Source organism: Nocardia thailandica NBRC 100428, from assembly GCF_000308795.1.
Lineage (GTDB): Bacteria > Actinomycetota > Actinomycetes > Mycobacteriales > Mycobacteriaceae > Nocardia > Nocardia thailandica.
The window spans coordinates 1-47,754 of sequence record NZ_BAGK01000019.1 but is presented as its reverse complement, the minus strand read 5'-3'; the positions used below and the strand labels follow the sequence as shown (position 1 = coordinate 47,754).

The window sequence follows — 47,754 nt, the reverse complement described above, 5'->3', positions numbered from 1 at the left end:
CGCGACACCGAGCGCCGAACCCACGCGTCCCGCCGAGACGATTCCCACCGTCAGTCGTGCGGGCGCTGGGTCGGTGCCCACGGGCGCGCCATCGGAATTGACACTTCTCGAGGTCAACGTTGTCCTCTCGATTTCGTTCCAGTCCCGCGCAGCGGGTACCGGACGGTACGGAAGAGAGGATATCGGGCCGCCGCGGCGCGGCGCCATGCACCTGTGACGTGATGTGCGTCATCGGCCGCGCTCAGCTGCCGGTGGTCTCCGACCGCAGGTTGGCCATGATGTCGGCGACCGACAGCCGCTGCTCGCCCTCCGCCTCGCGGCGGCGGCGGCGCGAGCTCGTGCCGATCGGCAGATCGCCGGTGATCTCGCTCGCCGGAGTCGCGGCGGGTTCCGCGGCGGGCGCCTGCGCGGGCGCCACCGGGGCGACCAGCCGCGGCGGCGGCGACGCCTTGGACTTGGGCTTGCCCGGCCCGGCCTCCGCGGCGGCGGGCTGGCTGCCCGGGTGGCCCTGCTGGGCGGCGTACGGCTCGTAGGGCGGCTCCGGCGCCTGCGTCGCCTCCGGGACGAACGGGTCGGGGAACGACGGCTGATTGGACGGCACGGCCGCGTGCGCGCGGATGAAGTCGTCGAGGACCACCGCCGAGGTCTCCGCGGTGACCGGGTCGTCGTACGGATCGGCGAACGTGGCCGACTCCGGATGGCCCGGTTCGAAGACCGGCTTGAGGCTGCTGGGGGATAGCTGCCCGTGACCGGCGGGCAACGGACCGGCATCCGCCGGGTTATCGAAGAAATCCGCCTCGTGATCGGCGAAGGCGTCGAAGTTTCCACCCGGCAGCGCCTCCACCGTGGTGCTGCCCAGCGCCACCCGCTCCTCGGGCATGGCGCCGTCGAACAGCCGCTGCAGGCTTTCCCGGAGCACGGTCAGTTCCGCGCGCAGGGCCGCGATCTCGGTCGCGTCGGCGCCGACTTCGGCCCGGACCCGGGCCTCGACACCCATCTCGTATTCGCGCCGGGCGTTGATCTCGCGTTCGAGCTGGAGCTCGTAGACGGTCTGGATATCGCGCACCTTCGCGCTGTCCACCGCAGCTTCCTTGCGGTATCGGGTTGCCGCGAAGGCCGCGACGACCGCCGCCCACAACGCGGCGACCAGACCGACGCGAACGAACTGGACATTGTCACTGAAGATGAGGAAGGTGCTGGCGATGACGCCGAGCAGAATCAACGCGCCGGTGAGAAATTTTCCCGCGTCGACTCGCCGTCGACGAGCCGTGGTGCTCCGGGACGATGAAACCATGCAGGCCAGGGTAGCGGGGAAATCGGCACCGGCCCACTGCCGGCCCGAGTGATTCCATCCGCAAATTACTAGGTGGTAGCCGGTTCGTCCGGCGGGTCCTCCGGGGCGCGGCAGCAATACTCCAGCCACAACGCCGCAGCAACCAGCACCGACCCGGCCGTCAGGCCGACGATCGCGCCGGGAGCGTCGGCCGCCGCCGCCAGCAGCGTGCCGCGCTGTGGGAATACCCACAGCAGGAAACCCAGCCACACCCCGGCGGCCAGCGACCCGACCTGCGCCGAGGCCTTGGCCAGCGCCACCGCCCTGGCGACCGTGATCGGATGCAGCTCGTGCGGACCGTCGCCGATCCGGCGGTCGTTGACCCGCGCGCGCACCACGAACGCCAGCACGATCTCGATCGCGGCCACCGGGTACAGCGAGGCGCCCGCGAAGATCGAGATCGGCGGGAACAGCCGGTAGGTGAACCGGGTCGCGATCCAGGCGATGGCCGCGGCGACCACGAAGTTCACCACCAGGTCGAGGATCCGGGTGGGTTTCAGTTCCACGAGCGCACGCTCTCGTCCCCCAGCGACAGGTCGGTGCGGCGCACGCCCGCCACCTCGACCGCGGGCAACTCGGCGAGCAACTCGGTCAACGGCCTGCGCGCGCCGTCCACCGGCAGACTCGCCTCCGGTTCCACGTCGCGCCACGGCACGAGCACGAAGGCGCGGCGATGCGCCTGCGGATGCGGCAGCAGCAATTCCGGGTCGGCGGAGGCGATCTCGGCACCGTCCACGGCGCAGGTGATCACGTCGACGTCGAGGGTCCGCGCGCCCCAGCGCACCTCGCGCACCCGGTGGGCGGCCTGCTCCAGCGCCTGCCCGAAACGCAGCCAGCCGTAGCCGTCGAGCGCCGGGTCGTCGGCCACCACCACGGCGTTGAGGAAGTCGTCCTGCTCCACCCCGCCCCACGGCGCGGTCGTGTAGACCGGCGAGACCGCGACCACCCGCTCCCCCAGCGCGTCGACGACGCCGCGCAGGTGCGCGAGCCGGTCGCCCAGGTTGGACCCGATCGACAGCACCGCCCGGCTCATCGCGGCGCCGATCCGGCCCGGGTCCGGGTCGCGACCACCCGCACGTCGGCGAACTCGTGCGGAATCGGCGCCGACGGCTTGTGCACGACGGCCTCCACCGCCTGGATCCGCGGATCGGCCATCACGTCGTCGGCGATCTCGGACACGACGGTCTCGATGAGATCGCGCGGCGGACCGGCGATGATGCGCACCGCCCGCTCCGCGAGGGCGCCGTAGTCCACGGTGTCGGCCAGGTCGTCCGAGGCCGCGGCGGCGGCGAAGTCCACCCACACGGTCAGGTCGACCACGAAGTCCTGGCCCTGTTCCCGCTCGAAGTCGAACACGCCGTGCCTGCCGAAAGCGCGCAGACCACGCAGCTCGATCCGGGACGAGGCCGGGCGGTCCGCCGGCGGCGGCAGCAGCGGCGAGTTCATCGAGTGACTCCTCGGGCGGCAGCGGCACGCTGCCAGGTCTCGGTGACGGCGATCGCGTCGAGGGACGAGCGCACGTCGTGCACCCGCACCCCCCACGCGCCGTGCGCGGCCGCCAGGGCCGACACGGTGGCGGTGGCGACCTCGCGGCCGTCCGGCGGACGTGGGCCGTCCGCGTCGGCCAGCAGGGCGCCGAGAAAACGCTTGCGGGAGGCGCCGACCAGGATCGGCAGCCCGTCGGCGACCAGCTCGGGCAGCGCGGCCAGCAGTTCCCAGTTGTGCTCGGCGTTCTTGGCGAAGCCGAGGCCAGGGTCGAGGATGAGCCGGTCCGCGGACACACCCGCGGCGACCGCCTTGTCGACCTGGGTTTCCAGTTCGGCGCGCACCTCGGCGACCACGTCGTCGTAGTGATCGGCCGGGCCGGTGTGCCGGTAGTCGGCGCCCGCGCGCCAGTGCATGAGGATCCAGGGCGCGCCCGATGCGGCGAGCACCCGGACCATGTTCGCGTCGGCGCGGCCACCGGACACGTCGTTGACGATCTCCGCGCCCGCGCCGAGCGCCGCCTCGGCGACCTCGGCGCGCATGGTGTCCACGCTGGTCGGGACCCCGGCGGCCACCAGGCCACGGATCACCGGGACCACGCGGGCGGCCTCGGTCGCCGGATCGACCCGATCCGCACCGGGCCGGGTGGACTCGCCGCCGACGTCGACGATGTCGGCGCCCGCCTCGTACAGCCGGATCCCGTGTGCGACCGCGACCTCCGGGTCCAGGTAGCGGCCGCCGTCGGAGAACGAATCGGCCGTCACGTTGACCACCCCCATGACCACACACGACCGGCCGTCGCGCGCGAGTGCGCCCACGGGATGCGCGGTCATTTGCGCAGGATGAGGTCCAGGGCCTCGGCACGCGAGGCGGAGTTGGATTGCAGCGAACCGCGCACCGCCGAGGTGGTCGTGCTCGCGCCAGGCTTGCGGATGCCGCGCATCGCCATGCACAGGTGCTCGGCCTCGATCACCACGATCGCGCCGCGCGGGTCCAGCTTGCGCATGACGGCGTCGGCGATCTGGCTGGTCAGCCGCTCCTGCACCTGCGGACGCTTGGCGTAGAGGTCGACGACGCGGGCCAGCTTGGACAGGCCGGTGACCTTGCCCTGCGGCCCCGGGATGTAGCCGACATGGGCGACCCCGTGGAAGGACACCAGGTGATGCTCGCAGGTCGAGTACATGGGGATGTCGCGAACCAGCACCAGTTCCTGGTGGCCCTCGTCGAAGGTCGTGTCGAGCACGGAGTCCGGCTCGGTGTAGAGCCCGGCGAACATCTCCCGGTAGGCGCGCGCCACCCGGGCCGGGGTGTCGATCAGGCCGGGACGATCCGGGTTCTCGCCGACGGCGAGCAGCAGTTCCCGCACCGCCGCCTCGGCGCGCGCCTGATCGAACGACCTGCCGGTCTCCAGTGCGGTCAGCTGCGTCGCGCTGTCCGCGCCCAGTTCACCGGCCGGATCCGCACTCACGCCGTTACGCACCATCGCCATACCTCCCAGTTCGCCGGCGCCGGGTTTCCCCCGGCATCCGCGCATCGAGCCTAATGGGCGCGGCGGACACGGCCCGCCGCAGACCCGCTGGGCGGCCTGTCACTGCCGTCCGTTCGGCCCGTCCCACTGGTTGCCCTCGGGCTCGTCCTGGACCGGTCGCTGCTGCTCGCCGGTGGGCGGCTGCTGCTGACCCCACGGCTGCTGGTACCCGTGCCGCGGCGGCTGCGGCGCCGACCACGGATTCGGCTCACCCTGCGCCGGAGCCTGGGGCTGCTGCTCGTCGCGGGGCGGCCAGCCCGGCGCCGACCAGCCCGCCGGGGCGCCGTAATCGGGCCGCGAACCGTGCGTGGACGACGGGCGCGGGAACGCCTGCGTCGGCGCGTTCGGCAGCGGATACCCCGACGCGGGCGGCGCCGGATAGCCGTACGGCTGGGGTGCCGCGTGCCCGTTGGCCGGTTCCAGCTGACCCGCGGCGGCGGGCACCGGAGCGGGCCGGACCGGCTGCTGCGGCGGCCACGGCTCTCCGCGCTCGGCGGCCAGCTCGCCCGGGGTCTTCACCGGCGGCTTGTCCGAGGGCAGCCGCTCGCCGAAATCGTTGAACGCGGTGATGCGCGGGCGCTTCTCCACCGCGGACAGGATCTCCTCCAAGTCCTTACGGTGCAGGGTCTCGCGCTCGAGCAGCGCGGTGGCCAGGTCGTCGAGGACGTCGCGGTACTCGTTGAGGATGGCCCACGCCTCGGTGTGCGCGGCCTCGATGAGGTTGCGCACCTCCTCGTCGATCTCGCGGGCGACCTCGTGCGAGTAGTCCGAGGCCTGGCCCATCGACCGGCCGAGGAACGGGTCGCCCTGCTCCTGGCCGTAGCGGACCGCGCCGAGGCGCGCGCTCATGCCGTACTCGGTGACCATCGCGCGGGCGATCTTGGTCGCCTGGTCGATATCGGAGGACGCGCCCGTGGTCGGCTCGTGGAACACCAGTTCCTCGGCCGCGCGGCCGCCCATGGCCATGACCAGGCGGGCGATCATCTCCGACCGGGTCATCAGGCCCTTGTCGTCCTCGGGGACGGTCATGGCGTGGCCGCCGGTGCGGCCGCGGGCCAGGATCGTCACCTTGTAGACCGGCTCGATGTCGGGCATCGCCCAGGCCGCCAGGGTGTGGCCGCCCTCGTGGTAGGCGGTGATCTTCTTCTCGTGCTCGCTGATGATCCGGCTCTTGCGGCGCGGACCACCGATGACGCGGTCGACCGACTCCTCCAGCGACTCGCCGGTGATGACCGAGCCGTTCTCGCGGGCGGTGAGCAGCGCGGCCTCGTTGATGACGTTGGCCAGGTCGGCGCCGGACATGCCGACGGTGCGCTTGGCCAGGCCCTCGAGGTCGGCGTCGGGCGAGATCGGCTTGCCCGAGGAGTGCACCCGCAGGATGGCGCGGCGGCCGGCCAGGTCGGGGTTGCCGACGGGGATCTGGCGGTCGAAGCGGCCGGGACGCAGCAGCGCCGGGTCGAGGATGTCGGGGCGGTTGGTCGCCGCGATCAGGATGATGTTGGTGCGGTCGCCGAAGCCGTCCATCTCGACCAGCAGCTGGTTGAGGGTCTGTTCGCGCTCGTCGTGACCGCCGCCGAGGCCCGCGCCGCGCTGGCGGCCGACCGCGTCGATCTCGTCGACGAAGATGATGCAGGGGCTGTTCTGCTTGGCCTGCTCGAACAGGTCACGCACGCGCGAGGCGCCGACACCGACGAACATCTCGACGAAGTCCGAACCCGAGATCGTGAAGAACGGCACGCCCGCCTCGCCCGCGACCGCGCGGGCCAGCAGCGTCTTACCGGTGCCGGGCGGGCCGTAGAGCAGGACGCCCTTGGGGATCTTCGCGCCGAGGGCCTGGTAGCGGGCCGGGTTCTGCAGGAAGTCCTTGATCTCGTAGAGCTCCTCGACCGCCTCGTCCGCGCCCGCGACATCGGCGAACGTGGTCTTGGGCATGTCCTTGCTCAGCAGCTTGGCCTTGGACTTGCCGAAGCCCATCATGCCGCCGCGGCCGCCGCCCTGCATGCGGCCCATGACGAAGACGAACAGGGCAAGCAGCACCAGGAACGGCAGGAAGAACAGCAGCAGCTGGTTGAACCAGGACTCCTGCTTGACCACCGTGTCGTAGCTGGCGCCCGAGGCCTTGACCGCGTCGAAGATCTGCGCCTGGGTCGCGGAGGAACCCGGGTACTGGGCGATGATCTTGTTCGAGCCCTTGGTCGCGTCGTTGCCGTTCTTCAGCTCGATGCGGAGCGATTGCTCCTTGTCATCGATCTGCACGTTCTTGACGTTGTCCTTGTCGGCGAGCTGACTCAGCGCGACCGAGGTGTCGACGTCCTCCCAGCCACGCGTGTCGTCGCTGAGGAAGCTGAACAGCCAGATCACGAGCAGAATGCCCGAAACGATCGCCAACGTGCGAAACACTGTCTTGCGGTTCATAGAGCGTCGGCCGGACGGCCCAGTCCTTTCCGGTGATTTCTCCGGGTCTTGCCTGACGAAGCGTCGATCTCGGCGGGGTTCGGGTGCGGACATGCCACGTTACCGCGTACGGTCTAGTTCGATACATCGCGCAGTTCGGCTGCAGGTGCAGTTGCACTGGTAAACGGCCGGAGAACAGAGGAGGTTCCCGAACTCTCCGACCGGGTTCATGCAAGTGACCACAATCATGTCACGCCGCCTTTATGGTTGGCGGCGACACGACAACCGCGCAGGGGGTATGGAGATCGTCGAGCTACGAACACCCACAGCGATTCTGCGCCACGGACGTGGGCGGCTGACCGTCCTGCGCCCGGGTACCGACGGTGAGCGCGTCCTGGACGTGCCGATCGCCGACCTGCTCAAGGTCCGGCTCAACCGGCGGGCCGACGACGCCGTCGTCATCGAGATCTACCTCCGCTACCCGACACCCGTGCTGACCGGCGTGCCCGCCGACCGCACCCCGCTCCCGGTCCTCATCGCCGAGCACGACGTGCCCGCGGCCCTGAGCATCGTCGAGCAGATCAACGACCAGATCATGGCCACCCAGCGCATCGACGTCGCCGCGCCCGACCTGACCCCGCCGGAGCCCGAATGGGGCAAGTCCGGCCCGGTCCGCGCCGACGTGGAACGCGCCGTGCGCCGCATGGCGCCGCGCCGCGAGGCCCGCTCGGCCGTCGCCGCCCTGCACCGCTACGTCACCGCCGACGAATACGTGCTCGAGACCGCCGTCGCCGCGGCCACCCCGCCCGCGGGCCGGGGCAACGGCCTGCTCGCGGCCACCACCACCCGGCTGCTGTTCATCGGCATCGGCAACGGCGACCGCTACGCCTTCGAACTGCCCGTCGCGGCCGTGCTCGGCGCCCGCACCACCGAGCGCGCGCACTCCGCCCCCGGCGAGGTCGACGCCCGGCACGGCGGCCCCGGACTCGACATCCTCGACGGCAACCGCACCCTGCACTTCGCCGGCGCGGACCGGGCAGACACCGAACGGGTCGCCTGCGCGGTCAACTTCGCCGTCCGCAAGCAGGCCGCCGACGGCGCGGCGGGCCCGGCCGACCCGGGTGTGTCCCAGCTGTACGCCGAATGGGAACTGCTGGTGGAACGGCACTCGCTCGGCATGGTCGACGACACGCAATTCCAGCGCTACGGCCGAGGGATCCTGCGGGCGCTGTGATGTGGAGCGCTGGCGCGCTCGGGTCGCGGCCCTTCGGGCCTCGACGAAACGCGACCCGATACTCGCGGCTTTGCCGCATTGTCTCGGGTCGCGTTTCGTCGAGGCGGCCGCGAGCCGCCGCTGCGCGGCGGGGCCTCCTCGAGGTCGGCCGGGGGTGGCCCTGTTCGTGGCCGAAGTCGGCCGGGGGTGTGGGCGAGGCGAGGCGGAAGTGTGGTGGTCTTCTGCCCCTCAGACGAGTTCTATGCGGCGCCAGGGGCTCGTCGGGCGGGTCCAGAGGCGGAGCATTTCCATGCGGCGGTCCACGCCGCCGTTCTTGAGTTCGGCGAGGTCCTCGGTGGCCTGCCAATAGGTCCAGCCGGTCAGGTAGGCGTCGCCGAATTGGCGCCAGTTGCGGTAGCGGCGTTTGGCGGGCGGCAGCGCGCGCATGACGTACTCCCAGGCGACGTCGGCTTCGAGATATCCGGCGGTGAACGCCATGCGGGCGACGGCGACCACGCGGGCCAGATCCCAGGCCTGGATGTCGTTGGGCAGGGGGCGGGCCAGGTGTTCGGTGAAACCGATCTTTATCGCCTGCGACCAGATGTCGTAATCGCGGACCAGCGCCTCGGGATTGTCCATCCCCCGAAACGACCCGACCTGGCGCAGGAACGCGCGGTGCCGGTCGGCGCGTTCGCCGAAACGGTCGCGCTCGCTGGCGTTGATGGACGCCATCACCAGGGGGTGGACCAGCGCGTAGAGCGGGGCGTGCATGCCCTCGAGCAGTTGTTCCATGGAGGCGCGGGCCTCGGTGCCGTCGGTGATACCCCAGGCGCCGGTCAGGGTGTCGATGGCGAGTTCGCGGCGGTCGCCGAGCGGATGTTCGCGTTCGGGACCCAGCAGCAGGGAATCGTGGAAAGCGTCCCAGCGGGTGGAGTAGAAAGCGCCGAGCGCCAGGCCGCGCAATTCGTCGTCGGTGATGTCGGCGCCCGACCAGTGGTCTTCCTCCCGCTCGTCCAGTTCGGGGTAGGGAAACGTGGTCAGCTCTGGTACTCCCCGGGCAGGCATGTCGGCGAGTCTAGTGCGCTGACCGGGAGATGTGGCCGATCGCGCCATTGAGTGCGTCATGCGAATTTCAGATACCTGTGTTCTTGTCCTGCCAGGACTCCGTGGTCGGGTCTATCGTTTCCGCATGTGTCGAAATATCACCGTTCTGCGCGGTCTCGAACCCGCGGCGACGGAGCAGGAGATCTACGCTGCCGCGCTGCAATACGTGCGTAAGGTGGGCGGCATCTCGGGCCTGAGCAGCACCACCAAACCGGCCGTCGACAAAGCCGTCGCGGCGATCGCCGCGGCGACGACGACGCTGCTGGCCGAACTCCCCGATCGGCGGGTCCCGCCGGCCACCGAACCCCCGCTGCGGCGCATCGCCGCGCGCGAGGGCGCCGCGCAGGACTGAGTCCGCGCTCGTCGCACCGGCCCGGCGGTCCTCGCCCGGCCGGTACCCGATCCGCGCCGGGATTTCTCCGGCCGCGGAACGGAAGGGTGGCCGAACCGCGCCCTCGATCCGTCTCTCTCCGGAATAGTGAGCAGTGATTCACACAACGCAGTGGGAGTGGACGACGTGACCGACACAGTCATCGAAGTACGAAATCCGGCGACCGGAGAACAGGTGGGCACCGTCCCGCTGACCTCCCCCGACGCGGTCGCCGACGCCGTGCGCGCGCTGCGCGAGCACCAGCCCGCCTGGGAGGCCCTCGGCCCACAAGGCCGTAAGCACTGGCTGCTGAAGCTGCAGGACTGGCTCATCGACAACACCGAGGCGCTGGCCGACACGCTGCAGTCGGAGTCGGCGAAACCGCGGGTCGACGCCCTGATCGACCCCGCCTTCGCCGTCGACCTGACCGGCTACTACGCCCGGCGCGCGGCCTCCTTCCTGGCCGACGATCATCCGTCGCCGCACAGCCCGCTGGCCCGGGTGAAGAAGCTGACCGTCGCCTACCGGCCGTATCCGGTGGTCGGGGTCATCACGCCCTGGAACTTCCCGCTGGCCATGCCGGTCATCGACGTCATCCCGGCGCTGGCGGCGGGCGCGGCGGTGATCCTCAAACCGTCGGAGGTCACGCCGCTCTCGGCGGTGCATCTGGCCCGCGGCTGGGCCGAGATCGGCGCGCCGCCGGTCTTCACCGTGGTGACCGGTGCGGGCGAGACCGGCGCCGCGGTGGTCGAGCAGGCCGACTACATCCAGTTCACCGGCTCGACCGCCACCGGCCGCAGGATCGCCGAGCGCTGCGCGCAGCGGCTCGTGCCCTACAGCCTGGAACTCGGCGGCAAGGATCCGGCGATCGTGCTGGCCGACGCCGACCTCGACCGCGCGGCGCACGGCATCGCGTTCGGTGGCATGTTCAACGCGGGCCAGGTGTGCATCTCGGTGGAGCGGGTCTACGTCGAGGCGCCGGTGTACGACGAGTTCGTCACCAAGCTGACCGACGCCGTCGCCGCGCTGCGCCTCGGCCGGGACGGGCAGGTCGCGGCGCACGACGTCGGCGCGCTGGCCAACGAGAACCAGGCGGCCATCGTGCAGCGTCATGTCGACGAGGCGGTCGCCGCGGGCGCGCGGGTCACCACCGGCGGCAAGCGCACCGGCGAGGGCACGTTCTTCGAGCCGACGGTGCTGGTCGACGTGGATCACTCGATGTCGTGCATCCGCGAGGAGACCTTCGGCCCGACCCTGCCGGTGATGAAGGTGGCCGACGCCGAGGAGGCGATCGCGCTGGCCAACGACTCGATCTACGGCCTGTCGGCCTCGGTGTGGACCGGGGACAAGGCCGCGGGCGAGCGGGTGGCGCGCCGCCTGAACGCGGGCGCGGTCAACATCAACGACGTGTTCGCGAACCTGTTCAGTTTCGCGATGCCCATGGGCGGCTGGGGCCAGTCCGGGATCGGCGCGCGCTGGGGCGGCGCGGCGGGTCTGCGCAAGTACTGCAGGCCGCAGGCCATCACCAAGCCGATGGTGCCGACCATGACCAAGGAAGTGCTCTGGTTCCCCTACGACATGTCGAAGGTGACCTTCTCCCTCGGCGCGATGCGGGCCGCGGGGGCCCGCGGGTTGCGGCGGATCGATGTGCCGTCGCTGCTCCGGTTGCGCCGCAACGCGACCGGTCAGTCGACCAGCTAAACCCAACTGTGTCGAACATCACATCTCGGCGCGAATGACGGTGAGGCGTCGGCTTTCCCGGGTTTCCCGGAGATTGCCGGCGCGCCCCGCGCGGCCGGCGCACACGAGGCTCCGGCCTCGCCGAACACCGGAATTCGCAGGTCAGTCGACCGAATCACTCGTCGCCTACCGACCGGCCGGGCGAACGCCACACGATCACCCGGCCGGTGATGCGAACCACCACGCCAGGCCATATGCTGTTGATTACAGACCTGGCGTCTTTTTTCATCCGCTTACGCGAACTTTCATGCCTGTTTTGGCTGGAATTTCCCGACCGATTCTGATAGCAAGGGGCTATGGACCCGCACTTGCGCGATCTGCGGTATTTCGTCGCCGTCGCTGAGGAACTGCACTTCACCAACGCCGCACAGCGGCTGCGCATCGCCCAGCCCACCCTGTCCCGGCAGATCCGCCAGCTGGAACGTCAGCTCGATGTCGTCCTGTTCGACCGCAACCAGCGCAGCGTCGCGCTGACCGTCGCCGGCAAGGAACTGCTGGAAGGCGCCCGCAAGATCCTGGAGCTGTGGGAGGTGACCAACGTCTCCCTGCAGGAAGCCGGCGAGGTGCTGCGCGTCGGCATCCAGTCCGCGCTCGGCCGCGGGCTGATCAACGACCTGGAGAGCGCCAGCGGCCACCGCCTCGCGCTGCACGCCGCGTCGTGGAACGACCCGTCCAGCGGGCTCGCCGGCCGCCAGGCCGACCTGGCGCTGGTGTGGCTGCCCCTGCCCGACCCCAACCGCTACCGCTGGCAGGTGCTGCGCACCGAGCCGCGCTGGATCCTCCTACCGGAGAACCACCCCCTGGCCGACCAGGAGACGATCGACTTCGCCGACCTGCTCGACGAGCCGTTCATCGCTCTGCCGACCGAGGCGGGCGCGGTCCGTGACTTCTGGCTCGGCAACGACGCCCGCGGCGGCCGCGCCGCCCGCATCGGCGCCGAGGCGGCCACCCCCGAGGACAAGCTCGAGGCCGTCAGCCTCGGCCTCGGCGTGTGCCTGCTGGCCGAGAACAACGTCCCGATGTACCGCTGGCCCGGCCTGACCGCGCGCCCGGTCTCCGGGCTGACCCCGTGCGAGCTGGCGGTGGCCTGGCGGGCCGACGACACCCGCCCGACCATCCTGGAATTCGCGGGCCGGGCCGTCGACGGCGGTTTCTCCGAACCGCAGCAGCCGCAGGCCGTCGCGGTCTGAGCCGTCCGGCTACCCGAGCTGCTCGAGCTGGGCGGCCAGCCCGAGCAGCGTCGCCTCGCTGCCGGGCGGACCGGCCAGCTGGGCGGCCAGCGGGGTGTGCGCGTGCGGATGGGTGCCCATGGGCAGCGACGCCGCGGGCCAGCCGACCAGGTTCCACACGGCGGTGAACGGCGCGAAGCGCACGCAGCAGGCGACGTTGGCGCACCAGCCGCGGGTACTCCACTGACGGGCCCTCGGCGGCGGCGCGGCGAGCGTGGGAGTGATCACCACGTCGTAGTTCTCGAAGAAGTCGAGCAGGGTGGCTTCGGCCCGGTCGATCTGACGCGACCGGACCAGGCGTAGTCGCCGGACCAGCCTGCCCACCGCCAGATGCGTGCGGGTCCGCCGGGGTAGCAGGCCCGGCGCCGCGTCGAGGCCGGTCGTCGTCCAGCGCAGCAGGGCCGACAGCGCGGCGTCGCCGTAGGGCACCTCGACGGGTTCCACGGCATGCCCGATCGCGGCCGCGTGCATGCCCGCGGAGATGGCCGCCGCCGTCCAGTACCGGTCCACGCGCAGCAGCCGCGCGGGCGGCGCCACCGCCACCCCGATCCGCAGCCGCCCCGGCCGCTGCACCTCGGCGAGGTCGGCCCGGTCCGACAGCACCGACAGCGCCAGCGCCGCGTCGGAGACCGTCGTGGTCAGCACGCCGCCGCGTTCGTGGGCACCCGGCGCGCCCGGCGCGGAATCCACCGGCCTGCCCGGCTCGATGCCGAACACCCCGCAGGCCGCGGCCGGGATACGCACCGAGCCGATGCCGTCGTCGCCGTGCGCGATGGGGACCAGCCCCGCCGCGACGGCCGCCGCCGCGCCACCGGCCGCACCGCCCGCGGTCCGGCCGACGTCGCGCGGATTGCGGGTGACCCGTCCCGGCGCGTCGGTGGTCGCCCACAGGCCGAGTTCCGGCGCGGCCGTCGTCCCGACCACGATCGCGCCCGCGCCACGCAGCCGGGTCAGCGTCGCGACGTCGGCGTGGCCGGGGCGCTCCCGCACCGCCACCGGCACGCCGGCCAGCGGCAACATGTCCAGTTCGGGGTGCGCGGCCAGTTCCCTGGCGTCGGCGCGGGCGTCGGCCCGGACCGCGCGGAAGGCATTGATCTTGGGATTCTCCGAGGCGATCCGGGTCAGCGCGTCGTCGACGGCGGCGGTCGGCGCCATCGCGCCCTCGCGGACCCGCGCCGCCAGCGCACCCGCGGGCCCCCCGATCGGGAACGCGCCGGTGACCGACGTGACGTCGATCCCGGGGAGCGGGTCAGTGGTCGAATCCAAGCCGAATGCCATGGCAGTGCGGTCGTCCATGCTGCGTCGCCCCCGTCACGTCGTCGGTAATCGGGTGATCTGCTCTCGCAGCGCAAGTTATCATTTCGGGTACGGCTCGGGGACGATGACGTCGGGTGTGGCGGAAGGAATTTCGCACCGATCCGCGCGAACCTTAGGTCGGTCGATGAATGTTAGCGATGGCAATGACACGGCGCGGGAGCCAGGACCGGGTCGGCCACCCGGCGTGCGCGCCGATCCGATCGAGGCGTTCGCCGCGGCCTGGACCGACGCCGAGCGCAGCCCCGGCACGCCCCCGCCCGATATCGCGGCGTTCCTGCCCGACGCCACCACCCTGCGCCTGCACGCCCTGCTGGAACTGATCCGCATCGATCTGCGCAGGCGCTGGCTGCTGCCCGACGAGCACGAGGTCGACCGCAAACGGCTCGCCGAGTACTGCCTGGACTTCCCCGAACTCGACGTCACCGTGCTGCCCGCCGGGCTGGTGTTCGAGGAGTTCGTCATCCGCAGGCACGTCGGCGAGCGGGTCGACCCGCGCGACTGCCTGCGGGAATACCCGTACCAGGCCGGCGCCCTCCAGGCCCTGCTCAACAGCGACGACCTCGACCAGTCGACCCGCCGCAGCTCGCTGGGCGAACCCACCGCGCCCGCGCCGGTGAACCAGGACCCGTCCCGCACCCGTAGTACCGACATGACCCGCGCATCGGCCGGGGAGGTGACCGCTCCCCACCTGGACCTCACCATGACCGCGACCGCCGACGGCCCGTCCTCGGCGGGCGGCCTCGGCTACCTGGACCGCATCGAGATCGGTCAGCGGGTCGGCGACTTCGAGCTGCTCACCGGGCTCGGTTCCGGCGCGTTCGCGCGGGTGTTCCTGGCCAGGCAGCGGTCGCTGCAGCGGCTGGTCGCGGTGAAGATCTCCGCCGACCACGGCACCGAACCGCAGACCCTGGCCCAGCTCGACCACGACTACATCGTGCGCGTCTTCGACCAGCAGCTGCTCGACCAGGTCGACCCCGCCACCGCCGGGTCGCGGCGCCTGCGCCTGCTCTACATGCAGTTCCTGCCCGGCGGGACCCTGCTCGGCCTGCTGCGCTGGGTCCGCGCCACTCCGCCCGCGGAGCGCAGCGGCCGGCTGCTGCTCGACGCCGTCGACGCGGCCATGGAGGAGAAGGGCGAGATCCGACCGACCGACTCCAGCGTGCGCGACGAGATCGCCGAGCTGACCTGGCCGGAGACGGTGGCCTGGCTGGGCAGGCGGCTCGCCGAGGCGCTCGAGTACGCCGCCGCGCACGGCGTGCTGCACCGCGACGTCAAACCGGCCAACGTCCTGCTGACCGCGGAGGGCGTGCCGAAGCTGGCCGACTTCAACATCAGCTTCAGCCGCTCGGTGGCCGGGACCAGCCCCGTCGCCTACTTCGGCGGCTCGCTGTCGTACATGTCGCCCGAGCAGTTGCAGGCCTGCCACCCCGGGATGGCCCGCACCGCCGCCGATCTGGACACCCGCGCCGACATCTACTCCCTCGGCGTGCTGCTGTGGGAGCTGCTGACGGGCGCCAAGCCCTTCGACGACAGCGCCATCGGCGAGCAGGGCGACCAGACGACCCTCGAGTCCATGCTCGAGCGCCGCAGCGCGGGCGTGGAACCGGCCGCTCTCGACCGGGTGCCCCCGGACTGTCCCGCCGCGTTGCGCCGGGTCCTGCTGACCTGCCTGGAACCCGAACGCACCGCGCGCTGGGCCGACGGCGGCGTGCTGGCCGCCCAGTTCGAGATGTGCCTCGACGCGCGCGCCCGCGATCTGGTCGACCCGCCGCCCGACAGCTGGCGGCTGCGGCTGCGCCGGTACCCGCTGCTCATCCTCGTCCTGGCCATCGGCATCCCGAACATCCTGGCGTCCTGGTACAACATCGTGCACAACCAGCAGCTGGTGGTGAGCAGGCTCAGCGAGGAGGCGCAGCAGACCTTCATCGTCATCACCGCCGCGGTGAACCTCGTGTACTTCCCCATCGGCACCGCCATCCTGGTCTACCTGGGCAGACACGTGATCTGGGTGCCGCGCGGCCTGCGGAAGGGTCGACGCTACGACCCCGACACCCTGCGCCGCGCCCGCGCCGACACCCTGCGCTTCGGCGACCGGACGGTGATCGTCGCCTTCTCGCTGTGGGCGCTCGCCGGGGTGACCTTCCCGATCGCGCTGCGACTGGCGGCGGGCGAGGTCCCGTCCTTCGCGGTGGTGCACTTCTTCGCCTCGCTGCTGGTGTGCGGGGCGATCGCGGTGGCGTACCCGTTCTTCCTGGTGAACTTCTACCTGGTCCGCTGCGTCTACCCGGTCTTCCTCCGGCACGGCGAGATCAGCGACGCCGACGGCCGCAACCTGCGCGCCCTCGACCGGCGCTGCAACTGGTACCTCGCGGTCGCCGCCTCCATCCCCCTGCTCGCCGTCGCGGGCGTGACCTTCCTCCCGCCCACCGACATCCCCATGGTCATCGTGGCCGTCCGGGTCCTGTGCGTCGGCGCGATCATCGCCTTCATCGGCTCCTACCAGCTCTTCCGCTCGCTGGAAGCCGACCTGCAGGCCCTGGAACGCGTGGTGTCGCCCGACCGCGACGACCGCCACGGCGACCGCGCCCGCTGGGGCGCGAGCTCCGAGACCGCGGAGCCGCGCCGGTGAGTGTCACCGTGGCCGACACGGGGGCCGCCGCGTGGACCGAGGACAACGTCCTGATCGTCGACAGCCCCCTCGCCGACCTCGCCCCCGGGCACCGCGTCGACGACTTCGACCTGCTCACCGCCCTGCACACCGGCGAGCGGAGCCGGGTCTTCCTCGCCAGGCAGCGGTCGATGCAGCGCGTGGTCGCCCTGCGGTTCGTGCTCGGCGAGGCGGCGCGGCCCGCCGCCGAGCTGGACCATCCGTCGATCGTCCGGGTGTTCGACCATCGCCCGGTCCGTCTCGGCGGCGCGGACGCGATGATGGTGCACTCGCAGTACCTGCCCGGCGGCACCGCGCGCGAGATCCCCGCCGCGCCGGGCGACCCGGACGACGGTGGCCGTCGCCTCCTGCGCGCGGTGGACGCCGCGATGGAGAGCCGGGGCGAGATCCGGCCCGCCGATTCGCGGGTGCGCGCCGAGATCGCCGCCCTGAGCTGGCCGGAGACGGTGGCCAGGGTGGGCGCCGAACTCGCGTCGGCGCTCGCCTACGCCGACCGCAACGGTGTCCGGCACGGCGCCATCACCGCGGGCGATGTGCTGTTCACGGCCGAGGGCATCGCGAAGCTGGGCGGCTTCACCGGACCCGACGCCGACCCCGCCGCGGACGTCGAGGCGCTCGCGCGGCTGCTGTGGCGCATGCTCACGGGCGCCGAGCCCGGCGCCGACCGCGAACCACCCGCCGACTGCCCGCCCGCGCTGGCGCGGATCCTCGTGCGGTGCATGGGTTCCGGCGATCGACCCGACGCCGCGACCCTGGCCCGGCGGCTGACCCTCTGCCTGGACCCCCGGGCGCGCGACCTCGTCGATCCGCCGCCGATCGCTCCGCGGGTGCGGCTGCGCCGGTGGCGCCTGCCGCTGGTCGCGCTGGCGGTGATGGTCCCGAACGCCCTGGCATCGCTCTACGAGATCAAACAGAGCAACACGCTGGTCATGGCGCAGTTCTCCGACGAGACGCGCGCGTACTTCGCCGCGTCGACCGCGGTGTCCAACCCGCTGAGCTTCGCGCTCGGCGCCGCGCTGCTGCTGTATCTGAGCCGGCACGTGGTCACCGTGCCCGGCGCGCTGCGGCGGGGCGGGCCCGTCACGCCGGACGTCCTCGCTCGCGCGCGGGCCGAGGCGCTGCTGCTCGGCGACCGCACCGTCGCGGTGGTGCTGGTCCTGTGGATAGTGAGCGCGCTGACCGTCCCGTTCGGCATGTGGGCTGGGCACGAGTGGATGAGTCTCGCCGACTTCGCCCACATCCTGGCGGCGCATCTGATCTGCGCGACGATCGCGCTGGCCTATCCGTTCCTGCTCGTCACGTTCTTCATGGTGCGCAGCGTGTATCCGATGTTCCTCGGCGACAACCGGATCGGCGCGGACGAGGTCGTCCGGCTGCGCGCGTTGCGGCGGCGCTGCACGGTCTACCTGCTGCTGGCCGCGTCCATTCCGCTGTTCGCCGTCGCCTCGGCCACGCTGCTCCCGACCGGCGACCTCACCCGCATCATCGGCGCCGTGCGCGTGCTCGCGCTGGGCAGCGTCGTCCTGTTCGCGGGCGCGTATCTGGTCTTCCGCGCGCTCGAGCGCGACCTACGCGCGCTCGAGCGGGTGGGGTCGGGTCAGGAGTAGACCTTGGGGTCGAGGGTGCCGATGTAGGGGAGATCGCGGTACCGCTCGGCGTAGTCGAGGCCGTAGCCGACGACGAACTCGTTGGGGATGTCGAAGCCGACGTGGGCGACGTCGACGGGGGTGCGCAGCGCGTCGGGCTTGCGGAGCAGGGTGACCACTTCCAGCGAGGCCGGGTTGCGGGTGGACAGGTTGCGCTTGAGCCACGAGAGGGTGAGACCGGAGTCGATGATGTCCTCGACGATGAGCACGTTGCGGCCGGCGATGTCCTTGTCGAGGTCCTTCATGATGCGGACGACTCCGGAGGAGGAGGTCGACGAGCCGTAGGAGGACACGGCCATGAATTCCATCTGGGTGGGGATGGGCAGGGCGCGGGCGAGGTCGGTCATGAAGAAGATGGCGCCCTTGAGGACGCCGACCAGCAGCAGGTCGCCCTCGGGAGAGTCCGGCGGGTACCGCTTGGCGATGAGCTCGGCCAGCTCGTCGGTCTTGGCCTTGATCTGCTCTTCGGTGATCAGCACCGACGCGATGTCGTCTCCGTACACGTCAGTCGGTTTCCCTTCGTGTTGGTCGGCGCGCGGTCGCGCGCGGCTGGCTGCGCAAGGTCAGCGTGCCATGTTCGCGCGTCACGACCAACCTCCACCCCGGTCCGCCACCCGCCACCGCGACGCCCCCCTGCCCGCGCCACGCGGTCACCAGGGCGTCGATCGCCTGTAAATGGCTGTTCATGAGCCCGCTCACGCCCCGTTCGGCCAGCCAGGCGCGGATCGCCCGCTTGCGCAGGGCGGCGGGGGCAGTGGCCAGGGTCTCGATCGACAGGCCGGGCTCATCAGAGGCCGTGCCCGTCCCCGCCCGGCGGAGCAGGTCGGCGGACAGTTCGTCGAGCACGTCCCCGTCCTCGCGCAGCTGGGCGGCGGTGCGGGCCAGGGCGGCGGCGACGCCGCCGCCGAGTGCCTCCTCGAGCAGCGGGAGCACCTCGGTCCGGACGCGGACCCGGGTGTAGGCGGGGTCGCTGTTGTGCGGGTCCTCCCAGGGGGTGAGGCCGAGGTCCGCGCACATCTGCCGGGTCTGGGCGCGGCGCACGCCGAGCAGGGGGCGGCCCCAGGGCGCCTGCCAGGCGGTCATCCCGCGCAGGGACCGCCCGCCGGACCCGCGGGCGAGCCCGAGCAGCACGGTCTCGGCCTGGTCGTCGAGGGTGTGCCCGAGCAGGACCGGCCTGCGGTCGCGGGCCGCGTCGAGGGCCGCGTACCGGGCGTCGCGGGCGGCCGCCTCGGGACCCCCCTCGCCGACCACGTCGACCGGGAGGACCAGCGACTCGCGGCACCCCAGCCGCTGCGCCGATTCGGCGGCCCAGCGCGCGACGTGATCGCTGCCCGCCTGCAGCCGATGATCGACGACCAGCGCGCGCACGTCGGGGATCTCGACCGCGGCCGCCGCCGTGAGGGCGAGCGAGTCGGCGCCGCCCGAGACCGCGACCGCCACCGACCAGCAGCCGACGGCGTCCCGCCAGGCCCGCACCGCGCGCCGGACCGCGAGCACCGCGTCGGTCTCCGGCAGCAACATATCGGCAGGCTACCGCGCCGTCGGCGGTCGCGGACCGAGGCCGGTTCGCGCTCGCCGGACCCGGCGGGCGGCGAGCGTTCGCGCTCAGCCGAGGACGCGGGCGACCCAGCGTTCGGGCGCCTCGATCTCGTCGGTGCGTGGCAGCGTGTCCGGTCCGGTCCAGATCGCGTTGAACCGCGCGACGCCGACCTGGTCGACGACCGCGTCGACGAACTTCTTGCCCCGGACGTACTGGGCGAGTTTGGCGTCCATGCCGAGCAGGGCGCGCAGCACGCGCTGGACGGGGTTGGCGGCCTTGCGGCGGCGCTGGTCGAAGGCGGCGCGGATGTCGGCAACGGTCGGGACGACGGCGGGGCCGACGGCGTCCATGACGTGGTCGGCGTGGCCTTCCAGCAGCGTGCCGAGCATGAGCAGGTTGTCGAGGGCTTCGCGCTGGGGCGGGGCCTGGGCGGCGCGGAGCAGGCCGACGATGCCCTTGCTGTTGGGATCGTCCGCGCCTGCGCGCCGGCTGCGCACCTCGGCGACGAGCCGGTTCAGGATCTCGGCGAAGGGTTCGTCGCCGACCGCGCCGAGGACGTCGACGTTCTGGCGCATGTAGCCCGCCAGCCACGGCGAGGCCGAGAACTGCACCCGGTGGGTCACCTCGTGCAGGCACACCCAGAGCCGGAAGTCGCTCGGATCGACCCGCAGCGCCCGCTCCACCGTGACGATGTTGGGCGCGACCAGCAGCAGGGTGCCGTCGCGGCCGGTGAAGGGGTCGTACTGGCCGAGGATCGCGGTGGACAGGAAGGCCAGCATGGCGCCCGCCTGCATCCCGGCGGGCTTGCCCGCCAGCCCGGACTTCTCCCCGGGTTCGGTGCCGGTGAGCGTGGCCATGGAGTCGGCGGCCGCGCGGATCCAGCCGGGCCGGTCGACGACGCGGGCGGCGGGCACCGGCTGGTCGTCGAGCAGCCCGGAGACCTCGCGGACCGGCCCCTCGGCGCGCACCGACGCGTCGGCGAGCTCGGCGACGACCTGTTCGGCGTCGAACCGGGTGGCACGGGGACCGGCGGGGACGAGCGCGGCGCCCGTGCGGGCGGCCAGCCGCCAGTCGACCACGCCGGAGAATCCCGGATTCCTACGGTTCTTCTCGTCGGTCATGGCCACCCACCCGTCTAGGAGCATCCACAGTTGCGCAGTGCGGTCGCGACGGCGTCCAGGGCGGGCCGGGAGACCTCCGGCGGCCGCTCGTTGGACATGAGCGCGAAGGTGAGCACCCGCCCGTCGCGGTCGAGCACATACCCGACCAACGCGCTGGCCACCGTCAGAGTTCCGGTCTTGGCGCGCACCCAGCCCGCGCCGTCCCGGTTGCGGTCGACGTAACGCACCGCGAGGGTGCCGGTGCCGCCCGCGACGGGCAGGTCGTCGAGCATGGGTGCCAGTGTGCTTGCGCGGGGGTCGTTCTCGGGCCGGGCGGTGCCGGTCGGGCCGCCCGTGGCGGCGCCTGCCGGCTGGGCGGCGACGGCGAGGATGCTGTCGAGCAGGCGCGGCGGCACGCGGTCGTCGACGGACAGCCCGCTGGTGTCGGCCAGGACGAGCCCGGTGACGTCGAACTTCGCGGTGCGCAGGGTGTCGGTGACGGCGGCGGTCGCCCCGGCGAAGGACGCCTCGCGGCCGAGCAGCACGGCGAGTTCGCGGCCGACGGCTTCGGCGAGCACGTTGTCGGAGTGGATCATCATGTCGTGCAGGCGGGTTCGCAGCGGCGCGGACTGCACCCTGGCGACCTCGGTCGCCCCCGCGGGCGCCTGGCCGACGCGGACCCGGCCCGGGTCGAGGCCGAGGTCGGAGGCGAGCCTGCGCCCGGCGTCGAGGGCGGGGGTCGCGGTGCGCGGCGAGTAGTCCTGGGACGGGTCGAGGCGGCCCGCGTCGAGCATGACCGGTTCCATCGGCGCGATCGAGCCGTCGCCGATGTCGACCGGGTCCCAGCCGGGGGCCATGGTCGGCCCGGTGTAGGCGGAGGTGTCGACGACGATGGTGTCGGCCGTGCGGCCCGAGGAGCGGATCTGCGCGACCAGGTCGGCGAGTCTGGGCGCGTCGGTGAAGTAGCCCTTGCCGTCGGCCGCCGCGGTCAGCGTCGGGTCGCCGCCGCCGACGAGGACGAGCTCGCCCCGCGCGGACCCGGCGACGACCCGGGTGACCAGCCGGTGCTCGGCGGGCAGGGTCAGCAGCGCGGCGGCGGTCGTCATGACCTTGGCGGTGGAGGACGGGATCATCGCCTGATCGGGGGTCTGGCTCCACAGCACGGTCCCGCTGGCCGCGTCGGTGATCCGCGCGGCGAAGACGCCGAGGTCCGGGCTGGTCGCCACGGCGGCGAGCGCCGCGGCCACGCCCGCCCGGCTCGGTGTGGGCGCCCCCGGCCCGGCCGGGTCGAGCTGCGGGTCGACCCGCTGGGGTGTCGGCGCCGCCTCGATCTCCAGCCCGCCGTGGCGGAACTCCGGTGTCCACGGCCGGACCACGACCAGCACCGCCGCGACCGCGACGAGCAGCACCGTCAGCGCGGCACCGAGCCAGATCCAGCGCGCGCGCCGACGCCCGGTGACGAGCACACCGGGGTTCGTCCCGTTTCCACCATCCATGACCGGTACCGCTCCTCCAGCCCCATGACACGGTGAGGGGAACTCCTCCGGCCGCCTGCCGCACCCGTGTATCCGGACACCACACTATCCTCGTTGCGCAACGGTTCCCCAGAACGATCTGGCGAGTCGGTGAGATCAGCTTCCGAGCGAACAAGGAGATGGCGTGGAGTTCGACGTCACCATCGAGATCCCCAAGGGTTCTCGCAACAAGTACGAGGTCGATCACGAGTCCGGCCGCGTCCGGCTCGACCGCTACCTCTACACGTCGATGGCCTACCCGGCCGACTACGGCTACATCGAGAACACCCTGGGCGAGGACGGTGACCCGCTCGACGCGCTGGTGCTGCTGCCCGAGTCGGTGTTCCCCGGCGTCATCGTCGAGGCCCGCCCGGTGGCCGTGTACCGCATGACCGACGAGGCCGGTGGCGACGACAAGATCCTGGCCGTGCCCGCGGGCGACCCCCGCTGGGACCACATCCAGGAACTGTCGGATGTGCCGGAGTTCGAGCTGGCCGCGATCAAGCACTTCTTCGAGCGCTACAAGGACCTCGAGCCGGGCAAGTTCGTGAAGGGTTCGGAGTGGGTCGGCCGCGCCGAGGCCGAGAAGATCATCGACGAGGCGTTCGCCCGTCTGAAGGAGAACGGCGGCCACTGAGCCCGCCGCGTACGCGGAAGCGGGAGGTCCGGCGATGCCGGGCCTCCCGCTTTCCGTTGTCCCCCAGGGCACCTCAGTACCAGATGTAGAGGTCCCAGCCGCTGTAGGTCTCCTCGCAGCTCCAGTAGTAGCCGCCGGTGGACGGCGCCTCGCCGTCGGCGCGGCAGGCGTCGAGCGTGTAGTAGCTGGCGTAGTACGTGCCGTACGCCACGGCGGAGGCGCTGCCCGCGGCGACCGTCGACACCCCGGCGACGGTCGCGACGGACAGCAGGGCCGCGGCGATGAAGGACTTGATGCGCATGATGTGTGCTCCTGTGTGGCGTTGTTTTCCGACACCGGAGACGTTATGGGCGCGGAACCGCCCGAACAGCCACCCCTAGGGGGAGATCGCCCCTCACCTTGGTCGCTTCACCTTCCCCACCCTCGGGCCGCCGGGGCGCGGAGGACCGATCCCCGTGATCGGCCGCCGCGCCCCGGTCGCGTCAGTCGGGCAGGTCCGCCGCGCGGCGGGCGCCCGCGTGACCGGTCTCGGCCGCGACCGGGTCGGCCGCGACGCCGCCGGGCAGCAGCGCGGTCGTGCCCACCTCGGCGGGCGGCGCGGTGTCGGCGGGCTGCTTCTGTCCGCCGGCCTGGATGCCGCCGACGGTGCGCAGCGGCACCTCCTTCCAGAACAGCACGAGCACCAGCGCGAGCAGGGCGAGGCCGGTCGCGGACAGGAACACTGTCGACATGGAGTCGGCGAACCCGACCTGGAACGGACGCGCCAGGTCCGGGCTGAGCTGCTGGATCACCGAACTGTCCTCCAGCACCTGGCCCGCGGCCGAGGTGTCGTGGGCGATGAGCCCCCTGGACAGCGCGACGTCGGCCGGGTTGGCGCTCTGCGTTCCGGCCACGACCGCCTGCTGGAAGGCCGGGTCGGTGGCCGAGGACTGCAGCTCGCCGCTGATGTTGGGAGTCAGCTGCGAGAACAGGATGGACAGGAACACCGCGACGCCCAGCGTGCCGCCGATCTGGCGGAAGAAGGTGGCCGATGCGGTCGAGACGCCCATGTCCTTGGGCGGCAGCGCGTTCTGCAGGGCCAGCGTCAGCGGCTGCATCAGGTTGCCGAGACCGAAGCCGGTGCAGGCCATGAACAGCATGGTCACCCAGAGCGGGGTGTCGGCGGTGATCAGGTGCAGCAGGAAGAGGCCGAGCGTCAGCATGGACGCGCCGATGAGCGGGAAGACCCGGTAGCGGCCGGTGCGGGAGATGATGCGGCCGGACACGATCGAGCCGGTCATCAGGCCGAGCACCATCGGCAGCATCTGCAGACCCGCCAGCGTCGGGCCCGCGCCCCGCACCACCTGCAGGTACTGCGGCAGCAGCGAGATGCCGCCGAACATGGCGGCGCCGACCACGAAGGAGATGACGACGCCGAGGGCGAAGGTCTTGTTGGCGAAGATGCGCAGCGGGATCAGCGCGGCGTCGCCCATGTACTTCTCGACGGCGACGAACCCGAGCACACCGGCCGCGCCGATCACGTAGCAGACCACCGAGGACACGCTGCTCCAGCCCCATTCGCGCCCCTGCTCGGCGACGATGAGCAGCGGGACGAGGCCGATTGCGAGCACGATCGCGCCCGGGATGTCGATGCGGTGGGTGGCGTGCGGCTTGCGCGGCAGGCGCAGCACGCGCGACACGACGACCAGCGCCAGCAGGCCGACCGGCACGTTGACCAGGAAGACCCAGCGCCAGCCCGCGATGCCGAGCAGGCTGTCCTGGCCGGCGAACAGGCCGCCGAGCACCGGGCCGAGCACGCTGGAGGTACCGAACACGGCCAGGAAGTAGCCCTGGTAGCGGGCGCGTTCGCGCGGGCTGACGATGTCGCCCATGATGGCGAGCGCCAGCGACATCAGGCCGCCCGCGCCGAGGCCCTGGAAGGCGCGGAAGGCGGCGAGCTCGTACATGGACTGCGCGAAGGTGCACAGCAGCGAGCCGGCCACGAAGATGCCGATCGCCGCCATGAAGAACGGCTTGCGGCCGAACATGTCCGACAGCTTCCCGTAGAGCGGGGTGCTGATGGTGGCGGTGATCAGGTAGGCCGTGGTCGCCCACGCCTGCAGCGAGTAGCCGTGCAGGTCGTCGGCGATGGTGCGGATGGACGTGGACACGATGGTCTGGTCCAGCGAGGCCAGCAGCATGCCGAGCATGAGCCCGGACATGATGGTCAAGATCTGGCGATGACTGAAGCCCACCGGGGATTCCGGCGTCGCCGTTGTCGTCGTTGTCACGAATTGCTCTCTCTCACAGGATCTTTTCCGCTGACGCGGTCGAGGCGCACCGATTTCACGCGCTCGAAGTCGGTGATGAAGCGCGCGAGCAGTCGCGCGAAATCGGCCCGGTCGGTCTCGGGCCATTCGCCGGTGACGGCCGCGACGCTCTCGTAGCGGCGGCGGCGGATCTGCTCGGCGACCTCGCGACCCGCCTCGGTGACGGTCAGCACGGTGGCCCGCCCGTCGGCCGGGTCGGCCGCGCGCTCGATCAGGCCGCGCTCGACCAGCGCGGCCACCTGCCTGCTGACCGTGGAGGCGTCCGAGTGCACGGCCTCGGCCAGCGCGCCCGAGCGCATCGGCCCGTCGCACAGCAGGCGGAACAGCACCGGGAAACCGGCCGGGTCGATGCCGCCCTTCTCCCGGTAGTACGCGAGGTTGCGCTCGCGGAGCCGGTACAGCCGCACCAGCTCCGTCGCTATCGCATCGATGGAACGATCCACTCCCCATCCTCAGTTGCTTGTATCAATCAAATAGTTGCGTGATACAAGTATGTGGACAGGAGGTTGCCTGGGGCAACCTTTTTACCTGGCTTTACTCGCCCTTGAAGTCGGGCTCGCGCTTCTGGAACACGGCCGTGATGGCCTCGGTCAGGTCCGCCGACGGCAGGAACGCGGAGTTCCACGCCGACACGTACCGCAGACCCTCGGCGACGGCGGGCGCGGTCCGGGTCTCGAGCACGTCCTTGATGCCCTGGACCACCAGCGGCGGGTTGGCCGCGATCTCCCTTGCCAGCGCGTGCGCGGCGGCCAGCACGGCCTCCTGATCGGGATACACGTCGTTGACCAGGCCGATCTTCTCCGCCCGCGCCGCGTCGATGTCCTTGGCCGTGTAGGCCAGCTCGCGCAGGTGACCCTCGCCGATGATGCCCGGCAGGCGCTGCAGGGAACCGATGTCGGCCACGATGGCCACCTTGGCCTCGCGCAGGCTGAACTGGGCGTCGGCGCTGGCCAGGCGGATGTCCGCGGCCGCGATCAGGTCCAGACCGCCGCCGATGCACCAGCCCGACACCGCCGCGATCACCGGCTTGCTGCACTCGGCCACCGCGGTGACCGAGGCCTGCATGGCGCGCACGTCCTTGAGGAACGCGGTGCGCGGCGCGGCCTTGGCGTTGTCGGCCAGGACGGTGGCCAGCGTGCCCGCCATGGCGGTCAGGTCGAGGCCGAAGGAGAAGTGCTTGCCCGCGCCGGTGAGCACGACCGCGCGCACCTGCGGATCCGCGTCCAGCTCACGGAAGATCTCCGGCAGTTCGCGCCAGAAGTCCGGCCCCATCGCATTGCCCTTGCCGGGCCCGGTCAGCGTCACCTGCGCGACGCGCTCGGAGATCTCGACGGTAAAGGCCACCCATTCAGTCATGGTCCGAGTGTAGGAGAGCAGGCGCTCCGGATTTACGTCGCGTTTCACCCGGGAAACCGACCGGCACCAATTCCGCTCTCCCCCGGCGCATCTGCTGCAACAGCCCTACCCTGGGAGCTATGCGCAGGTCGTCTCTACCGCCGGTCGCATGCCGGGTCGCGGACACGCTCATCGCCCGCGGTCACCACGGTGTCATCGTTTCCCCTGATACACCGGCCCCGACCGCGGCCGAGGCCGCGCGCGCCCTTGGCGCCGCGCCGGGCGCGATGACCCTGGCCCGGGTCTATCTGCTCGACGACGACCCGGTCCTGCTGCTGGTCGCCGACGGACACCGGGTCGATCTGGCGAAGACCAGCGAACGCCTGGCAGGCCGGCTCACCGAGGCGACCCCCGCGCTGGCGGAGAAGGTCACCGGCCAGTTCCTGTCCGGCCTCGCGCCGGTCGGCCACCCGACGAACCTGCCCACCTGGGTCGACACCGCCCTGTCCCGGCACCGGGAGCTGTGGGCCGCGGGCGGGCATCCGAACACCGTGTTCCGGACCAGTTTCCGCGAGCTCGTGCGGATCACCGCCGGGCTGCCCCTCGACGTGGACTGAGCGCGACCGCTGTGATCTGGGTCGTACCCGGGCGCACCGGCGCTGTGCGTGCGGCCCGCGCGCGCGTACGTTCGAGGACGTGGCCGACGCGCAACCCCCCGAGATCTCCACCGGACTCCTGGTCCCCGACGATCTGAGCGGCATCACCGCCGAGCAGTACCGGGCGTCGATGCGGCACTATCCGGCCGGGGTCACCGTGGTCACCCTGGCGGGCGAGCACGGACCGGTCGGCTTCACCGCGACCTCCTTCGCCTCGCTCTCGCTGGAACCGCCGCTGATCTCGTTCAACATCGCCCACACCTCGTCGAGCATCGAGGCCCTGCGCGGCGCCGAGTCCGTGGTCATCCACTTCCTGGGCGAGCACCAGCACCACCTGGCCCACCGCTTCTCCCGCAGCGCCGCCGAACGCTTCGCCGACCGCTCCCTGTGGACCTCCCTGGACACCGGCGAGCCCGTCCTGCACGGCACCCCGATCTGGCTGCGCGCGTCCCTGCACCACCTCATCGACATCGGCGATCACGCGCTCGCCGTCGGCCTGGTCACCCGGGTCCACGACGAGACCGACGAGTCCCCGGCCGCGGCGCCGCTGCTGTACTACAACGGCCGCTACCACCGGCCCACCGCGCTGGACACCTGAGCCGCGCCTACCGCTCGCAGGCCACCCCGTCACCGTCGCCGTCGAGCCCGGAGCGGTACCCGGGGTCGCCCCGACGCAGCGGCGCGGCACCGGCGGCCTTCGCGGCGGCGCAGTTCTTGTAGTAGACGCTCGGGACCGACGGCGCCTCCGGCGCGGGGACATCGGCGATCCGAGGCGCGGGCACCGGGGCGGGCACGGTGGTCGTGACGACCGGCGGGACGACCCCCGGCGGCGGCGCGACGGTCGTGGTCGGGACCGGCGGCGCAACCGTCGTGGTCGGGACGATGATCGGCGCGGCGGTCGCGATGTCCGCCGCGGACGTGGTGGAGGCGCTCGGCGGCGCGGTGGTGGTCGTCGGCCGGGTGGTGGTCGAGGTGGCGACGGCGCGACTGGTCGCCGCCGGGGCCGCCTCCCGCTCGGACCCGCCCGCACCGATCCCGGCCACCAGCCCGAGCCCGAGCACACCGGCGGCCGAGACCCCGGCGACCACCGGCCATCGCCGCTTCCTGTCCTGCGGCCTGGGCGGCCGCGCCCACGGATCGGGCGGCTGTATCGGTCGATTCACGTGCTCCCCTTGGCTGATCGATCACCTGCGGGGGCTACATCGCGACCGATCCGGGGGCTGTTACCCAGATCACTTTCCCCTCAAACCTTCCGGTGCGGGGAACCGGAAGCTCAGGGCTGGAGGCAGGGTGCGGCGCCCGCGGGCGAATCCGGGCCGAGGGGGCGGGTTTCGGGAGTCGGGTTCCAGAGGCCGTCGGTGGCGGTGTAGTCCCAGGCGGGGCCGTCGGTGACCAGGGTGGTGACGGCGGCGACGAGCCGGTCGACGTGGTCGGCGGTGGTGCCGAGGCCGATGCTGGCGCGCAGGGCGCCACCGGGCAGGTCGAGGCGGGCGAGCAGCGGGTGGGCGCAGAAGCGGCCGTCGCGGACGCCGATGGCGTGTTCGGCGGAGAGATAGGCGGCGACCTGGCCGGGCGCGAATCCGTCGACGGTGAAACAGACGATGCCGACGGTGTCGGGGCTGTCGGACCAGATGCGGACCAGCCCCACCCCCGGCAGGTCGCGCAGGCCCGCGCGCAGCCGCTCGGCCAGGAAGGTCTCGTGCGCGAGGAGGTCGGCGGGGTCGATCGCGGCGATGGCCTCGCAGGCCGCCGCGATCGCGGCCGCGCCGAGCACATTCGGCGAACCGGCCTCGTGCCGCTGGGGGGCGGCGGCCCACTCGGTGTGCGTCACGCCGACGTCGCGGACCGCGCCGCCGCCCGCCAGGTACGGCGCGCCCGCGTCGAGCCAGTCGCGACGGCCGACCAGTACGCCGGCGCCGAACGGGGCGTAGAGCTTGTGCCCGGAGAAGGCCAGGTAGTCGATGCCGGTGTCGCGCAGGCTGATCCGGCGGTGCGGCGCCAGCTGCGCGGCGTCGACGAGGATCCGCGCCCCGCACAGGTGCGCGATGGTGGCGAGCCGTTCCAGCGGCAGCACCTCGCCGGTCACGTTGGACGCGCCGGTGACGGCGAGCAGCGCGGCGGGCCTGCTGCACAGCTCGGCGACGACGCGACGGATGGTCTCCTCGACGGTGTCGGCGGCCGGGACGACGCGGCGGCCGCGCGCGGTCCAGGGCAGGAAGTTGGCGTGGTGCTCGATGTCGAGGACGACGGTGTCGCCGGGCACGCAGCCTGCCAGCAGGTTCAGCGAGTCGGTGGTGTTGCGGGTGAACACCACGACCTGGTCGTCGTCGGCGCCGACGAAGTCCGCGACCGTGCCGCGCGCCGATTCGTAGCACTCGGTGGAGATGCGCGAGGCGTAGCCCGCGCCCCGGTGCACGCTGGCGTAGTACGGCAGCAGGGTGGCGAGCCGGTCGGTGACCGCCGCCAGGGCGGGGGCGCTGGCGGCGTAGTCGAAGTTGGCGTAGCGGCGGGCGCCGCCCTGGACGAGCGGAACGTCCAGGTCGGCGCCGGAGACGCGGGCCAGGGCACAGGTGGGGTCGGCGACAGCAGTCATGACGAATATCCCGTCGGTCAGGGGACCCGTATCGGGAGAGATGCCGAGTCCGCGCTTGCCGCGCCCACTGCGGACGGCGGCCTGGTCGTCACCCGGAGCACCCCACCGCGGAGGAGGGTTGCCGACCAGCTAGCCGGGGCTTGTCGCTGGTACTCATGACCTGAACCGAGGGTGACAGACGACCCGCGCGGCTGTCAACCACCCACCGGCGTGCCGTGTCGGCTATCTCCCGGCTTCCTTCCGCCACAGCAGGATCGACGCGGACGCCGCGACGAGCGTGCCGGCGACCAGCCACCAGAACGCGTGCGCGAAGCCGGTCGCCGCGGGCAGGCCCGCCGCCTGCGCCCGGTAGAGCACCACCGCGAAGAGCGCGGCGCCGATCGAACCACCCACGCGCCCACCGATGTTCACCAGTGACGCGGCGTCGGGCAGCTGGTCGGGACGCACGGCGGCGTAGGCGGCGGCCACCGCGGGCACCCCGACGAGTCCGGTCGCGATGCCGCGCACGAACAGCAGCGCCTCCACCGCCGGGAGCGACAGGTCCGCCCCGGCGAGCGCGAACGGCACCGTGACCGCGGCCGCGACGAGGTTGCCGACCACCGACACCGCGCCGCCGCCGAACCGGTCGGTGAGCCACCCGCCGACGGGCAGCGCGAGCACGCCGCCGAACCCGAAACCGAACAACAGCACACCGGTAGCTACCAGACCCTCCCCGCGCAGGATCTGGAAATACAACGGCAGCAACAGCATTCCGCCGAACAACGCCGCGCCGCCGAAGAAGTTGACGACATTGGCTGCGGCGAACACCGGATCGCGGAACAGCCCGATGTCGAGCAGCGCGCCGGGACGGCCGAGCGACCGCCACGCGAACAGCCCGAGCGCCAGCACGCCCGCCGCCACCGAGACCCACACCGTCGGCGCGGCGAACGAGCCCCGGCTGCCGAACTCGCCGAGCCCGAACACCGTCAGCGACAGCCCGGCGCCGACGAGCACGAACCCGGGCAGATCGAACGGCGTGCGCGCGCCCCGCGGGCTCGCCGGGAGGACCCGCAGCCCGAGCACGAAGGCGACCAGGCCGATCGGGATGTTGACGAGGAACAGCCACTGCCAACCGAGGTGCTCGAGCAGCAGCCCGCCCACGGTCGGCCCGATGGCGGGCGCGCCGACCACCGCGATCCCCACGACGCTCATCACGCGGCCGAGCCGCTGCGGCCCGGCCGCCTGGCCGATCAACGTCTGCCCGGCGGGGATGAGGAAGCCGGCCGCCAGGCCCTGCAGGACGCGCAGCGCGATGAGCCAGCACATGGTCGGGGCGAGCGCGCACAGCACCGAGGACACGGTGAAGGCGGCGAGGGCCCCGAGCCAGAGCCGGTCGTGGCCGACCCGCCTGCCGAGCCAGCCGCAGAGCGGCAGCGTGACCGCGAGCGCCAGCAGGTATCCGCTGGCGATCCACTGGGCGGCGGCGAGGTCGGCGTGCAGATCCGTGGCAATGGTGTCGAGGCCGACGTTGGCCAGCGACGTGTCGAGCATGCCCATCACCGCGCCGAACACCACGACCCCGGCGACGCGCCAGACGCTGCGCGGTATCGGTTCCAGCGCGGGTCTTCCCGCGCCCACCTGCGATGTCGTCGTCGTCATGCGACCCCTCCCGAAGCTGTTGAGTAGATAGATTGTTGAGGCTATCAATCATTGATGCATGCATCAATAGGTAGGATTTCCGGATGTCCCTCGACTCGGTGTTCCCGCGCGGCCTGCTGCAGTTCCCCACCTACGCCTTCGGGCGGCTGCACAAGGCCCTGCACGCCGAGGTCGACGGCTCGCTCGGCGAGGACACCTCCCTGCGCGGACACTGGGTGCTCACCTTCCTGGAGGAGAACCCCAACCTGACCCAGCAGCAGGTCGCCGACGCCCTGGCCATCGACCGCAGCGAAGTGGTCCGGCTGATCGACTCCCTCGAACGCGCCGACCTGGTCGTGCGCACCCGCGACCCCGACGACCGCCGCAAATACCGGCTCACCGTCACCGGCGCGGGCCGCGATCGCCGCGCCAGGACCGACCGGGAGATCCACGAGGCCACCGCCCGCGTCCTGCACCGCCTCGATCCCGCCGAGCGAGCGGAATTACACCGGCTCGCGCTCAAGGCGATCGGAGAGGCGCCACCCCCGTCCTGACCAGGAAGAATCCGCCGCGCACTCGGCTGCGCCGCCGGGCCGGGCGCCCACTTCGCGAGTACCGTTGACATCCGGTCACCGAACTGTTTGCCAACCGGTAACCCTGCCGTGCGACAACAGCATCACCGATGGGGGCGAATGGATGGGAGGTGGACAGGGCGTCATGCTCCAGCCACGCACAGACGACCCGGCGATCCGGGTGAGCGATCCACTGCTCCGTGGCGAGCTGGCCGCACCACCACGCACCCTGGTCGACATCCTGACGGCCACCGCGCAAGCCCACCCCGACGCGCCCGCGATCGACGACGGCACCGTCGTCCTCGGCTACGCCGAGCTGCGCGACGAGATCGAGGCGCGCGTGGCCGAACTCGTCGCGGCGGGCGTGCGGCCCGGGGACCGGGTCGGCGTGCGGATGCCCTCGGGCAGCGCGGCGCTCTACATCACCATCCTGGCCGTCCTGCACTGCGGCGCGGCCTACGTGCCCGTCGACGCCGACGATCCCGAGGAACGCGCGCGCCTGGTGTTCGGCGAGGCGCGGGTCAGCGCCGTGGCGGGCGCCGAGGGCATCGAATCGGCCACCACGACGGCGGGCGAACCGGGGAGCGGCCACGCCAGCCCGCCGACCCCCGCCGACGACGCCTGGATCATCTTCACCTCCGGCTCCACCGGCACCCCGAAAGGTGTTGCGGTGACCCATCGCAACGCCGCCGCCTTCGTCGACGCCGAGTCCCGGCTGTTCCTGCGGGAGAGCCCGATCGGCCCCGGCGACCGGGTGCTCGCCGGCCTCTCGGTCGCCTTCGACGCCTCCTGCGAGGAGATGTGGCTGGCGTGGCGGCACGGCGCCTGCCTGGTGCCCGCGCCCCGCGACCTGGTGCGCACCGGCGCGGACCTCGGACCGTGGCTGATGCGCCGCGAGATCAGCGTCGTCTCCACGGTGCCGACCCTGGCCGCCACCTGGCCCGCCGAGGCCCTGGAATCGGTGCGGCTGCTCATCTTCGGCGGCGAGGCCGTGCCCCCGGAGCTGGCCGAGCGGCTCGCGGGCGGCGCCCGCGAGGTGTGGAACACCTACGGCCCCACCGAGGCCACCGTCGTCGCCTGCGCCGCCCTGCTCGACGGCAACATGCCCATCCGCATCGGCCTGCCCCTGGACGGCTGGGACCTCACCGTCGTCGACCCGCAGGGCAACCCGGTGCCCGAGGGCGAGACCGGCGAGCTGGTCATCGGCGGCGTCGGCCTCGCCCGCTACCTCGACCCGGCCAAGGACGCCGAGAAGTACGCGCCGCTGGCGTCGGTCGGCTGGGAACGCGCCTACCGCAGCGGCGACCTGGTCCGCAACGACCCGGCGGGCCTGATCTTCCTCGGCCGCGCCGACGACCAGATCAAGATCGGCGGGCGCCGCATCGAGCTCGGCGAGATCGACAACGCGCTCCAGCACCTGCCCGGCGTCACCGGCGCGGCCGCGGCCATCCGGACCAGCAAGGCGGGCAACAAGATCCTGGTCGGCTACCTCACCGGGGCGGGCCCGGACTTCGACGTCAAGCAGGCACGCAAGATCCTGGCCGAGCAGCTGCCCGCGCCGCTGGTCCCCCGCCTCGCCGTCGTCGCCGACCTGCCCACCCGCACCTCCGGCAAGGTCGACCGCGACGCGCTGCCGTGGCCGCTGCCCACCGACCGCGGCGAATCCACCGGCCTGTCCGGCACCGCCGCCTGGGTCGCGACCCAGTTCGACGCCATCCTCGGCGCGGAGGTCACCGGCCCCGAGGCCGACTTCTTCGACCTCGGCGGCGGCTCGCTGTCGGCCGCGCAGCTGGTCGCGGCCCTGCGCGAGCGCTATCCGACCATCACCGTCGCCGACCTCTACGAGCATCCCCGCCTCGGCGCGCTCGTCGGCTTCCTCGACGGCACCGCGCCCGCCGCCGCCGTCGAGGCGCGCGTCGTCGTCCCGACGCCACGGCGCGCGCAGCTCACCCAGGTGCTGGCGACCATCCCCCTCACCACGCTCACCGGCCTGCAGTGGCTGACCTGGCTGGCGGTCGTGTCGGGCATCGCGGGCTGGTCCGGCTCGCTGCCCTGGCTGCCGCGGCTGTCGTGGTGGTGGATCCTGCTGGCGTTCCTGCTGTTCATCTCGCCCCTCGGCCGCATGGCGCTGTGTGTGGCGGGCGCGCGCGTCCTGCTCGCGGGCGTACGGCCCGGCAGCTACCCGCGCGGTTCCGCGGTGCACCTGCGGCTGTGGGCGGCCGTGCGGCTGTCGGAGGCCAGCGGCGCCGAGAGCCTCTCGGGCGCACCGCTGATGGTGCCCTTCGCCCGCGCCCTCGGCGCCAAGATCGGGCGCGGTGTCGACCTGCACACCCTGCCGCCGGTCACCGGGATGCTCGAACTCGGCGACGGCGCCAGCGTGGAACCCGAGGTCGACCTGTCCGGGTACTGGGTCGACGGCGACGTCGTGCACATCGGCGGCATCGTGATCGGCGAGGGCGCGGTGATCGGGGCGCGCTCGATCCTGTTGCCGGGCAGCAAGATCGGCAAGAAGGCCGAGGTCGCGCCCGGCTCGGCCGTCGCGGGCCGCGTGAAGGGCGAGCAGGAGTGGGCGGGTTCGCCCGCCACCAAGACGGGCAAGGCGCCCCGACGCTGGCCCGATCACCGCCCCGAACCCGCGCGGCACTGGCTGGCCGTGTTCGGGCTGTCCTCGATGGCGCTCGCCGCGTTCCCCGTGCTCGGCCTCGGCGTCGGCGGCGCGTTCATCGCCTGGTGGATCCGCGACGCCGCGACCCTCGCCGACGCCCTGCCGCGCGCCTTCGCCATCCTGCCGGTGGCGACCCTGCTCAGCCTCGTCGTCTACGCCGCGGCGACCGTGGTCGCCGTGCGGGTCCTCGGCATCGGCCTGCGCGAGGGCTACCACCCGGTCCGCAGCCGCACCGGCTGGCAGGTCTGGGCCACCGAACGCCTGCTCGACTCCGCGCGCACCTTCCTCTTCCCCCTCTACGCCAGCCTGCTCACCCCGCTGTGGCTGCGGCTGCTCGGCGCGAAGGTCGGCAAGAACGTCGAGGCGTCGACGGTGCTGTTGCTGCCCAAGTTCACCGTGGTCGCCGACGGTGCCTTCCTCGCCGACGACACGATGATCGCCAGCTACGAACTCGGCGGCGGCTGGCTGCGCATCGGCGAGGCCAAGGTCGGCAAGCGCGCGTTCCTCGGCAACTCCGGCATGACCGCGCCCGGCCGCCGCGTCCCCAAGAACGGTCTGGTCGCCGTCCTCTCGGCCGCGCCGAGCAAGGCCAAGGCCGGGTCCTCGTGGCTGGGCAGCCCGCCGGTGCGCCTGCGCCGCGCCTCCGAGTCCGGCGACACCAGCCGCACCTTCGACCCGCCGCTGCGGCTCAAGCTGGCGCGCGCCGCCGTCGAGACGTGCAGGCTGATCCCGGTCATGGTGACCTTCGCGATCGGGCTCGGCGTGCTGTTCACGCTGTCCTGGATCGCCCAGCGCAGCGACTACCTGGTGGCCGCGCTGCTGTGCGGCGTCGTGCTGATGGCGGCGGGCGCCGTCGCGGGCGCGATCGCCGTCGCCGCGAAATGGCTGCTGATCGGCCGCATCCGGGCCGTCGAGCATCCGCTGTGGAGTTCGTTCGTGTGGCGCAACGAGGTCTCCGACGCGTTCGTCGAGACCGTCGCCGCGCCGTGGTTCGCCCGCGCCGCGACGGGCACACCCGTGATGAACATCTGGCTGCGGGGACTCGGCGCGAGGATCGGCCGCGGGGTATGGTGCGAGTCCTACTGGCTTCCGGAGGCAGACCTGGTGACACTCGGTGACGGCGCGACCGTGGAACGCGGCTGCGTGGTGCAGACCCACCTGTTCCACGATCGCATCATGAGCATGGACACCGTCACCCTGGACGCGGGCGCCACCCTCGGCCCGCACTGCGTCGCCCTGCCCGCCGCCCACATCGGCGCGGGCGCCACCATCGGACCGGCCTCCCTGGTGATGCGTGGCGACGTGGTCCCTCCCTCGACCCGCTGGTGGGGTAACCCGATCGCCCCCTGGACGGACTGATGCGGCGGAAGTTCTACGAAGACCCGATCGATTCCTACCTGCCGCAGAACGGGAATCGCGGGTACCGCGTGTCCCGCTACGAGCTGGAGCTGGGCTACCGGGTCGCCAGCAACCGCCTCGCCGGGCGCGCGGTGATCATCGCGGTCACCACCGCCGTGCGCGACTGGTTCGCCCTCGACCTGTCCCAGGCGCTGACGGTGGCCAAGGTGTACGTCAACGGCACCAAGGCCGCCCGCTACACCCATCAGCACGGCAAGCTGGCGATCACCCCGCAGCAGAAGATCCCCGCGGGCGGTGTCCTCGAGATCACCGTGCAGTACGCGGGCACCCCCAAGCCCGTGCGCGGCCCGTGGGGCGAGGTCGGCTGGGAGGAACTCACCGAGGGCGCGCTGGTGGCCAGCCAGCCCAACGGCGCCGCCTCCTGGTTCCCCTGCGACGATCACCCCAGTTCCAAAGCGTCCTACCGGATCTCGATCACCACCGACAGCCCGTACTACGCGCTGGCCAACGGCAGCCTGCTGCGCAAGCAGGTCAAGGCCAGCCAGACCACCTGGGTCTACGAGCAGGCCGAACCCATGGCCGCCTACCTGGCCACCATTCAGATCGGCAACTACCGCAAGTACCGGATCGGGCCCGCGCAGGCCGCGGTGCCCATGCAGGCCGTCGTGCCCGCCCGGCTGCGGGCGAACTTCGAACACGACTTCGCCCGGCAGCCGCGCATGATGGCGGTGTTCACCGAGAAGTTCGGGCCCTACCCGTTCGAGGGGTACAGCGTCGTCGTCACCGAGGACGACCTGGAGATCCCGATCGAGGCGCAGAGCATCTCGATCTTCGGCGCCAACCACTGCGACGGGCGCCGTGGCGCCGAACGCCTGGTCGCCCACGAACTCGCCCACCAGTGGTTCGGCAACAGCCTCACGCTGCGCCGATGGCGCGACATCTGGCTGCACGAGGGTTTCGCCTGTTACGCGGAGTGGATCTGGTCGGAGGCCTCGGGCGGCGCGAGCGCAGACCAGCTGGCCCGCGCGGCGCGCAACAACCTCGCGCGCCAGCCGCAGGATCTCGTGGTCGGCGATCCCGGGCCGAAGCTCATGTTCGACGACCGGGTCTACAAGCGCGGCGCCCTTACCCTGCACGCGCTGCGGCTCGAGCTCGGCGACCGCGAGTTCTTCCGCCTGATCCGCGAGTGGACCACCCGCTACCGGCACGGCTCGGTTACCAGCGAGGAATTCACCGACCTGGCAGGCCATTACAGCGTGGTGCCGCTGCGCGGGCTCTTCGACGCCTGGCTCGGCGAGACGACGCTGCCGCAGCTCCCGCCGATCGGCGGGCTCGGCGGCAATCGACGCGCCTGAGGGCGTGCCCGGTCAGAAGACCAGGTAGCGCTGGGCCAGCTCCTCCACCAGCGGATCGTCGGCGGGCACCATCTCGAGTGCCTCCAGGTCGTCGGCGACGGAGGTCCGCCGGTTGTCGTCCCGCTCGGGATCGGGGCCGTCCTCGACGAGCTGGCGGCGCAGCTTCTGACGTACTCGATCCTTCAGTGAATCGCGCATACCTTCGAGCTTGCCTCGGGGAGCGGCGCGGCGCCAGTACTACACGGGCGTGAGCCAGGTGCCCCACGGCGTATTGCGCAACACCGAGTAGACCGTGAGCAGGGTGAGCAGCGTCGTGACCGTCACCGGGCTCAGGCTCGGCAACCGCCACTTCTGCCCGCGCCGGGCGCGCAGGAACCAGTCGGTGACGAACCAGGCGAAGGCCACGACCAGCGGCAGCGCCAGCACGTTGGAGTGCAGCGAGTCGATCAGCCTGCCGTCGGTCAGGTTGTGCATCGCGCGCATCCCCCCGCACCCCGGGCAGTACACGCCGAACAGGCCGTAGACCGGGCAGATGCCGTAGGACCCCTCGACATGCGGGTCGCGGAAGTGCAGCAGCGCGAGCGTGCCGATACCGAGCCCGGCCGCGACCACGGGTCCGGCGAACCGGCGGAGTCCGGGCGAGTCCGGGCGCGCGGGGGCGGCGCCGAGCACGCCGGGAGAGCTGTCCACCCTGCCACGGTAGCCGGGTCTCACCCGGCCTCGCCACCGTCGACCGGGGGCTGGGCGAAGCGCAGCACGTTGCCCGACGGGTCGATGAGGTCGAATCCGATCCCGCCGGGGCCGTCCACCGGGCAGCCCGGCTCGGCGTACCGGTAGTTCTTGGCGGCCAGCTCCCGGTGGAACGCGTGGATATCGCCCACCACGATCCACACGACGCTGCCCGGCGTGCCGTCGCCGTGGTGCTCGCTCAGGTGCAGGCGCAGCGCGCCACGCGAGACCTGGGCGTAGAGCGGGAAGTCCGCGCCGAAGCGGTGTTCCCAGTCGATACGAAATCCGAGGTAGCCGCGATAGAAGGCGTAGGCGTGGTCCACCTCGAACATCCGCAGGACCGGGATGGCCGGGGCGAAGCCGACCGGTTCGTTGTCGTACACACCGATGATCTTCCGGCACGAGGCGGCGATCTCACGGCCGGAAAGCGGTGTGTGTAGTGGTTCACAACAAATGAGACATTGTGACCCGCTAACACTAGCTAGCACGCCTGCTTGCGCGGTACCGTGGCCTACGACACAAAGGAGTGTTCGATGTTGGCGAAGTCGATGAAGACGCTCGCGGCCGCGCGTGACATGGTCTCCCACCTGGAGACCGGGGCGCTGACCGCCCAGTACCGCGCGGGTCTGCGCACCCGCACCTTCCGCACGGCCCGGCTGAACGCGCCGGCCGTCGCCCCCCGGGTCGTTCCGGTCACCACCGAGGACGGTGCCGCGCTCCGCGTACACGTCTACGGTCCCGAAGACGCACCGACCCTGGTCCTCGTGCACGGCTGGGCCTGCTGCATCGAGTACTGGAATCCCCAGATCAACGCCTTCGCCGGCGAGTACCGGGTCGTCGCCTACGACCAGCGCGGCCACGGCGAGTCCACCCTCGGCACCGCCGCCCCCAGCGAGCACACCCTCGCCGGTGACCTCGCCGCCGTCCTCGACGCGACCCTGCGCCCCGGCGAGCGCGCCGTGCTCACCGGCCACAGCATGGGCGGCCTGACCATCCAGGCGTGGGCCAAGCACTTCCCCGAGCAGGTGGCCGAGCGCGCCTCCGCCGTCGTGCTCGCGAACACCGCCAACGGCGACATCCGCTGGGAAACCGACATGTTCCCGGTGCTGAACAAGCAGCTCACCGTCAGCGGCCGCCCGATCACCTTCCTCGGCGCGCCGGTCCGCATGCCGATGCCGGTCGGCGAGGCCGTGCTCTACTCCCCCGCCCCGATCCCCGCGGGCTGGGCCACCGAGCAGGTCTTCCGCTACCGCATCCTGACCCCCGAGGCCGACGACGAGCAGGTCGATTTCGCGGTCGGCATCATCCGCTCCTGCCGCCCCCTCGCCCGCGGCAGGCACGCCGCGGCCATGGCCGACATGGACCTCACCGAAGGCACCGCCAACCTGACCGTGCCGACCACGGTCATCGCGGGCGCCCGCGACCGCCTGCTCCCGCAGCGCCTCTCCGGGCGTATCGTGGACATCCTGCGCCGCACCGGCCACCTGGCCGCCTACGAGGTCCTCCCCCACGGCCACCTCGGCAACGTCGAGGACGCCGCCGCCTTCGACCGCATCCTGCACAGGGTGCTGCGCACCTCCCAGAGCTCTCGGGCCACCCGCCGCAACGTCGCCGCCCGCTGACCCGAGTCGTGTCCCTGGGCCGATCAACGGCGATCGGCCCAGGTTCACCGGAAAAGACGAGAAAGCCCCGGACCAAACGTCCGGGGCTTTCTCGTTGCCGTGGAGCCGCCTAGGGGAATCGAACCCCTGACCTTTTCATTACGAGTGAAGCGCTCTACCGACTGAGCTAAGGCGGCACGTCTCTCGGCGTCGCGAGTCTATCGCGAGGTTGCCCGGAATGCGAAAACGGGAGGTCACGCCGACTGGGCGGCGATGAGCGAGGCCACCATCGCCGCGACGGCGAAGCGGGGTTTCACGTTGAGGTCCAAGGCTTCCCGGCAGTCGAGCACGGCGTCGATGCTGCGCAGCAGGCCCTCCGGACGGACCCGGCCCGCCAGATCGGTGATCTCGGCGGCCATGTCGGGATGGGTCAGGGTGATCGGCACGCCGCGGCCGGCGAACCGCATCGCCAGCGCGTCGCGGTACATGCCCGCCACGTCGATGAGCGCGCGATCGAGCGCATCGCGGCCCGTGCGGGTGGCCCGCGACTTCTGCCGCCGCTCCAGGTCCTTGAGCACACCGGCCGAACCGCGGGTGGCCGACGCGGCCCCCTTGCCGGTGCCGCCCGCGCCGAGGGCGGTGGCCAGCTCGTCGCGCTCGCGTTCGTCGCGCTCGGCGCTGACCAGCTTGGCCTCCTCGTCGGCCGACTTCACCAGCTCCTCGGCGGCGGCGTAGGCCGCGCCCGGCCGCTGCACCGCCTCGACCAGCGCCAGCGCCCGCTGCCTGCGGGTGCGCGCGTCGGCGTCGGTGGCGAGGCGCCGGGCCCGGGCGACATCGCCGCCGCTGACCGACGCCGCCCATTCGGCCGCCTTCGGGTCGAGGCCGTCGTGCTCGCGCAGGGCCCGCGCCACGGCGGGCACCGACGGCGTCACCAGGTGCACGTGCCTGCACCGCGAACGCAGCGTGATGGAGATGTCCTCGGGATCGATCGACGGGGCGCACAGCAGGAACACCGTGCGGTCCGGCGGTTCCTCCACCGCCTTGAGCAGCGCGTTGCCCGCGCCCTCGGTCAGCCGGTCGGCGTCCTCGATCACCACGACCTGCCAGCGGCCGGTACTCGGCCTGCGCGCCGCGATCTGCACGATCTCGCGCATCTCCTTGACGCTGATGCTCAGGCCCTCGGGCGCGACCCGGCGCACGTCGCCGTGCGTCCCGGCCATGGTGGTCGTACACGCGTGGCAGCGACCGCATCCGGGCGCGCCCGGGTCGGTGCACTGCAGCGCCGCGGCGAAACACAGTGCCGCCGTCGCCCGCCCGGATCCGGGCGGGCCGGTGAACAGCCAGGAGTGCGTCATCGCGCCGGTCACCACACCGGCGCGCGCCGCGCTCGCGGCAGCGGTCAGTTCGGACTCGACCACCTGCTGGCCGACCAGTCGATCGAAGACACCCGCCACGGCCTACACCCTAGCCGCGCGCGGTGACACGGACGCTCAGGCCTCGTCGGCGCCCGCGGCCTTCTTCGCGGCGGTCTTCTTGGCCGTCGTCTTCTTCGCGGCGGTGGTCTTCTTGGCGGCGGTCTTGGTCGCCGTCGCCTTCTTGGCGGGTGCCTTCTTGGCCGCCGCCTTCTTCGTGGTCTTCTTGGCGGCCTTCTTCACGGGGCCGCGTGCCCGGCGATCGGCCAGCAGCTCGGAGGCCCGCTCGTCGGTGATGGACTCGACCTCGTCACCCTTGCGCAGGCTGGCGTTGGTCTCGCCGTCGGTGACGTACGGGCCGAAGCGGCCGTCCTTGATCACCATCGGCTTGCCCGACACCGCGTCGGTGCCGAGCTCGCGCAGCGGCGCGGTCGCGGCGGCCTGCCTGCCCCGGCGCTTGGGTTCGGCGTAGATCTTGAGCGCCTCTTCCAGGGTGACCGTGAGCAGCTGCTCCTCCGAGGCGATGGTCCGCGAGTCGGTGCCCTTCTTCAGGTACGGCCCGTAGCGACCGTTCTGCGCGGTGATCTCCTCGCCGGTGGCCGGATCCACGCCGACCACCCGCGGCAGCGACAGCAGCTTCAGCGCGTCGTCGAGGGTGATGGTCGACAGGTCCATCGTCTTGAACAGCGAACCGGTGCGCGGCTTGACCTCGGCCGCGGCCTTCTTCGCGGTCTTCTTCGCCGGCGCCGCCGACTCCTCGGCGGGCGGTGCGGGCAGGATCTCGGTGACGTAGGGGCCGTATCGCCCTTCCTTGGCGACGATCTCGTGCCCCGACACCGGGTCGATGCCGAGGGAGCGGCCCTCCTGCGGCGTCGAGAACAGCTTCTCGGCGACCTCCGGGGTCAGCTCGTCCGGCGGCAGGTCGTCGGGCAGGTTGGCGCGCTGCGACACCGGATCGCCGTCCGGGTCGTCGGGGTCGATGACCATCCGCTCCAGGTACGGCCCGAACCGGCCGACCCGGACGACGACGTCGCGGCCCTCCGCGTCGGTGAACATCTTGATCGAGTTCACCTCGCGGGCGTCGATGTCGTCGAGCTGCTCGCCGACCATCTTCTTCAGGCCGCCGGACCGCGCCACCGAACCGTCGGCGCCGCTGTCGCCACCGAAATAGAAGCTGGTCAGCCAGTTTCCGCGCTGCTCGCGGCCGCCGGCGATGGCGTCGAGGTCGTCCTCCATCGCTGCGGTGAAGTCGAAGTCGACCAGACGGCCGAAGTACGCCTCGAGCAGCCCGATCACCGCGAACGCCACCCACGACGGCACCAGCGCGCTGCCGCGCTTGTAGACGTACCCGCGGTCGAGGATGGTCTTGATGATCGAGGAGTAGGTCGACGGCCGGCCGATCCCCAGCTCCTCGAGGGTCTTGATGAGGGAGGCCTCGGTGTAGCGGGCGGGTGGGTTGGTGCTGTGCCCGTCGGGGGTGAGTTCCACGGCGGTGACGCCCTGGCCCTCCTCCAGCGCGGGCAGCCGGGACTCCGCGTCGTCGGACTGGCCGCCCGCCTCCTCGTCCACGCTCTCGACGTAGGCCTTGAGGAAGCCGGCGAAGGTGATCGTGCGGCCGGAGGCGGAGAACACGCACTCCTCGCCGGTCCCCGCGACGCCGGTGATGCGCACGGTCAGCGTGGTGCCGCGCGCGTCGGCCATCTGCGAGGCGACGGTGCGCTGCCAGATCAGTTCGTAGAGCCGGAACTCGTCGTTGTCCAGGCGGGCGTGCAGCTCGCCGGGGGTCGCGAAGACGTCGCCGGACGGGCGGATCGCCTCGTGCGCCTCCTGCGCGTTCTTCACCTTGCGCGTGTACTGCCGCGGCGACGGGGAGACGTACTCCTTGCCGTAGAGCTGGGTGGCCTGCGAGCGCGCGGCGGCGATGGCCGACTCCGACAGCGTGGTCGAGTCGGTACGCATGTAGGTGATGTAGCCGTTCTCGTACAGCCGCTGCGCGACCCGCATGGTGCGCTCGGAGGTGAACCGCAGCTTGCGGCCCGCTTCCTGCTGCAGGGTCGAGGTCATGAACGGCGCGTACGGCTTTCGCGTGTACGGCTTGGCCTCGACCGAGGAGACCACGAGATCCGTGCCCGCCAGCGCCTCGGCCAGTCGGCGCGCGTGCGCCTCGTCCAGCACGACCACACCGGAGGCGGTCTTGAGCTGCCCGTCGGATCCGAAGTCACGACCGGTCGCCACCCGGGCGCCGTCCACCTGCACCAGCCGGGCGTTGAACGCACGGGGATTGGCCGACTCGGTGCCCTGGCCGCTACCGGCGTCGAGGCGGGCGGCGATGTCCCAGTACTCCGCGGAGCGGAAGGCCATGCGCTCGCGCTCGCGCTGCACGATGACGCGGGTCGCGACCGACTGCACCCGGCCCGCCGACAGCCGCGGCATGACCTTCTTCCACAGCACGGGCGACACCTCGTAGCCGTAGAGGCGGTCGAGGATGCGGCGGGTCTCCTGCGCGTCGACCAGATCGTTGTCGAGGTCGCGCGTGTCGGCGGCGGCGGCGCGGATGGCGGGTTCGGTGATCTCGTGGAAGACCATCCGGCGGACCGGGACCTTCGGCTTGAGCGTCTCGAGCAGGTGCCAGGCGATCGCCTCGCCCTCGCGGTCGGGGTCGGTGGCGAGGTAGAGCTCGTCGGCGTCGGCCAGCAGGCTCTTGAGCTCGGAGACCTTGGCCTTCTTGTCCGGGCTCACCACGTAGATGGGCTCGAAGTCGTGGTCGACGTCGACGCCGAGGCGGGCCCAGGGTTGGCCTTTGTATTTGGCGGGCACATCGGCGGCGCCGCGCGGCAGGTCACGGATGTGGCCGACGGACGCCTCGACGGTGTAGTTGCGGCCGAGGTAGGGGGCGATCTTGCGCGCCTTCGTCGGCGACTCGACGATCACGAGACGACGCAGGGGACGGCCCTGGTCGGCTGTACTGCGGTCTCGTGTTGCCACCGGCGAACACCTTCCTTCTATACCCACGCCCGGACGTTGCAGCGCGGCGCGGCTGGGGCAAACGGCGCGACGGCTGACATCGCCACCTCCAGACGTTTATACCCTGCTGCCTTGGGTAGCTGCGCCGGATGGCGGCCGGTGCCGGGTTTCGCGGCCTGTCGGGCCGGCTGTCGCGGAGGTACGAAAATACCCCGGAAACGGCTCGTCCCTCACCTCCGGTACGGAGGTGAGGGACGCGCGTTGTTCGGTGCGCAGCTCAGGAGAGCGCGCGAACGCCGGTGGCCTGCGGGCCCTTGGTGCCCTGGCCGACCTCGAACTCGACCTTCTGGTTCTCCTCGAGGGTACGGAAGCCCGTGCCCTGGATCTCGGAGTAGTGGACGAAGACGTCAGCGGAGCCGTCCTCGGGCGCGATGAAGCCGAAGCCCTTCTCCGCGTTGAACCACTTCACAGTTCCCTGTGCCATTCTGCTGTTCCTTCTCTTTCTTACCCGGAACGGCGGACAACTGGGTTCGTCCACCGGGTCCGTTCCGACCGCTAGGCTCTACCCGCAGGGCGGGAACTAAAGCACAGCGTTCGCAACATCGATCCTGCTGACGGTTTGGACTTTCGATCCGTCCCTCGAACACAGAAGCTTGCGACCAGGACCAAGTGAATCATGTCTCCGAGCAAATCAACAGCCGAGTTACCGACAATTTGCAAAATTCGTGATCTTGCGAATGCGCAGGTACGGGACCGATTGCCCGAATCCATACTTCCAGTCGGTTTGCCTTCCGATAACCGGCAGGGCGTCCAGCAAACCGACTGTGACCCAGGTCGCTATTGGGTTACAAACTCGCAGGTAGCCGTCACGACACACACACGTTTCACACTCCCGGCGCGTCGCGAGGTCTCGAACCGGTGAAACCGAGCTTCCCAGCGACCCCGGAGCACGACGAGGGACCGGAATCCTACGGTCGATCGTTGCTGAATCGTGTCCTGGCCGGCGGGGGCGCGGGCGACGCCCGCCTGACCCACGTCGCGGAGTTGCCCGCGCGCGCCGAACAGACCACCGACTGGCCGTCCTGGGTGCCGTCGGAGCTGGTCGGCGCCCTGCACGAGCAGGGCATCCGCAGGCCGTGGACGCACCAGACCGCCACCGCCGAGCTGGCGGCCGCCGGGCGGCACGTGGTGATCAGCACCGGGACGGCGTCCGGAAAGTCCCTCGGTTACCAGTTGCCGGTGCTGTCCGCGCTGCACGAGCAGCCACGGGCCACCGCCCTGTATCTGTCGCCGACCAAGGCGCTGGGCGCCGACCAGCTACGCGCGGTCGCCGCCCTCACCCACGACACCGCGCTGCGCGACATCCACCCGGCGTCCTACGACGGCGACACTCCCGCCGAGGTGCGCCGATGGGTCAGGGAGAACGCACGCTGGCTGTTCACCAACCCGGACATGCTCCACATCGGCATGCTCCGCTCGCATCAGCGGTGGGCGCGGGTCCTTCGCCACCTTCGCTACATAGTGATCGACGAATGCCATGCCTACCGGGGCGTCTTCGGCTCCCACGTGGCGCTGGTGCTGCGCCGGCTGCGGCGTCTCGCCGCCCACTACGGCGCCGATCCGGTGTTCGTGCTGTGCTCGGCGACCAGCGCCGATCCCGCCGCGTCGGCGAGCAGGCTGATCGGCGCCGAGTGCGCGGCGGTCACCACCGACGGCTCACCCCGGGGCGCACGCACCGTCGCCCTGTGGGAACCGCCGCTGAGCACCGCGCTGACCGGCGAGAACGGCGCCCCGGTCCGGCGCACCGCCGGCGCCGAGGCCGCCCGGATCATGGCGGACCTGGTGGTCGAGGGCGCCCGCACGCTGACCTTCGTCCGGTCGCGGCGGGGCGCGGAGATCGTCGCGATGGAGAGCAGGCGGCTCCTGGCCGGCGCCGCACCCGACCTGACCGACCGGGTCGCCGCCTACCGCGCCGGCTACCTGGCCGAGGACCGTCGCGATCTCGAGATCGCCCTGTCGGAGGGGGACCTCCTCGGCGTGGCGAGCACGAGCGCGCTGGAACTCGGTGTCGATATCGCGGGCCTCGACGCCGTGGTCATCGCGGGTTTCCCGGGACGGGTCGCCTCGTTCTGGCAGCAGGCAGGCCGCGCGGGACGCCGCAGGCAGGGCGCGCTTGTCGTGCTCGTCGCCACCGACGATCCCCTGGACACCTACCTGGTCCACCACCCGTCGGCGCTGCTCGATCGCCCCGTCGAGGCCACCATCACCGACCCGGGCAACCCGTACGTCCTCGGGCCACAGCTGCTCTGCGCGGCGGTGGAACTCCCGCTCACCGACGCCGAGGCGACCGCCCTCGGTGCCGTGGACGTCCTGCGGGATCTCGCCGCCCAGGGCCTGATCCGGCACCGGAGGGGACCACACGGCGGCCGCTGGTACGGCACCGACCACACCCCGCCGCACGACACCGTCGACGTCCGCGGCGGCATCGGCGCCCCGATCGCGATCGTCGACGGGGAGACCGGCAGGCTGCTCGGCACCGCCGACGCGGGCCGCGCGCCCGCGACCCTGCACGAGGGCGCGGTCCACCTGCATCAGGGCGAGTCGTACCTGGTCGACGAACTGGACCTCGAGGGCGGCGTCGCCTTCGTCCACGCGGACGATCCCGGCTGGACCACCAGCGCCCGCAGCCGCACCGAACTGGTCATCGAATCCATCGACGAGCTGCGCGAATGCGGTGAGGTCCGCGCCGGATCGGCTCGGGTGGCGGTCACCGGCCAGGTCATCGGCTACCTGCGCACGCTGCTCACCGGCGAGGTCCTCGACCAGGTCGAGCTGGACCTGCCCGCCCACACCCTGCACACCCGCGCCGTCTTCTACACCGTGACACCGCGGCTGCTCGCGGACGCGGCCATCGCCCCCGACGAGCTGCCCGGCGCCCTGCACGCCGCCGAGCACGCGGCCATCGGGCTGCTTCCCCTGTTCGCCAGCTGCGATCGCTGGGACATCGGCGGCGTCTCCATCGCCGAACACCCCGACACGGGCGCGCCGACCGTCTTCGTCTACGACGGCCAACCCGGCGGCGCGGGCTTCGCCGACCGCGGATACGCGCAGCTCGAGGCGTGGTTGCGGGCCACGGCCGAGCTCATCGAGACCTGCGAGTGCCCCGAGGGCTGCCCGTCCTGCGTCCAGTCCCCCAAGTGCGGCAACGGCAACCACCCCCTCGACAAGTACGCCGCGGCCCGCCTGCTGACCGCCGTCCTGGCCGAGCTGGCGACCGGCCGGCACTCCACCGTTGTTCTGTGACAGCCCCGCCGCGCCACTGTGACCGCCGATACACCGAACCGGACGGATGCTGGACAATCGTCCTGAAGCCCGGTGACCAGCGGCTTCTCCCATGCCCGGAGATTAAAAAGGATTATTCTCATAATAACTGATGCGTAGCCGGAGGCCCCGGACGTGGCCGGGTCGACAACTTTTCATTTTTTTCAGCACGGCTGCTGGGAATTCCGGGAAAAAGCCCAAGAAATCCCCTCCGATTAATTCAGTGAATTCTCCCGGCGGAACTTGCACTACCCGGTGGTGGTACTTCCCGGTCATCCGGAGTCGACCGGACCCGCGCGTGCGATTCCCCACACCGTCCGCGTCCCGAGCACCCCGAGCTCCGTCTCCACCTCCACCGATACCTCGACGTCCCACTGTTCGACGACGCAGCGCCGCAGCACCGCGCCCATCCGCCCGGCGGGCTCGGCGGCCCGCGCGCACGCCTCCG

The 47,754-nt window shown here is 71.7% G+C and carries 40 protein-coding genes, 1 tRNA gene, 1 pseudogene and 1 riboswitch; of the genes and pseudogenes, 14 read left to right on the top strand and 28 right to left on the bottom strand.

The window, feature by feature from the left end; translation table 11 throughout:
* From ON36_RS36845 to ftsH, 8 genes and pseudogenes are all read right to left on the bottom strand, one after another.
* Positions 1-207, bottom strand: a pseudogene (locus ON36_RS36845) (hypothetical protein); the annotation flags it as partial.
* Positions 208-241: 34 nt separating this feature from the next.
* Entirely contained in the window at positions 242-1,294 is a 1,053-nt protein-coding gene (locus ON36_RS01890) for a DUF6779 domain-containing protein (RefSeq protein ID WP_083884845.1), read from the bottom strand.
* Positions 1,295-1,362: 68 nt separating this feature from the next.
* Positions 1,363-1,833, bottom strand: a complete 471-nt coding sequence (locus tag ON36_RS01885; RefSeq protein ID WP_043647073.1) for a DUF3180 domain-containing protein — start codon at positions 1,831-1,833, stop codon at positions 1,363-1,365.
* The gene (gene folK / locus ON36_RS01880; RefSeq protein ID WP_043647037.1) at positions 1,830-2,366 is read right to left on the bottom strand and encodes a 2-amino-4-hydroxy-6-hydroxymethyldihydropteridine diphosphokinase; all 537 of its coding nucleotides are present in this window, start codon (positions 2,364-2,366) and stop codon (positions 1,830-1,832) included. The genes ON36_RS01885 and folK overlap by 4 nt, the downstream gene beginning before the upstream one ends.
* Positions 2,363-2,779, bottom strand: coding sequence for a dihydroneopterin aldolase (gene folB, locus ON36_RS01875; protein ID WP_052313547.1), 417 nt, complete (start codon positions 2,777-2,779; stop codon positions 2,363-2,365). Before folB ends, folK begins: the two co-directional genes overlap by 4 nt.
* A complete protein-coding gene (folP, locus tag ON36_RS01870; protein ID WP_052313546.1) occupies positions 2,776-3,651 on the bottom strand; it encodes a dihydropteroate synthase in 876 nt (291 codons plus the stop codon). The genes folB and folP overlap by 4 nt, the downstream gene beginning before the upstream one ends.
* The gene (folE, locus tag ON36_RS01865) at positions 3,648-4,307 is read right to left on the bottom strand and encodes a GTP cyclohydrolase I FolE (protein WP_373281757.1); all 660 of its coding nucleotides are present in this window, start codon (positions 4,305-4,307) and stop codon (positions 3,648-3,650) included. Before folE ends, folP begins: the two co-directional genes overlap by 4 nt.
* 99 nt (positions 4,308-4,406) lie before the next feature.
* Positions 4,407-6,761 (bottom strand): ATP-dependent zinc metalloprotease FtsH, encoded by a 2,355-nt coding sequence (gene ftsH / locus ON36_RS01860; protein ID WP_043647034.1) that lies wholly within the window; start codon positions 6,759-6,761, stop codon positions 4,407-4,409.
* Between the two features lie 277 nt (positions 6,762-7,038).
* Here ftsH and ON36_RS01855 point away from each other — a divergent pair, with 277 nt between their 5' ends.
* Complete coding sequence (locus tag ON36_RS01855; RefSeq protein ID WP_043647032.1) at positions 7,039-7,974, top strand: hypothetical protein; 936 nt, start codon at positions 7,039-7,041, stop codon at positions 7,972-7,974.
* 228 nt (positions 7,975-8,202) lie between these two features.
* On the opposite strand, the gene ON36_RS01850 is transcribed toward ON36_RS01855, so the two are convergent.
* Positions 8,203-9,018, bottom strand: a complete 816-nt coding sequence (locus tag ON36_RS01850) for a DUF1266 domain-containing protein (RefSeq protein WP_043647030.1) — start codon at positions 9,016-9,018, stop codon at positions 8,203-8,205.
* Between the two features lie 124 nt (positions 9,019-9,142).
* On the opposite strand from ON36_RS01850, the gene ON36_RS01845 reads away from it, so the two are divergent.
* The 3 genes from ON36_RS01845 (at position 9,143) to ON36_RS01835 (ending at position 12,357) form a co-directional block, all read left to right on the top strand.
* Positions 9,143-9,409 carry a DUF2277 domain-containing protein gene (locus tag ON36_RS01845; RefSeq protein ID WP_043647027.1) on the top strand — a complete coding sequence of 89 codons (267 nt, stop codon included), beginning with the start codon at positions 9,143-9,145 and terminating at the stop codon, positions 9,407-9,409.
* Positions 9,410-9,574: 165 nt separating this feature from the next.
* Complete coding sequence (locus tag ON36_RS01840; RefSeq protein WP_245557826.1) at positions 9,575-11,128, top strand: aldehyde dehydrogenase family protein; 1,554 nt, start codon at positions 9,575-9,577, stop codon at positions 11,126-11,128.
* 335 nt (positions 11,129-11,463) lie between these two features.
* On the top strand, positions 11,464-12,357 hold the full coding sequence (locus ON36_RS01835; RefSeq protein ID WP_043647022.1) for a LysR family transcriptional regulator: 894 nt from the start codon (positions 11,464-11,466) through the stop codon (positions 12,355-12,357).
* Positions 12,358-12,366: 9 nt separating this feature from the next.
* On the opposite strand, the gene ON36_RS01830 is transcribed toward ON36_RS01835, so the two are convergent.
* A complete protein-coding gene (locus ON36_RS01830; protein WP_052313551.1) occupies positions 12,367-13,551 on the bottom strand; it encodes an amidase family protein in 1,185 nt (394 codons plus the stop codon).
* 286 nt (positions 13,552-13,837) lie between these two features.
* On the opposite strand from ON36_RS01830, the gene ON36_RS01825 reads away from it, so the two are divergent.
* Positions 13,838-16,342: a serine/threonine-protein kinase gene (locus tag ON36_RS01825; protein ID WP_083884843.1), complete on the top strand. Its 2,505-nt coding sequence runs from the start codon at positions 13,838-13,840 to the stop codon at positions 16,340-16,342.
* The gene (locus ON36_RS01820; RefSeq protein WP_052313544.1) at positions 16,339-17,988 is read left to right on the top strand and encodes a protein kinase family protein; all 1,650 of its coding nucleotides are present in this window, start codon (positions 16,339-16,341) and stop codon (positions 17,986-17,988) included. The genes ON36_RS01825 and ON36_RS01820 overlap by 4 nt, the downstream gene beginning before the upstream one ends.
* Here the strand turns inward: ON36_RS01820 and hpt are convergent.
* The 4 genes from hpt to ON36_RS01800 all read right to left on the bottom strand — a co-directional run bounded on the left by hpt (position 17,979) and on the right by ON36_RS01800 (position 22,163).
* Positions 17,979-18,530, bottom strand: coding sequence for a hypoxanthine phosphoribosyltransferase (gene hpt / locus ON36_RS01815; protein WP_043647019.1), 552 nt, complete (start codon positions 18,528-18,530; stop codon positions 17,979-17,981). The genes ON36_RS01820 and hpt overlap by 10 nt on opposite strands.
* A 1-nt stretch (position 18,531) precedes the next feature.
* Positions 18,532-19,548 (bottom strand): tRNA lysidine(34) synthetase TilS, encoded by a 1,017-nt coding sequence (gene tilS / locus ON36_RS01810; RefSeq protein ID WP_052313543.1) that lies wholly within the window; start codon positions 19,546-19,548, stop codon positions 18,532-18,534.
* Between the two features lie 84 nt (positions 19,549-19,632).
* Positions 19,633-20,688 (bottom strand): Rv3626c family coenzyme F420 biosynthesis-associated protein, encoded by a 1,056-nt coding sequence (locus tag ON36_RS01805; protein WP_043647016.1) that lies wholly within the window; start codon positions 20,686-20,688, stop codon positions 19,633-19,635.
* A 14-nt stretch (positions 20,689-20,702) separates the two neighbouring features.
* On the bottom strand, positions 20,703-22,163 hold the full coding sequence (locus ON36_RS01800; RefSeq protein ID WP_083884842.1) for a D-alanyl-D-alanine carboxypeptidase/D-alanyl-D-alanine-endopeptidase: 1,461 nt from the start codon (positions 22,161-22,163) through the stop codon (positions 20,703-20,705).
* Positions 22,164-22,326: 163 nt separating this feature from the next.
* Between ON36_RS01800 and ON36_RS01795 the strand changes: the two genes are divergently transcribed.
* On the top strand, positions 22,327-22,818 hold the full coding sequence (locus ON36_RS01795; protein ID WP_043647012.1) for an inorganic diphosphatase: 492 nt from the start codon (positions 22,327-22,329) through the stop codon (positions 22,816-22,818).
* A 73-nt stretch (positions 22,819-22,891) separates the two neighbouring features.
* Here ON36_RS01795 and ON36_RS01790 read toward each other — a convergent pair whose 3' ends face one another.
* From ON36_RS01790 to ON36_RS01775, 4 genes are all read right to left on the bottom strand, one after another.
* A complete protein-coding gene (locus ON36_RS01790; protein ID WP_043647009.1) occupies positions 22,892-23,119 on the bottom strand; it encodes a hypothetical protein in 228 nt (75 codons plus the stop codon).
* Between the two features lie 181 nt (positions 23,120-23,300).
* Positions 23,301-25,088 (bottom strand): MDR family MFS transporter, encoded by a 1,788-nt coding sequence (locus tag ON36_RS01785; protein ID WP_169334670.1) that lies wholly within the window; start codon positions 25,086-25,088, stop codon positions 23,301-23,303.
* Entirely contained in the window at positions 25,085-25,570 is a 486-nt protein-coding gene (locus tag ON36_RS01780) for a MarR family winged helix-turn-helix transcriptional regulator (protein ID WP_043647007.1), read from the bottom strand. Before ON36_RS01780 ends, ON36_RS01785 begins: the two co-directional genes overlap by 4 nt.
* A gap of 91 nt (positions 25,571-25,661) precedes the next feature.
* Positions 25,662-26,483 carry a crotonase/enoyl-CoA hydratase family protein gene (locus tag ON36_RS01775; protein WP_043647005.1) on the bottom strand — a complete coding sequence of 274 codons (822 nt, stop codon included), beginning with the start codon at positions 26,481-26,483 and terminating at the stop codon, positions 25,662-25,664.
* A gap of 119 nt (positions 26,484-26,602) precedes the next feature.
* Here ON36_RS01775 and ON36_RS01770 point away from each other — a divergent pair, with 119 nt between their 5' ends.
* Both ON36_RS01770 and ON36_RS01765 read left to right on the top strand, forming a co-directional pair.
* A complete protein-coding gene (locus tag ON36_RS01770) occupies positions 26,603-27,079 on the top strand; it encodes a YbaK/EbsC family protein (RefSeq protein WP_043647002.1) in 477 nt (158 codons plus the stop codon).
* 169 nt (positions 27,080-27,248) lie between these two features.
* Entirely contained in the window at positions 27,249-27,716 is a 468-nt protein-coding gene (locus tag ON36_RS01765) for a flavin reductase family protein (protein ID WP_245557830.1), read from the top strand.
* Positions 27,717-27,723: 7 nt separating this feature from the next.
* On the opposite strand, the gene ON36_RS01760 is transcribed toward ON36_RS01765, so the two are convergent.
* The 3 genes from ON36_RS01760 to ON36_RS01750 form a co-directional block, all read right to left on the bottom strand.
* Positions 27,724-28,281, bottom strand: a complete 558-nt coding sequence (locus ON36_RS01760; protein ID WP_245557822.1) for an excalibur calcium-binding domain-containing protein — start codon at positions 28,279-28,281, stop codon at positions 27,724-27,726.
* 110 nt (positions 28,282-28,391) lie between these two features.
* Complete coding sequence (locus tag ON36_RS01755) at positions 28,392-29,711, bottom strand: aminotransferase class V-fold PLP-dependent enzyme (protein ID WP_043646997.1); 1,320 nt, start codon at positions 29,709-29,711, stop codon at positions 28,392-28,394.
* 46 nt (positions 29,712-29,757) lie between these two features.
* A riboswitch (SAM riboswitch) is annotated at positions 29,758-29,872 on the bottom strand.
* Between the two features lie 61 nt (positions 29,873-29,933).
* Entirely contained in the window at positions 29,934-31,349 is a 1,416-nt protein-coding gene (locus ON36_RS01750; RefSeq protein ID WP_083884840.1) for a DHA2 family efflux MFS transporter permease subunit, read from the bottom strand.
* An 83-nt stretch (positions 31,350-31,432) separates the two neighbouring features.
* On the opposite strand from ON36_RS01750, the gene ON36_RS01745 reads away from it, so the two are divergent.
* From ON36_RS01745 to ON36_RS01735, 3 genes are all read left to right on the top strand, one after another.
* Positions 31,433-31,882 (top strand): MarR family winged helix-turn-helix transcriptional regulator, encoded by a 450-nt coding sequence (locus ON36_RS01745; RefSeq protein WP_043646994.1) that lies wholly within the window; start codon positions 31,433-31,435, stop codon positions 31,880-31,882.
* A gap of 163 nt (positions 31,883-32,045) precedes the next feature.
* Positions 32,046-35,924: a Pls/PosA family non-ribosomal peptide synthetase gene (locus ON36_RS01740; RefSeq protein WP_052313541.1), complete on the top strand. Its 3,879-nt coding sequence runs from the start codon at positions 32,046-32,048 to the stop codon at positions 35,922-35,924.
* Positions 35,924-37,279, top strand: coding sequence for a M1 family metallopeptidase (locus ON36_RS01735; protein ID WP_043646988.1), 1,356 nt, complete (start codon positions 35,924-35,926; stop codon positions 37,277-37,279). The genes ON36_RS01740 and ON36_RS01735 overlap by 1 nt, the downstream gene beginning before the upstream one ends.
* A gap of 12 nt (positions 37,280-37,291) precedes the next feature.
* Here the strand turns inward: ON36_RS01735 and ON36_RS01730 are convergent, their stop codons facing one another.
* From ON36_RS01730 to ON36_RS01720, 3 genes are read right to left on the bottom strand one after another with little or no spacing between them, the layout of a single operon-like run.
* Complete coding sequence (locus tag ON36_RS01730; protein WP_043646986.1) at positions 37,292-37,477, bottom strand: hypothetical protein; 186 nt, start codon at positions 37,475-37,477, stop codon at positions 37,292-37,294.
* 39 nt (positions 37,478-37,516) lie between these two features.
* Entirely contained in the window at positions 37,517-37,969 is a 453-nt protein-coding gene (locus ON36_RS01725; RefSeq protein WP_043646983.1) for a DUF2752 domain-containing protein, read from the bottom strand.
* A 20-nt stretch (positions 37,970-37,989) separates the two neighbouring features.
* Positions 37,990-38,391: a glyoxalase superfamily protein gene (locus ON36_RS01720; RefSeq protein ID WP_043646980.1), complete on the bottom strand. Its 402-nt coding sequence runs from the start codon at positions 38,389-38,391 to the stop codon at positions 37,990-37,992.
* Positions 38,392-38,541: 150 nt separating this feature from the next.
* Here ON36_RS01720 and ON36_RS01715 point away from each other — a divergent pair, with 150 nt between their 5' ends.
* Positions 38,542-39,630 (top strand): alpha/beta fold hydrolase, encoded by a 1,089-nt coding sequence (locus tag ON36_RS01715; protein ID WP_043646977.1) that lies wholly within the window; start codon positions 38,542-38,544, stop codon positions 39,628-39,630.
* Between the two features lie 100 nt (positions 39,631-39,730).
* On the opposite strand, the gene ON36_RS01710 is transcribed toward ON36_RS01715, so the two are convergent.
* From ON36_RS01710 to ON36_RS01695, 4 genes are all read right to left on the bottom strand, one after another.
* Positions 39,731-39,806, bottom strand: a tRNA-Thr gene (locus tag ON36_RS01710).
* A 57-nt stretch (positions 39,807-39,863) separates the two neighbouring features.
* A complete protein-coding gene (locus tag ON36_RS01705) occupies positions 39,864-41,063 on the bottom strand; it encodes a DNA polymerase III subunit delta' (RefSeq protein ID WP_043646974.1) in 1,200 nt (399 codons plus the stop codon).
* A gap of 36 nt (positions 41,064-41,099) precedes the next feature.
* Entirely contained in the window at positions 41,100-44,006 is a 2,907-nt protein-coding gene (gene topA, locus ON36_RS01700; protein ID WP_052313540.1) for a type I DNA topoisomerase, read from the bottom strand.
* Positions 44,007-44,262: 256 nt separating this feature from the next.
* A complete protein-coding gene (locus ON36_RS01695; protein WP_019044597.1) occupies positions 44,263-44,469 on the bottom strand; it encodes a cold-shock protein in 207 nt (68 codons plus the stop codon).
* Between the two features lie 497 nt (positions 44,470-44,966).
* Here ON36_RS01695 and sftH point away from each other — a divergent pair, with 497 nt between their 5' ends.
* Complete coding sequence (sftH, locus tag ON36_RS01690; protein ID WP_174377527.1) at positions 44,967-47,288, top strand: DEAD/DEAH box helicase; 2,322 nt, start codon at positions 44,967-44,969, stop codon at positions 47,286-47,288.
* Positions 47,289-47,754 lie beyond the last annotated feature (466 nt).

Excerpts from the sequence above, each read along its gene's own strand:
- ON36_RS01890 (WP_083884845.1), bottom strand. The coding sequence starts at position 1,294 with ATGGTTTCATCGTCCCGGAGCACCACGGCTCGTCGACGGCGAGTCGAC.
- folK (WP_043647037.1), bottom strand. The coding sequence starts at position 2,366 with ATGAGCCGGGCGGTGCTGTCGATCGGGTCCAACCTGGGCGACCGGCTC.
- folB (WP_052313547.1), bottom strand. The coding sequence starts at position 2,779 with ATGAACTCGCCGCTGCTGCCGCCGCCGGCGGACCGCCCGGCCTCGTCC.
- folP (WP_052313546.1), bottom strand. The coding sequence starts at position 3,651 with ATGACCGCGCATCCCGTGGGCGCACTCGCGCGCGACGGCCGGTCGTGT.
- folE (WP_373281757.1), bottom strand. The coding sequence starts at position 4,307 with ATGGCGATGGTGCGTAACGGCGTGAGTGCGGATCCGGCCGGTGAACTG.
- ftsH (WP_043647034.1), bottom strand. The coding sequence starts at position 6,761 with ATGAACCGCAAGACAGTGTTTCGCACGTTGGCGATCGTTTCGGGCATT.
- ON36_RS01855 (WP_043647032.1), top strand. The coding sequence starts at position 7,039 with ATGGAGATCGTCGAGCTACGAACACCCACAGCGATTCTGCGCCACGGA.
- ON36_RS01850 (WP_043647030.1), bottom strand. The coding sequence starts at position 9,018 with ATGCCTGCCCGGGGAGTACCAGAGCTGACCACGTTTCCCTACCCCGAA.
- ON36_RS01845 (WP_043647027.1), top strand. The coding sequence starts at position 9,143 with ATGTGTCGAAATATCACCGTTCTGCGCGGTCTCGAACCCGCGGCGACG.
- ON36_RS01835 (WP_043647022.1), top strand. The coding sequence starts at position 11,464 with ATGGACCCGCACTTGCGCGATCTGCGGTATTTCGTCGCCGTCGCTGAG.
- ON36_RS01830 (WP_052313551.1), bottom strand. The coding sequence starts at position 13,551 with ATGGCGCCGACCGCCGCCGTCGACGACGCGCTGACCCGGATCGCCTCG.
- ON36_RS01825 (WP_083884843.1), top strand. The coding sequence starts at position 13,838 with ATGAATGTTAGCGATGGCAATGACACGGCGCGGGAGCCAGGACCGGGT.
- tilS (WP_052313543.1), bottom strand. The coding sequence starts at position 19,548 with ATGTTGCTGCCGGAGACCGACGCGGTGCTCGCGGTCCGGCGCGCGGTG.
- ON36_RS01805 (WP_043647016.1), bottom strand. The coding sequence starts at position 20,688 with ATGACCGACGAGAAGAACCGTAGGAATCCGGGATTCTCCGGCGTGGTC.
- ON36_RS01800 (WP_083884842.1), bottom strand. The coding sequence starts at position 22,163 with ATGGATGGTGGAAACGGGACGAACCCCGGTGTGCTCGTCACCGGGCGT.
- ON36_RS01790 (WP_043647009.1), bottom strand. The coding sequence starts at position 23,119 with ATGCGCATCAAGTCCTTCATCGCCGCGGCCCTGCTGTCCGTCGCGACC.
- ON36_RS01775 (WP_043647005.1), bottom strand. The coding sequence starts at position 26,483 with ATGACTGAATGGGTGGCCTTTACCGTCGAGATCTCCGAGCGCGTCGCG.
- ON36_RS01770 (WP_043647002.1), top strand. The coding sequence starts at position 26,603 with ATGCGCAGGTCGTCTCTACCGCCGGTCGCATGCCGGGTCGCGGACACG.
- ON36_RS01765 (WP_245557830.1), top strand. The coding sequence starts at position 27,249 with ATGCGGCACTATCCGGCCGGGGTCACCGTGGTCACCCTGGCGGGCGAG.
- ON36_RS01755 (WP_043646997.1), bottom strand. The coding sequence starts at position 29,711 with ATGACTGCTGTCGCCGACCCCACCTGTGCCCTGGCCCGCGTCTCCGGC.
- ON36_RS01750 (WP_083884840.1), bottom strand. The coding sequence starts at position 31,349 with ATGACGACGACGACATCGCAGGTGGGCGCGGGAAGACCCGCGCTGGAA.
- ON36_RS01745 (WP_043646994.1), top strand. The coding sequence starts at position 31,433 with ATGTCCCTCGACTCGGTGTTCCCGCGCGGCCTGCTGCAGTTCCCCACC.
- ON36_RS01740 (WP_052313541.1), top strand. The coding sequence starts at position 32,046 with ATGCTCCAGCCACGCACAGACGACCCGGCGATCCGGGTGAGCGATCCA.
- ON36_RS01735 (WP_043646988.1), top strand. The coding sequence starts at position 35,924 with ATGCGGCGGAAGTTCTACGAAGACCCGATCGATTCCTACCTGCCGCAG.
- ON36_RS01730 (WP_043646986.1), bottom strand. The coding sequence starts at position 37,477 with ATGCGCGATTCACTGAAGGATCGAGTACGTCAGAAGCTGCGCCGCCAG.
- ON36_RS01715 (WP_043646977.1), top strand. The coding sequence starts at position 38,542 with ATGTTGGCGAAGTCGATGAAGACGCTCGCGGCCGCGCGTGACATGGTC.
- ON36_RS01695 (WP_019044597.1), bottom strand. The coding sequence starts at position 44,469 with ATGGCACAGGGAACTGTGAAGTGGTTCAACGCGGAGAAGGGCTTCGGC.